This window comes from Dictyobacter arantiisoli, assembly GCF_008326305.1.
GTDB classification, from domain to species: Bacteria; Chloroflexota; Ktedonobacteria; order Ktedonobacterales; family Ktedonobacteraceae; genus Dictyobacter; species Dictyobacter arantiisoli.
In genome coordinates, this window is the sequence record NZ_BIXY01000006.1 from 1 (window position 1) to 57,671 (window position 57,671).

Annotated in this window: 35 protein-coding genes and 3 pseudogenes (1 of these 38 running past the window's edge); 19 read left to right on the forward strand and 19 right to left on the reverse strand. The window is 47.7% G+C overall.

Annotation, left to right across the window (positions count from 1 at the left end; all coding sequences use genetic code 11):
* The first annotated feature begins 507 nt into the window (after positions 1–507).
* Complete coding sequence (locus tag F1593_RS03320; RefSeq protein WP_149400149.1) at positions 508–3,225, forward strand: helix-turn-helix domain-containing protein; 2,718 nt, start codon at positions 508–510, stop codon at positions 3,223–3,225.
* A gap of 388 nt (positions 3,226–3,613) precedes the next feature.
* Here F1593_RS03320 and F1593_RS03325 read toward each other — a convergent pair whose 3' ends face one another.
* Both F1593_RS03325 and fmdA read right to left on the reverse strand, forming a co-directional pair.
* Positions 3,614–4,705: an urea transporter gene (locus tag F1593_RS03325; protein ID WP_149400150.1), complete on the reverse strand. Its 1,092-nt coding sequence runs from the start codon at positions 4,703–4,705 to the stop codon at positions 3,614–3,616.
* Positions 4,706–4,799: 94 nt separating this feature from the next.
* Positions 4,800–6,044 (reverse strand): formamidase, encoded by a 1,245-nt coding sequence (gene fmdA, locus F1593_RS03330; protein WP_216368760.1) that lies wholly within the window; start codon positions 6,042–6,044, stop codon positions 4,800–4,802.
* A gap of 565 nt (positions 6,045–6,609) precedes the next feature.
* Here fmdA and F1593_RS03335 point away from each other — a divergent pair.
* Entirely contained in the window at positions 6,610–6,903 is a 294-nt protein-coding gene (locus tag F1593_RS03335; protein ID WP_149400151.1) for an FmdB family zinc ribbon protein, read from the forward strand.
* A gap of 402 nt (positions 6,904–7,305) precedes the next feature.
* Here F1593_RS03335 and F1593_RS03345 read toward each other — a convergent pair whose 3' ends face one another.
* The gene (locus F1593_RS03345; RefSeq protein ID WP_308482565.1) at positions 7,306–7,614 is read right to left on the reverse strand and encodes an alpha/beta fold hydrolase; all 309 of its coding nucleotides are present in this window, start codon (positions 7,612–7,614) and stop codon (positions 7,306–7,308) included.
* A gap of 1,144 nt (positions 7,615–8,758) precedes the next feature.
* Positions 8,759–9,547, reverse strand: a pseudogene (locus F1593_RS03350) (ABC transporter ATP-binding protein); the annotation flags it as partial.
* A 621-nt stretch (positions 9,548–10,168) separates the two neighbouring features.
* Here F1593_RS03350 and F1593_RS03355 point away from each other — a divergent pair.
* A complete protein-coding gene (locus F1593_RS03355; RefSeq protein ID WP_149400153.1) occupies positions 10,169–10,756 on the forward strand; it encodes an LOG family protein in 588 nt (195 codons plus the stop codon).
* A 268-nt stretch (positions 10,757–11,024) separates the two neighbouring features.
* On the opposite strand, the gene F1593_RS03360 is transcribed toward F1593_RS03355, so the two are convergent.
* Positions 11,025–11,945: an NADP-dependent oxidoreductase gene (locus F1593_RS03360; protein WP_149400154.1), complete on the reverse strand. Its 921-nt coding sequence runs from the start codon at positions 11,943–11,945 to the stop codon at positions 11,025–11,027.
* A 316-nt stretch (positions 11,946–12,261) separates the two neighbouring features.
* On the opposite strand from F1593_RS03360, the pseudogene F1593_RS03365 reads away from it, so the two are divergent.
* A pseudogene (locus tag F1593_RS03365) lies at positions 12,262–12,542 on the forward strand (winged helix-turn-helix transcriptional regulator).
* Here the strand turns inward: F1593_RS03365 and F1593_RS03370 are convergent.
* Together F1593_RS03370 and F1593_RS03375 are read right to left on the reverse strand one after the other, a co-directional pair.
* Positions 12,513–13,526: an ABC transporter permease gene (locus tag F1593_RS03370; protein ID WP_149400155.1), complete on the reverse strand. Its 1,014-nt coding sequence runs from the start codon at positions 13,524–13,526 to the stop codon at positions 12,513–12,515. The pseudogene F1593_RS03365 and the gene F1593_RS03370 sit on opposite strands and share 30 nt — an antisense overlap.
* A 60-nt stretch (positions 13,527–13,586) precedes the next feature.
* Positions 13,587–14,486: an ABC transporter permease gene (locus F1593_RS03375; protein ID WP_216368761.1), complete on the reverse strand. Its 900-nt coding sequence runs from the start codon at positions 14,484–14,486 to the stop codon at positions 13,587–13,589.
* Positions 14,487–15,365: 879 nt separating this feature from the next.
* On the opposite strand from F1593_RS03375, the gene F1593_RS03380 reads away from it, so the two are divergent.
* Positions 15,366–16,325: an ArsR/SmtB family transcription factor gene (locus F1593_RS03380; RefSeq protein ID WP_216368762.1), complete on the forward strand. Its 960-nt coding sequence runs from the start codon at positions 15,366–15,368 to the stop codon at positions 16,323–16,325.
* Positions 16,326–16,860: 535 nt separating this feature from the next.
* Here F1593_RS03380 and F1593_RS03385 read toward each other — a convergent pair.
* The gene (locus tag F1593_RS03385) at positions 16,861–19,719 is read right to left on the reverse strand and encodes a glutaminase domain-containing protein (RefSeq protein WP_149400156.1); all 2,859 of its coding nucleotides are present in this window, start codon (positions 19,717–19,719) and stop codon (positions 16,861–16,863) included.
* 780 nt (positions 19,720–20,499) lie between these two features.
* Here F1593_RS03385 and F1593_RS03390 point away from each other — a divergent pair.
* Positions 20,500–23,091 (forward strand): RICIN domain-containing protein, encoded by a 2,592-nt coding sequence (locus tag F1593_RS03390; RefSeq protein ID WP_149400157.1) that lies wholly within the window; start codon positions 20,500–20,502, stop codon positions 23,089–23,091.
* Positions 23,092–23,191: 100 nt separating this feature from the next.
* On the opposite strand, the gene F1593_RS03395 is transcribed toward F1593_RS03390, so the two are convergent.
* Positions 23,192–23,767 (reverse strand): recombinase family protein, encoded by a 576-nt coding sequence (locus tag F1593_RS03395; protein ID WP_149400158.1) that lies wholly within the window; start codon positions 23,765–23,767, stop codon positions 23,192–23,194.
* A 351-nt stretch (positions 23,768–24,118) separates the two neighbouring features.
* On the opposite strand from F1593_RS03395, the gene F1593_RS03400 reads away from it, so the two are divergent.
* From F1593_RS03400 to F1593_RS03415, 4 genes are all read left to right on the forward strand, one after another.
* Positions 24,119–24,469 (forward strand): ArsR/SmtB family transcription factor, encoded by a 351-nt coding sequence (locus F1593_RS03400; RefSeq protein ID WP_149400159.1) that lies wholly within the window; start codon positions 24,119–24,121, stop codon positions 24,467–24,469.
* Complete coding sequence (locus F1593_RS03405; protein ID WP_149400160.1) at positions 24,466–24,957, forward strand: SRPBCC family protein; 492 nt, start codon at positions 24,466–24,468, stop codon at positions 24,955–24,957. Before F1593_RS03400 ends, F1593_RS03405 begins: the two co-directional genes overlap by 4 nt.
* A gap of 145 nt (positions 24,958–25,102) precedes the next feature.
* Complete coding sequence (locus F1593_RS03410; RefSeq protein ID WP_149400161.1) at positions 25,103–25,561, forward strand: hypothetical protein; 459 nt, start codon at positions 25,103–25,105, stop codon at positions 25,559–25,561.
* Positions 25,562–25,573: 12 nt separating this feature from the next.
* The gene (locus tag F1593_RS03415) at positions 25,574–26,266 is read left to right on the forward strand and encodes a DUF998 domain-containing protein (protein WP_149400162.1); all 693 of its coding nucleotides are present in this window, start codon (positions 25,574–25,576) and stop codon (positions 26,264–26,266) included.
* A 152-nt stretch (positions 26,267–26,418) separates the two neighbouring features.
* Here the strand turns inward: F1593_RS03415 and F1593_RS03420 are convergent, their stop codons facing one another.
* Genes F1593_RS03420 through F1593_RS03430 form a run of 3 tightly spaced genes read right to left on the reverse strand, consistent with a single transcriptional unit; the run spans position 26,419 to position 28,457 of the window.
* The gene (locus F1593_RS03420) at positions 26,419–27,300 is read right to left on the reverse strand and encodes an AAA family ATPase (protein WP_149400163.1); all 882 of its coding nucleotides are present in this window, start codon (positions 27,298–27,300) and stop codon (positions 26,419–26,421) included.
* Entirely contained in the window at positions 27,293–28,255 is a 963-nt protein-coding gene (locus F1593_RS03425) for a Mu transposase C-terminal domain-containing protein (protein WP_149400164.1), read from the reverse strand. The genes F1593_RS03420 and F1593_RS03425 overlap by 8 nt, the downstream gene beginning before the upstream one ends.
* Positions 28,188–28,457, reverse strand: a complete 270-nt coding sequence (locus tag F1593_RS03430; protein WP_149400165.1) for a helix-turn-helix domain-containing protein — start codon at positions 28,455–28,457, stop codon at positions 28,188–28,190. Before F1593_RS03430 ends, F1593_RS03425 begins: the two co-directional genes overlap by 68 nt.
* A 216-nt stretch (positions 28,458–28,673) precedes the next feature.
* On the opposite strand from F1593_RS03430, the gene F1593_RS03435 reads away from it, so the two are divergent.
* Positions 28,674–29,324, forward strand: coding sequence for an SDR family oxidoreductase (locus F1593_RS03435; protein ID WP_149400166.1), 651 nt, complete (start codon positions 28,674–28,676; stop codon positions 29,322–29,324).
* A gap of 414 nt (positions 29,325–29,738) precedes the next feature.
* Here the strand turns inward: F1593_RS03435 and F1593_RS03440 are convergent, their stop codons facing one another.
* Entirely contained in the window at positions 29,739–30,062 is a 324-nt protein-coding gene (locus tag F1593_RS03440; RefSeq protein WP_149400167.1) for a hypothetical protein, read from the reverse strand.
* 110 nt (positions 30,063–30,172) lie between these two features.
* Here F1593_RS03440 and F1593_RS03445 point away from each other — a divergent pair, with 110 nt between their 5' ends.
* Positions 30,173–30,532, forward strand: coding sequence for a cupin domain-containing protein (locus tag F1593_RS03445; protein ID WP_172631833.1), 360 nt, complete (start codon positions 30,173–30,175; stop codon positions 30,530–30,532).
* Between the two features lie 127 nt (positions 30,533–30,659).
* Here F1593_RS03445 and F1593_RS03450 read toward each other — a convergent pair whose 3' ends face one another.
* Positions 30,660–31,928: a glycosyltransferase gene (locus tag F1593_RS03450; RefSeq protein ID WP_149400168.1), complete on the reverse strand. Its 1,269-nt coding sequence runs from the start codon at positions 31,926–31,928 to the stop codon at positions 30,660–30,662.
* A gap of 300 nt (positions 31,929–32,228) precedes the next feature.
* Here F1593_RS03450 and F1593_RS03455 point away from each other — a divergent pair, with 300 nt between their 5' ends.
* Positions 32,229–33,302, forward strand: coding sequence for a leucine-rich repeat domain-containing protein (locus F1593_RS03455; RefSeq protein ID WP_149400169.1), 1,074 nt, complete (start codon positions 32,229–32,231; stop codon positions 33,300–33,302).
* A 179-nt stretch (positions 33,303–33,481) separates the two neighbouring features.
* Here the strand turns inward: F1593_RS03455 and F1593_RS03460 are convergent, their stop codons facing one another.
* From F1593_RS03460 to F1593_RS03480, 5 genes are all read right to left on the reverse strand, one after another.
* Entirely contained in the window at positions 33,482–35,842 is a 2,361-nt protein-coding gene (locus F1593_RS03460; protein ID WP_149400170.1) for an ArnT family glycosyltransferase, read from the reverse strand.
* 215 nt (positions 35,843–36,057) lie between these two features.
* Positions 36,058–37,428 (reverse strand): cytochrome P450, encoded by a 1,371-nt coding sequence (locus F1593_RS03465; RefSeq protein WP_149400171.1) that lies wholly within the window; start codon positions 37,426–37,428, stop codon positions 36,058–36,060.
* Positions 37,429–37,647: 219 nt separating this feature from the next.
* Positions 37,648–38,871: a cytochrome P450 gene (locus F1593_RS03470; protein ID WP_172631834.1), complete on the reverse strand. Its 1,224-nt coding sequence runs from the start codon at positions 38,869–38,871 to the stop codon at positions 37,648–37,650.
* Between the two features lie 190 nt (positions 38,872–39,061).
* Complete coding sequence (locus F1593_RS03475; protein ID WP_149400173.1) at positions 39,062–40,492, reverse strand: MATE family efflux transporter; 1,431 nt, start codon at positions 40,490–40,492, stop codon at positions 39,062–39,064.
* Between the two features lie 536 nt (positions 40,493–41,028).
* On the reverse strand, positions 41,029–41,277 hold the full coding sequence (locus F1593_RS03480; RefSeq protein WP_149400174.1) for an acyl carrier protein: 249 nt from the start codon (positions 41,275–41,277) through the stop codon (positions 41,029–41,031).
* Between the two features lie 576 nt (positions 41,278–41,853).
* Here F1593_RS03480 and F1593_RS03485 point away from each other — a divergent pair.
* From F1593_RS03485 to F1593_RS28845, 6 genes and pseudogenes are all read left to right on the forward strand, one after another.
* Positions 41,854–42,528 (forward strand): MBL fold metallo-hydrolase, encoded by a 675-nt coding sequence (locus tag F1593_RS03485; RefSeq protein ID WP_371873787.1) that lies wholly within the window; start codon positions 41,854–41,856, stop codon positions 42,526–42,528.
* 327 nt (positions 42,529–42,855) lie between these two features.
* Entirely contained in the window at positions 42,856–43,869 is a 1,014-nt protein-coding gene (locus F1593_RS03490; RefSeq protein WP_149400176.1) for an acyltransferase domain-containing protein, read from the forward strand.
* Positions 43,870–43,877: 8 nt separating this feature from the next.
* The gene (fabD, locus tag F1593_RS03495; protein WP_149400177.1) at positions 43,878–46,178 is read left to right on the forward strand and encodes an ACP S-malonyltransferase; all 2,301 of its coding nucleotides are present in this window, start codon (positions 43,878–43,880) and stop codon (positions 46,176–46,178) included.
* Positions 46,175–46,981 (forward strand): alpha/beta hydrolase, encoded by an 807-nt coding sequence (locus F1593_RS03500; protein WP_172631835.1) that lies wholly within the window; start codon positions 46,175–46,177, stop codon positions 46,979–46,981. Before fabD ends, F1593_RS03500 begins: the two co-directional genes overlap by 4 nt.
* Positions 46,982–46,999: 18 nt before the next feature.
* Positions 47,000–47,821 carry a class I SAM-dependent methyltransferase gene (locus F1593_RS03505; protein WP_149400179.1) on the forward strand — a complete coding sequence of 274 codons (822 nt, stop codon included), beginning with the start codon at positions 47,000–47,002 and terminating at the stop codon, positions 47,819–47,821.
* 70 nt (positions 47,822–47,891) lie between these two features.
* A pseudogene (locus F1593_RS28845) lies at positions 47,892–57,671 on the forward strand (PfaD family polyunsaturated fatty acid/polyketide biosynthesis protein); its annotated part runs 12,969 nt beyond the window's last position; the annotation flags it as partial.

A 57,671-nucleotide genomic window follows, 5' to 3' on the forward strand; every position in this document is an offset into this window, starting at 1 on the left:
ATGGCGTGAGGGGACATCGACATGGAGGCTCTCCTTTCTTTAGACTGGACTCATTCTCTTGTGATCTCTATCGTAGCAAATTTCCGCCTGATTTGCACCCTTGGTAATTTAGCAACAGTATCAACAACGGAGCGGAAAACAACGAGAAGCTGTAAAGCCTCTTCGCAGGCTGACCGATAAGACAAGTTTCTGAGGAAAAGAGATCAATGGTCTCTTGTATGGCCACTCCTTTTACGCTTTTCCTCAGAAAAAATCGCTCTTGCGAGAGTCTTGAGTGATGCAGAATACCCCTTTGGAAAAACGTCTTTCCTGGGGCTCCTTAAACCACCTGAAGATTACCTGATATATTTGCATAAATCTCTTCCTTATATTATAATCGCTATATAATCTTGCTACAATAAAAAATCTCCAAAACTAATTAGCACCATATTTACAACATGTGCATGTCGATAACAGGGAACTCCAACCTGTTGTGCTATAAAAACAAAGGAACGTCAGAGGATAACCATGAAAGAAAAAACCGTTTCAAACCAATGGTTACGGCGGGAACGCGAGCGTCGCGGATGGTCACGTTCCTCACTTGCAGAGATGTTAGGCGTTGCTGATCCTAAAACTATCGGGCGTTGGGAACGTGGGGTCACTTTTCCAAGTGCTCATTTCCAACGGAAGCTTCAAGCGCTTTTTGAACTCAATGCTGAGCAGATCGGCCTACTCCCACGTGGGGATGATGAAAAAATTGACGATGTGGCTCTTACAGTGAGGCAGGAACCAACTTTACCCTTGTCAACCTCCCCACCACACGCTACGTTCTGGAATATTCCTTTCAGGCGTAATCCTTTTTTTACTGGTCGGGAAGAGGTCCTGGAACAGTTACATACCTTCTTGAGAATCGATCAAGCAGTCGGGTTGACCCAGATCTATGCCATACATGGACTGGGAGGAATTGGCAAAACACAGATTGCATTAGAATATGCCTATCGGTACGCGTCTGAATACAGCGCGGCCTTTTGGATTGAAGCGGAAACTATGGAGAGTGTCGTGTCTGCTCTGCTCCGCATTGCTGAACTGTTATATTTACCAGAGAGCAAAAAAAAGGAGCAACAACACATCGTGGTTGCGGTGCAACGTTGGTTGGTGACGCATAGCAATTGGCTACTTATCTGGGATAACCTGGAAGATCTGGAACTGCTTCAACTCTTTCTGCCGCCTACTCGACAGGGGGCGATCCTGCTCACCACACGTCGCCAGGCACTCGGCACATTGGCACAAGGAATAAATCTGATGCCGATGAGGCAAGCAGAAGGAATATTGTTTGTATTGCGCCGTGCTAAGGTGATTGGGCCCAAAATGGAGAGTGAACAGATACAGCCTCTTGTGATGAGGATGCCTGCTGAATATGCTGCTGCCTCGAAATTGGTAACTGAGATGGGAGGATTGCCCCTGGCTATGGATCAGGCAGGGGCTTATATCGAAGAAACCGGATGCGGCTTCGCTGATTATCTACGACGTTATGAACTGCAGCACGTCCTTTTGTTGGACCGACGGGGTAGTACCGTAAGTGATCACCCACAGGCTGTAACCACTACTTTCCAGCTAACAATGGAACAGGTCGAACAAGGACAGCCAGTAGCTGCAGAAATCCTAAGAATCTGTGCTTTGCTGTATGCTGAAGCCATCCCTGAAGAGTTGTTTATAGTGGGGGCCACTCATTTGGGACCGATACTTGCACCTCTGGCTAGTGATCCATCCCAGTTTGATCAGGCCATCGCTGTTTTGAGGAATTACTCACTGGTACGACGCTCAGCACAAACACATACCCTCTCCATCCATCGCCTGGTGCAAACGGTGTTGCGGAATCAGATGGGCGAGCCGGAGCAAATAGCACGTCTAAAACAGATTATCGCAGGCCTCGATGCAGTACATCCTGAAGTTACTTACAATACATGGGAACAATGTGAACGCCTCTTACCTCATGTGTTGGCAGTTGCAACCTCCTTCCCAGATCCAATGGGAGACCAAAAACTGACGCCAGTGTTGCGGAAAACAGCCGACTATCTCTATGAGCGTGCTCAATATAAGGAAGCCGAGCCATTGTATGCACAATCTCTACGCATTTTACAACAAACACGAGAAACAGATTATCTGGAACAGGCTACTCTACTCAATCGGCTGGCAAACCTTTACCGTGAGCAAGGAAAATATGAGCTAGCAGAACTATTGTACCAACAATCCTTCTCTACGTTGGAACAAGTATTAGGGACAGAACATCTCAATCTAACTTCTCCTCTCAATGGATTAGCGCTTCTCTACTTCAGGCAGGGAAAACATAAAGAGGCTGAGTTGTTGTATAAACGAGCTCTGTCTATCTTAAAACAGGAACTGGGACCGGAGCATCCTGATCTAGCTACGTCGCTTAACGGACTGGGGTCACTCTACTTTAGACAGGGAAAATATGAGGAGGTCGAGCCTTTCTATAAGCAATCTCTGACCATTCTAGAACAGGCGCTGGGACCAGAGCATCCTGATCTAGCCGCTCCACTTAATGGGTTAGCTGATCTCTATCAAGAACAACAGAAATACGAAGAAGCCGAACCTTTCTATCAACGAGCATTAATCATCCTAGAACAGATATTAGGGCCAGAGCATCCCCGTATAGCAACTTTGCTAAGTGGGCTAGCTGATCTTTACTCGAATCAAAGGAAAGATGAGCTAGCAGAGGCATTATATAAGCGAGCACTGTCCATCCTTGAACAATCACTGGGACCGGAACACCCTCATGTGGCTTATACTCTCAACAACCTGGCTGATCTCTATAATAAGCAGGGAAAGGAGGATAAGCTGGAGCCCTTGTATAAGCAAGCATTATCTATTCTGGAACAAGCGCTGGGATCAGAGCATCCCCATGTGGCAACTTTCCTGAATGAATTGGCTGATCTTTACGCGAAGCAAAGCAAGGATGAACAAGCAGAATTACTCTATAAGCAGGCTCAACATATTATGGAACAACATCAAGGTCAACGCCATCCTGAAACAGCACGGAGTATGGCAGGGCTGGCAAGACTTTATGAGAAACAGGGCAAAAGAGAACAGGAGGAATATCTATTGCAGCAAGCGTATTGCATATTTGAACAGAGTTTAGGCCTGGAACATTCCGAGACCATAAAAACCAGGAAAGCCTATCAATCTTTGCTTGCGCATAAGGAAAAAGACAAATGTGCTCGGTAGGATTTTCCACACAAAACGTAAATTGGATATCCATCATTATAAATAGCTAAGGCATGGTTTTGAACCATGCCTAAAAGAAAAAGGTGCAAGCGTACCATCTCGGAGCACCCACAGGTATCTGGAGCCTTGACCGTGCTGGTCAATCTCTACCGTGATCTTGGAAGATACGTCGAGGCTGAACAGCTTTATAAGCAGGCTCTGATGCTAAATTTGATATGCTATCACAGGCAAGATGATCTTCATTACGAACAATGATAGCATATTGAATCTAAAAATCGTGAAATACTGCTGAGAGATCTCAAACCAGGCAGCCAGGCAATTTGCCTGGCTGCCTGGTTTATAGTCGAAGGTGTGTGATTGGTTGGCTCTGAACAAAGCTCTTCACATTCTAATGGGCAAGCGCACCTTCTCGATACATACGACGAATACGTTCAGGATTAGTGACATCCCTTAGCGTGACTGGAAGTAAGGCCCTGAAGCCAGCCTTTGGTAGGATGAAAAGCCAGGTGGTCAAGACAAAGGGGGCCGTCAGTGTGGGCATTCCAAATGGTGAGAGCAGGACACTGATCGAGGCAGTAATGATGGTGGCAATCAGGGCACAAAACAAGGCATAGAGCGCGGACTGCCATGTCAGGACATAGAATACCCCACCGATGGCTATCGCACACAGGACGGCATTAAAACTATAAAGACCATGATAAGCCCAATAGCCATTTCCACCCAGCAGGAAGAGCCCGCTGAGTAGTCCCACAAGAGAACCAAGCGCTGCAAAGAGGGCAGAGATCCGTGAATTAATAAGGATGGCTACCAGGAATATTACACCGGTAATCAGATTATCTTGAAAGAAAACCTCGCCAATGCCGCGGAAAAAGGCTTCTACGAGATTGAGAGGAGTGTTGCCAGAACCAATCAATGTCGTTGGGAACGGTCTGAGGTCGGTCTGCACACTCATGCCTGGCTTTAACAGAGCAGGCTGGATCGCCTGAGAAGGTTCGAGCCGACTAAACAGAAAGACAGCAAAAAGGAAAAGCCAGGTGGTGATGACAAAAGGTGCCGTGAGAGCAGGAATATCGCGATCTCCTAGCAGATTTGACAGAGCCATCATGACGATACTGCTAAGGATACTGGCGATACAGATATAGACCAGCAGCATTGCATTCCAATTGAGGAAAAATGCGATACCGATGCCGGTCAGAATGCCATTAAAGCCAAAGAGGCCCGCTCGAATGACACTTCGATCTGCTCTAAGCACCAAAGCCGTCAAAGTACTTACTACCAAACCAATTATCCCGGTTATCCCTAATAAACTGGAATTCACAAAAATTCCAATCAGAATGAGGAGACCTGTCAGAGGATTATTTTGGAACATAACCTGTCCACAGCCGCGCAAGAGCGTATCCACAAAGCTCATCAGAGCGTTTTCGTTCGTGATCCGCTCCCAGGGTGTGGTCAGATGTTCCAGAGTTGTTGGATGCTCCATCTCTATCACCTCCAGGCCAGTCCGGATACCTTCATTGATGCGTATCCGGGCTGGCGAAAGGTATGACCCAAAGGTATGACCACACAGTGCGCGTTTAACTACTCATTGCTACTTGTCCCTTTTGCGAGACCGCATGCCGCATTGGCTCTATATCGCGCTCAAAAATCTCCATGGGCAGGTACAGTGAGCAACAAGCATTAGGGATATCCACAATGCCACTGATCCTCCCCTCGATCGGTGCCGCACCCAGGAGAATATAGGCTTGTTCTCCTGTATAGCCACAGGTTTCGAGGTAGTCGATCGCATTCAAACAGGCGTTTTTGTAGGCAATATGTGCATCCATGTAGTGTTGCTTGCCTGATTCATCCACCGAGATCCCTTCGAAGACCATGAAATTGGTGTAGCGGGGCTCCAGTGGGCTGCTCCTAAAAATGGGACTCTGGATCTTATACGTATTCATACCATCCTTAATCAAATTCACCTGGAGATCAATATAGCCGGCCATCTCAATGGCACCGCAGAAAGTGATCTCGCCATCGCCCTGTGAGAAGTGGAGATCACCCATTGACAGGTTGGCGCCCTTTATATAGACCGGGAAGTAGACACGCGATCCGCGGGTCAGATTTTTAATGTCGCAGTTGCCACCATGTTCACGTGGCGGTACCGTGCGAGCTCCCTCGCGCGCCGCATTCTGCATATTACCCCCTTTCAATGATCCCATCACCGCATTTTTCTCAAGTGGTGGCAAGGCCAGTGGCGGAACCCGATTAGGATTAGTAGCGATCAGATCTGCTTCGCGTTTATTCCAGGTATTGAGGAGTTCATGAGAGGGTGCACAACCAATCAAACCAGGATGAGAGATACCAACAAAACGTACATCAGGAATGTGCCGGGACGTTGCTACTACTCCTCTCAGATCCCAGACGGCTTTGTGCGCATCGGGGAAATGATCCGTAAGGAAACAGCCGCCATTTTCTTGAGCAAAAATGCCGGTATAGCCCCATTCGGTCACCTTTCCTGGAAATGGTGCAACATCGAGAATATCAACGACGAGCACATCGCCTGGCTCTGCACCTTCAATGGCAATTGGACCGCTAAGTACATGGGGAATAGAGAGATCAACATCGCGTACATCGTTGGCACTATCATTGTTTTGAATCTGTCCATCGGTCCAGTCTTTACATTCCATCCGGAAGACGGCACCGGGCTTCACTGAAGCGATAGCTGGAATATCTGGATGCCAACGGTTGTGCCCAACAATTTGTTGCTGGCTCCAGGATTTGTTCAGATCTACTCCGAATAACGTCTCCAGGCCCATTGTAGTTGTAGTAGTCGTCATGATCGTTTCCCTTCACTCAGGATTTGTTCAGATCTACTCCGAATAACGTCTCCAGGCCCATTGTAGTTGTAGTAGTCGTCATGATCGTTTCCCTTCACTTAGGCAATAAACACGCTAAGACATATCAATCTTTGCGATTGATATGGTCCATATGAGTGAAGTGTACGTGATCCTTTTTATGAAGGAGGCGCGCAATCCGTCCGTGACCAGGATCGTTCACGCTACACAAAAAGTACGCTATAGTGTTGCGTTAAATGCGAGAGATGAACATCAGCCACAACTTTGTCATTATTCCTATTTTGCAGAGGAAAAGGCGTCGCAGAACGCTAAGTACAGGTATCCCCAGGCTCTTGCTAAACACAGCTAGCATCTGTGTTTACGCTTATCTTATTTTTCTCTATGTACAATAGCACATTACTCTAAAATATTCTCTCTGTCAAGGGAAGGAGAACACCGTTTAACTTTTCAATAGAAAAACTCTTTTGTAAGTAGTAAACAAATAGTGTACAATTTCTTTGTATCAAAATTCCCGAGCGCTTAAACGAAAGCAGTGAGGAGAATAAGTATGCCACGATATGAATTTTGTTGTGAGCAGTGCGGCTCGTTTGAGTGTTTTCGCTCACTTGCAGAGGCGACGGCACCCATGCCATGTCCTGAATGTCAACGCATAGCCAGGAGGATCTATACAGCGCCTGGTCTGGTGCGTACGCCGCCAGCACAAGCAAGTGCACGTTATCGTGCCGAAAAAAGTGCCTACGAACCAGAAATCATCCATACCTACCCTGATAAACGACAAAAGAGGCCAGCCCCTCCCATTGTTCACCAGTCCCATGGACGTCCCTGGATGCTTGGGCACTGACAAATTCGCTGAGCATCCCCTGGGATCAACCCTTTCTTTCCTCATTGATGCCACCGCTCCTGCGGCAAGCATTTTACGTTACCCCTGTTGCTCTCGCCACTCTCTGGGAATCCACACCGTCTTCTACCTCATTGCACCTGCTCCAATTTTCATATGCAAACGTGTATATGCACACCTCCACACCGAATTTCGTTGTTCCTGCTTGGCTCCCAACTGCCTTAATGCCGAAGCATTTTTGGTCTGATGTCAAGTCCACAGGCGATTTACCGTCAGTCGTCTGAGCCAATACCGGCGACAGCTTGATCAATGAGCTCGATCATGGGAGAACAGCAAACAGCCACGGTCTGCCAGAGCATTTTACACGAGGACGAAGCGATGGCACGCTGGCTACAACACAATCTCTCAAGTGTAGGCAACAGACGTTATCAACACTACAGGAACTGGATGCCCATCAACCTGAATACCCACGCCATTGACCAGAACGAGACCACTTATCAGTTGCGTGGTATCGCGCAAGGCCATCGTAGACGCGATCCAGCCACCTACTGAGGACCCAATGACCAGGACATCACGCAGGTTGAGCCGTTCCAGCAACTCAAGATAAGCAAAGGCGAGATCATCAATGCTATTGAACCACTCAGGACGTGGCTCACCTGCAAAACCAGGGTGGGTCGGCAGCAGGACGTGCGCTCTGGACAGCCCTGCAGCAATGCTTAATAATGAAGAATAAAAAAAACAACCTTTGTGTCGTTATATCCCTTCTCTGCCAACACCTTCGAAGCTACAGCGATGATGCGTTCTCTCCTCTCAGGTTGTTCCTCTAACGGTTCATCTGTGGTACATTGCTTGCATGAGCAAGCAATGTACCACAGATGAACGAAAATTGCAAGCTTTGCCTCGGGAGATTTTGGAGGCGAGGAATGTAACAAACGTTTTCCAAGTGGGCTTCACCTAAAATGTGCCGGATCCAGGATATTCGACAAATGTCAATGGCACACTCTGTACACCTCTCGTTAACAGAATGATATAATAGTACAAATATATTGGCATCAACACTGAAACATAAGATGCTAATTTACTTGAACCTTCGAACATCATTGTAACCAATGATCTGAAGAGAGAAAACAGGTGATTGCACCAATAGAACAAACGAAGCATTCCTCCCATAATAAACTCTTCTATTCGAAAGTTCAGGAAAATTACTACAAGACTACTCTCGCTGATATGTGTGAAGCATCATTTTTACTGTCGTAGATGATAAATCATCCCGCAATACTCACTGAGGAGTACTTCGGCTATGCCACAATTTGTGCGTCAATCACTTCTGATTCAACTGCTAAGCGTCTACCTGCTCTTTATTATTGTTGTGCTCCTAGGTGGGGTGGGGGTCGATACAGTAGTCGAACGACAGTTACAAAACGATGCCCAGGCATCTGAACTGGCTCTAGCACAGGACATCGCTCTGGATACCAGTCAACAGATACATGATGCTGAAAGCGCTCTTGTGGCTCTCAGCAATCTCGCTTTACAATCTCCCTCTTCTGACACAACAGCTACTATTTTTCACATTTTCCAGAGTATACATAGTGATGTGGATCATGTTTACTGGCTCGACCCGGTCGGCAACCTGCGCGGCATCTGGCCTCAGGACAATCTAGGAGTTGGATCGGAGTTCTCTCCTACGCAGATTGTGGATCTGGCACGTATGGCGACTGGTCCTGTCTTTGAAGTGGGAATTGCGGTTGAAACGACCTTCAATGCAGGTGTGATTATCGCCGAGCCCATGCGCACCTCCGATGGCCGCCTGGTTGGTATTGTTGCGGATAGCCTTTCCCTTGTGGGATTGAGTACTCCACTTACGAAGATCCTCCCAGATCTCCTGATATAGATGGACGAAACGTGGCTCGAAACGGATCTCTGCTAGATTACGCGGACGCGGCAGATCAATAGTATAGATGCCTTTGACAGTGGCTGGCCCAGCGGTTAAGACGCAGACACGATCAGCCAGGGAAATGGCTTCTTCCAGATCATGTGTGACAAAGACAACTGAGGCCGAGATGGACGACCACATATGCAGAAGTTCATCTTCCATCAATGTCCGTGTCTGTACATCAAGAGCGCTAAACGGTTCATCCATTAACAAGATCTCCGGCTCATTGATAAATGTCTGAGCCAGCGCGACACGTTTGCGCATACCACCAGAGAGCTGATGAGGATAACGATCCTCGAAACCGGAGAGTCCTACACGCGCAATCCAATCTCTCGCACGCTCGAACGCTTGTGCCTTCGGCTGACCACGGAAAAGTGGACCTGTGGCAACGTTATGCAATACATTCTTCCAGGGGAAGATCGCATCAGACTGGAAAACATAGCCGATACGCGGATCAATCCCCTGCACAGGCTGCCCCATAACTTTTACCTGTCCCGCACTTGGTCGTTCCAATCCTGTAATGAGACCAAGCGTCGTGGATTTTCCACAACCCGTCGGGCCAACGATCGCACAGAATTCGCCCGGTGCGACACTAAGGCTGAGATCCCGTAAAGCTGTGTAAGGGTGACCAGTCGGAGCCAAAAATCTCTTGGTCACATTCTGTAAATCAATAGCATAGGGCCCTATCCGGGTAACAACTGAAGAGTCTTTCATACGCAATAAGCGGCGTTCACCGAACCCCTTTCTCGAATAGTATCGAATACACTTGCATACCAGTTCAAATCTTCTCTAGAGCAGAGGCTGTACACGCAAATACATGACGAAAGACAGCACATTCACTACCCAATCAACATTGTCAAGCTGCCCAAAACCTCTATCCGCAATATAACAGAGAAAGCATAAATAGCGTATAAATATCCCGCCTCCTCCGTAAACAAAACATAAATGCAGCAGGAAATGATCCTCAATACATAATTTCGAAAAGTCCAAAACCTGACCAGGCGCAGAATGGCTAACGCAGCCAGGGTTTTTGCATGCTTTTCGTTTACCACAACATTCGGTTTTTCAAAAAGTTGACAAAACCATCACAACTTTTAAGCTCCATTTTCGTAGAAAAGAGTGTCAATTCTTTAGAGAGAGATCAAAAATGAGGCAGTCCTTCAAACTCTGCATTGTTCATGCTGGCAACTTCTACCACTACAAGTTGTTTCGTATCAGCCGAAATTGCTATGCTAAACAGGTGAAGCAATGAGAGGAATATAAGGAGATTATCTGCCAGCATATATTAGTTCACAAGCAAATTATCTAGAACTTCCATAAGGATCGGATTACCTCATGCACTATATTTGTGTCTATACTGGATCAAACGTAGGAAGGCGACCAGAGTATCAGCAGGCGGCACGTTCGCTCGGTCAGGAGCTCAATGCACGTGGATTGGGGTTGGTGTATGGTGGAGGACGGGCTGGCTTGATGGGCATCATTGCGGATAGCGTCTTCACGGCTGGTGGTGAAGTCATCGGCGTCATTCCCAGAGATCTCTTCCCACGAGAGATCGCGAACAGTCAAGTCACCAAACTTTATGAAGTTGGGAGCATGCATGAACGCAAGGCTTTGATGGCCAAGTACGCGGATGGCTTTATCGCGCTCCCAGGAGGCTTTGGTACATTTGATGAGTTCTTCGAGATGCTCACCTGGTCACAACTCGGCATCCATCAGAAACCGCTGGGCCTGCTCAATATCGCCCACTATTTTGATCCCCTACTCTCACTCATCGAACATGCAGTGACCGAGGGCTTCGTCAAAGACGAACATGCCCGCATGATCATCACCGCTGAAGACCCGAGTGATCTGCTCGACGCCTTCACTGCCTACACGCCATCCAATGGCAACATTTCAAAATGGAGCACCATACCAGAACCCTAAGATTACAGAAAAAGGAGCGGTTTGAGACCACTCCTTTTTCATCGCCCTGTGCCACCATAACGTTCTCTGTCATAGCGGGCAACAACAGCGTAACATACTACATGGGTCGTGCAAAATCTTCGGTCAACCAGATCTGCCCCTTGCCATCAACAATAACATCAACACCAATCAGCGTATTTTTTGACAGGATATTAAGGCGGTGCCCATCATGCGGTGGTTTCTCCCCAAACATCGATTGATTCAATCTCAGCGACATCGCCAGCGGCGTTCAGGGCACGAGTACAATCTTGCCATGGGTATGACGCTGCTCCAACTCGCGATACGCCTCTCGAACATCAGCGAGGGGATAGACACGGGCAATTGGGATTTCCAGTTCCCCCTGGTCGATACGCTGGGCAAGATCAGCCAGTACAGCCGCACTGGCCGCCTGAGCATTCCCCTCAGCCTTGACGCCATACGCTGTCACCGCCTCAAAGTTGATAATCGTATCGATACGTTCCGGTTGGACGCCAAGCTTGAGTGCAAGTTCGACGTAATCGGCACCGAATGTATCAATAAAGGCGTCGAGGTGATCGTCAGTGACCGCACGAATACGCTCCTCGACGCCCTCACCGTAGGCAACCGGGATAACACCGTGGTCGTGCAGCCACTGATGATGAGCTGGACTGGCCAGGCCAATCACCTTTGCACCCTCTCTTCTTGCCAGTTGAACCACGATAGAGCCGACTCCGCCTGCGGCACCTGAGACAATGACGGTATCTCCCTGTTTCAGCGAAACAGCGCGAATTGCCGCGTAGGCTGTTGTCCCGGCAATAAACAACGAGCCAGCAACCTCCCAGGAGACGTTGCGCGGACGATGGGTAAGATCGCAGCTCTCCACAACAACAAACTCTGCCTGGCTGGCTCGCCCGTTCGTAAAACCAATCACCTCATCGCCGACAGCAAAACCTTGCACTCCTTCACTGACAACGGCAACAACGCCTGCCAGGTCGCTGCCCTGCCCAGAAGGAAATGTGGCAGGCCACCGATCAGCAAACAATCCCTTACGGATGGACACCTCCCCTGGATTAATACCGGCTGCCCTGACTTTGACAAGGACTTGTCCCGGACCCGGAACAGGTCGCTCGACATCGACCACCTGCAACACATTGATTCCGCCATATTGATCAAATCTGACAGCTTTGGGCATTCTCCCCTCCTTTTTCTCATTTCTCATTCGATTAAGGAAACTCTCTTCCTTTAATAAAGTTACGTGAAAGAACAAGTGAAAGATTTTTTATATCCTTTGATTTCAGATGAGTGAATAACCTATCACTGGTAGCTACTCTACATGAAAAACATCTATCTTGTAAGAAGGCACTAAAAAGTGATAGAGTTACCATATGGAAACTACACAACAAACACCCCCTGATATTTTTCAGGCGAACTGCCTGTCACGGCATGTGCTCCAATTGATCGCGGATCAGTGGACACCCCTGGTTATCTATGCCTTGGAAAGGGATACTATGCGCTTTGGCCAATTGCTTAAGCGCATTGATGGCATCTCAAAAAAATGCTGACACAAACATTGCGGGCGCTGGAACGCAATGGCCTGGTCCAGCGCGTCGTCTATCCTGTTGTGCCTCCAGTCAAGGAAAGGTCACGATCTCTGTGCGCCTCATCAAAAGTGATAACTTCCCTCTGCATGCGCTTGCTCATCAATCGTCTGGTACCTCTTCACGGAGTAAAGATGTCTTGGGGAGCGTTGAACAAAGAGTCAAACTCGTTCCAGCTTCTTATTCGCTAATCTGCTTTGCAGGAGAATCACCACAAGCAAAAAGGCACCACGCACAACATCCTGCCAGAATGGATTGAGTGTTACGCCAGCACCACTCAGAAAGTTCAGAATATTGAGGATAAAGCCAAGAAGCAAAACTCCTACAAAGGTTCCAAAGACTGACCCTTCACCACCGGAGATGAGCGTACCACCTACGACAACAGCAGCAATGGCTGAGAGTTCATATCCATTTGCCAGATTACCAGAGCCGCTAAAGGTCTGGATCGCGATAAACACGCCGGCAAGTCCTGCTAAGGCTCCGCTCAGCATATATGCTCCAAGCAACGTGCTATTGACACGAACACCAAGCAATCGGGCAGCCTCTGCATTCCCTCCAATCGCCAGCAGGTGGCGAGCAAAACGTGAATAGTTGAGGACAAGCATACCAATCAGAAAAGCCACAACCAGGACGATAACAGGATTGGGAATGCCAAAAAGATCCCCATTGCCAAAGTTGATCAGGTCGCTACTCATGACTGTGACGTTATGCTCATTTGAGAAATATAAGGCTAAGCCTCGCACTCCCAACAGTGTCGCGAGCGTTGCGACAAAGGGAGGAACGTGCATCTGTGTAATAATAAAGCCATTAAAGAGACCCACCGCCAGACCGGTAAGAACCGCGGCAGCCAGAGCGAACCACATGCCGTGTGAACTGGTAAGCGCAACCACAACTGAGGAGAGCGCAATCGTTGAACCGACAGACAAATCGATCCCCCCAGTGATAATCACAAATGTCATTCCCAGAGCGATGAGTCCAATAGGGACATTCGAAACCAATACGTTGTCCAAAATATTATAGGAAGTCAGGAAGCCATTAAAGCTGATTGAACTTATTACAAAAACCAGCACCAGCGCAATCAATGCCCCTTGCTGCCGGATGATTGTGATAGCGGTTGCCCAGGGATTGCTTGCTGATCGTGCTTGCTGATTTTTTGGTGTCGCAATTTGTGCCATCTTCAAATCCTCTCAAAGGATGTGCTCATGTATCAATTAGGAACAGTCATTGCAGGGATCTTATGCCGCATTTCGCTGGGTCTGTAAATAGACCGCCAGGATGATGAGCAGTGCTTCCACAACCCTGGAAATATCAGCAGAGATGTTATTGGCGGTCAAGGAGAAGGTCAGCAATTGGATAAAAATCACTCCCACGAAGGTTCCTGGGATGTTGGCCTGCCCACCCAGCAGTGACGAACCTCCGACGGCGACGATAGCGTTCAACTCCATGCCCAGGCCAATACCACCTGGATCAGCCGAAGAGTTATTTGAGATATAGAATATCCCGGCGATGCCAGCCAGAACGCCTATGATGATATAGACAGTCAATTTTACGCGTGCCACAGGAATACCAGCCAGACGAGCAGCAGGTTCATTGCCACCGGTTGCCACCACCTGCTGCCCAAACACTGTTCCACGCACCAGCCAGATAAAGAAGAGCGCAATGATCAACATCACGATAACCTGGAAAGGAGCACCCAGGATTGTTCCGCTACCGATGAACTGAAAGGTAGGATTTGAGAAATCGACGACCCCATTCACAAGCACTTCAGCAATGCCGCGTCCAGCAATATATAAGATCAGGGTGGCTACAATGGGCTGGATGCGGAAGACGGTTACCAGGAAGCCATTGAAAAGGCCACACAGCGCGGCTACGAGCACGGCCACGACAATTGCAACGATATAGGAGATGGGACCACTAAGAGAAAAGATTCTGCCGACGAAGATAAGCGCGGCTACGGAGCCGGCAATTGACATGACTGAACCGACCGAAAGATCAATACCACCAGTCGCAATTACCAGCGTCATGCCCATTGCCAGAATCACGGTTTCAGCAACCTGATACAGGTTTGTGCTGAGCGTTTGCGCCGAGAGAAAGTGGGGAGTCACGATCATATTAAAGAGGATCAGCAGAATCAATGCTCCAAACGTTCCATATATCTGCCCATATTCGCGTAAGCGACCAAATGAAAAGGGAGCTCAGCAATATACTGAGTATGAATGCAAAGAAAAATGTAATACGCCTCATAGCAGAATGTCCTCCTTCAGACACAATCGAGAAAATATGCACGTAAACACAATAAATCCTTACAACTATATCTATAGATATATCCACAAAATCCTTATTCTTACGTGGCTGCGCCAATGCAGCAGTTTCACACTCCCTAATTATTCGATACAACTCATGCGCCAGAGCATGACAGCTAAAAGGTGAATTGAATGTGGGCTAGCAACCTCCCTTTTTGCTCTTCCTCCGTAGCCAGCAAAGTACCTCCTGGCAGCTTGCTCGATTGAGCACAAAAATCATTAGGAAGCAAGCAATACATCATATAATTCAAATTCAATTAGGAAAAATACGAATTGAATAATTACAGTGTAAACTCAAAAAGCTTGAATGTCAAGGTCGGTCCTTATTTGAATGCTATGCAAGATCTACCAGCAATATACTATGTTGGAACATAGAATCAGGAATATTTCCGGTAAATTTAACCTAAAAAGAAAAAATCTAGCAGATAAAGTCTCTATTTCCTCCTATTTCGAATACGGATGAGTCAATAAGCGTGTATAATGAAGGAAATACTGTTTGCAGCCTGTGCGATAAGTGTTCAGCTATTGACAGCGCAATGGCTACCCTTTCTATTAGACGGTAACGATTAGCCATGCAACGAATTGAAGGGAGATATCGAATAAGATGTCATGTATCGTAGTGGAAGTTCTCAATGAACAAATAGCGGTGATATGATGCAAGGAAAAGTATTATTTCTCGATCTGACCACTGATAATGAGGTATCACTCAGAATGTTAAAAGCACTGAGTTCTGATACACGCCTGGCAATACTATCTTATTTAGGTGATCGCACCATCAATGTAAATGAGATTGCAGAAGCATTGCAAATCGCACCCTCTTCAGCGACAACGCATATACAAATACTAGAAAAGGCGGATTTGATACGCACAAAAGTGATACCTGCGACCCATGGCTTACAGAAGCTCTGTGCCCGTACCTATGATGATGTACATATCCATATAGAGCACACGGAAAAGAATACCAATGAATCGTTTAGTGTGACAATGCCGGTCGGGCAATTTTATGATTTTGAGGTACAACCCACCTGCGGCTTAGCTAGTTCAACCAGCCTGATCGGATTGCTGGATCATCCAGCCAGCTTCTACGAACCTGATCATGTGCATGCCCAATTGCTCTGGTTTGGCAATGGCTATGTTGCCTACCGTTTTCCCAATCACCTGCCCATCGGGGCCACAGCACTCCAACTCGATCTGAGTGCGGAAATCTGTTCGGAAGCACCATTGCATCATCTCAACTGGCCGTCGGATATCACTTTGTGGATCAATGGCGTAGAGATTGGGAGCTGGACCAGTCCGGCAGACTTTGGCGGAAAACGTGGTTTTTTAACACCTTCATGGTGGAGCACAAAAGATAGTCAGTACGGCATGCTCAAAATCTGGTCAGTAACAGGGGAGAACAGTTACATCGATGGAAAAATGATCAGCTCAGTCTGTGTAGACGATCTCCATATTAGCGAGAAACCCTTCATCGATGTGCGTCTGGGTATTAAATCCGACGCATTGAACGTGGGAGGACTCAATCTCTTTGGCGAACAATTTGGCAATTATCCTCAGCCAATTGTACTCAATGTGAATTATGCCCATTCGAAAAATTCTGGGAATACCAGGACGAATCAGCAAGCAGTAAGGACTGGTGATACGACCGTAGAACAGGAAAGTGCTTTAGGGTAAAGCAGGAAAAAGAACCATATCTCTATAGAAAGCGCTTTCTCACCGCATTCGTCACGCTCATATCTCTACATGCATGAGCTTACAACAGGCCTGAAAGAAAACGTTCTCTAAGAGAGTGTCAGCCTCCCAGTACCACCGGGATCTTGCTGCTCACTGGCTGGCAGGCGCGCAAGCGCCTGCCAGCCTTTTTAGTGTGTAATGCAGGAAAGGTGCTATGCACCTTTCCTGCATTACACACTAAAAAACAGTTTTGAGCACCGCAGGTGCGAAAACTCATGCACAGAGATCATGGAGTGCATGGGAATCAAACACTATCTAAATTATGCGGTATGCTTCTGTTTATCCAACTCGGATGGCTGAAATTTCTGTAACGAGATTGCAAATCAAAGAGGATTAGCATAGATGTAAGCATGCTATCTCCGCGACAGTCCTTTACAGGCGTAGCAGAGAGTGGAAGAATTCCATCCAGAGGTCGCTTCCACTCTCTGCTACGCAAGTCAATCACTCTTCAGCGGCAAGCTCAATTGCAAGCAGGCTAATGACCACTCTTAATACGCGCGAGAAGTGAGAAGAGACCTCCAACCACTGGACGAGCCTGAAAACCATTTTGTGTGTTTGAGATGGTATCATACCAGTCGGTAAAAGGAACCCGCGATGGGGATGTGTTTGCAAAGGAATACAGGGCATCAATTAAAAATTGACGGAGCTGAATATTGTCGGTAGACGCGGCGGTCCAGAGTTCCCAGTCAGACTTTGTATAGGTATGACGTGTGTCAAGTGGAATGCCATACTGATTCTTCTTCTGGAGATACCAGTTAGCCTCCTCCTGCAGGACAGAGGTAGGAATCAAGTTCAGTCCTAGCGTACGATCGGGAAATGCATTGTACTTCAGACTGTAGGTGCCTGCACCAGTGCCCTGATCAGTATCTGCCTCCGTATAGGCAATGTCAAGGTGCGCCTGTGAGGAATCCTGACCAAGTTGTGCCCATTGTGTGATCAAAGTGGCAGCGGTATTGGAGTAGAATTGCTGATCAGAGGACTTTCCGGCTGCATGAGCAATAATACCCATAGCACCAATTCCAAGGATGCCTTTGAGCGCGAGATTAGTACTGTGGGCAATCAGGCCAGTGAAATCATCGGTCTGGTTTTGTAACAACGGATCAAGGGCATTGGGTCGGCTGGGATTCCCTCCATTGGGGGCGTTGAGATAGTCAGCCCACTGCTTAAAAATGGTGTAATGGGCATTACTGTAGGTGGAAGCATCACTGGCACTTGCCTGAAGGATATAAGCAGCTGCCATGATTAACATATTTGCAGTCTCTTCAACTTGCATGTTTTCTCCACCGCCATCGTTGTGTCCACTGGCATTGGGATAGGATGATCCCAGGTCATGCACACAATAAGGCCGCGGCCAGAGTCCACTTTCGACATAATGGAGGATCGGTGCCAGGATCAGGCTTAACAGGTTCGGGCTCAGGTAGTAAAGGATAGGGAACATAGGATAGATGACATCTATCGTTGAGACATTCCCATCACTACTGATCTCTTTGAGGAATAACCAGGGAGCACTCGATGTGTTCACTAGTTCGATCCCTCCGAAGGCCTGACGAGCTGCCAGTGCACAAAGAGCCGCATAATGTGCGCCACCCGCTGCGACAGCGGCGCGCGCAATCGAGGCGTCCAGCGTATTTGCCCGTGCGAGTACTGCCAATGCGGTCGCATCATTGTAGGCTGCCCCCAACATCTGAGACCAGTTGGACCAGTAGGATTGCCACAACGGGGATATTTGTCCGCCCTGATAACTTACAGCTGGCTGGCGGACATGACCAAGAACGAAGACAATTGGTGCATTGGGTGTCCCACTCAGGGTGCCCAGATTAAAATTGAAGCCGAAGACAGGCCAGCGATCATTGATAGCACGCGGCATACCCGTGTCCATAGTATTGCTAAGGTTACCTTGCGACACGGCCTGAGAACGCACTACGCTATCCTGACCACTCTGATAGGTAAAACCGGGTCCGTTGGTCGCCCAGATGGCTGATCCCCACGATGGATAATCATTGGTCTCAGCGAGTATCTGGGGCACATTGGGTGTTACCGAGAAGGCGTTGACATTCTGCGTTCCAGTGTTGATGGTCTGATACGCCCAGTTGATCGGCGTGGTATTGGTTCCATGTGCCCACTCACCTGAGATATCCATATAAACGCTAACAGTATGTGTTTTCCCATCATTACTATGCGCCTGAACGTAAATATATCCAAAGGGGATGGAGAGCAGTTGAACGTTTGTTGCTTCAATAGGCGAAAGGAAGTTGACATACAGATTTACCGCGCCGGCTTGAAAGACGTAGCGCGACTGCGTTGCGGTAATCTCTAGCTGAATTTGTGTTGCGGTCTGGACGGTGCCAATACTGCCAGGCGCACCAAAGAAGACGTAAGAGGTGCCATCCACGCGCACAATACCAGTAATCGCTTTCACGTTCCCATTCCAAAAGGTCGACCAGCTCCCTGGAGCGACATCAGAATTTTGCCAGGTGCTGACATAAGGATTACGTACAATCAGGGGGACGGATGGCGGACGAAGAGGCGTCAATGCAGGTACCGTCTGATACAGAGTGCGGACATCTGCATCACTGAGCGCCTGACGAGAGATCTGCACATCATCAATTAAGCCAGACCAGTAATCCACCGAACCACCAAATTTTGCGCGCCCAATCACTGTCTCACCAGTCGCATTCCAGGCCGAGCTTACCGTCTGTGTACCCACCAGCGCTCCGTTGACATAGAGACGGCTCTGATGATTTGCTGCATCATAGACACCTACAAGGTGGTACCAGGTGTTGACAATGGGTGAGAATGGTGAGGTAGCCCGTACAGAGGTTCCTGTTGTCGCATCCGCATTGACCAAACTAAACGCGAATTTTCCTCCCTCTGAACCAGCCGCTGGACTGGTATATTGAAGAAAGAAACCACTCACGTTCGAGCCATCCTGACTCACAGCGGTAGCCCAGTTGTTTAACGAGGCTAATTGGACCCATGCGGCAACTGAAAAACTGCTACTTGTGTCGACCACATTGTGGTTGATATCAACAGTGGTATTGCTTCCGTTGAAACTGAGCGCAGTACCATTCTTACCCGTTGTCCAGGTAGGATTGCCATTTAATACGCCGTTATGATTGCCACCGGATGTATCAGTTGCGCTTGTACCGCTCCCATTGTCTAAGGGCCAGTAACCAGCAAGACCAGGAGTTGCTGCATGGGCAGCCTGAGAGGAGAAAAACATGCTGTCTAAGGCAGCAGCTGAGATGCCAAGGGCGGCCCCCATTTTCAGAAAATTACGGCGGCTCACATTCCCCATCAACGGGAAATGAAATAATCGTTGCTGCTCATCCATGATAAGATACTCCTTTGCATCATTGCATCAGTACTCTTATTAGAAAACAAACTGCTTGTTTCTGGGTAAAATAAAAGTTCGTATCAAGTTAAAAAAACAGTGTACAACTCAATCCTTGATAGACACCTCCCTCTGCACTTTTCTCTCGCTAAGATCTACTCTGCTGCCCCTGGTTGAAAGACGCCAGAATGCTCCATTCAACCTTGCTGTGAAATGCTCATTTTCCAATTCTTTTTCTTCGCGTAAATACGAATCAAACGACCTGAATTATCTTCTTCAGCCTGCCTGGATACCCATGCGTGAAGCGCAACACGCTAAAAGCAGGTTAAGAAATACCGATTAAGGCTCGTCATTACTTTTGGATCAGATAATCCCTAATCAATTAAGAACAGTATAAATGGGCTCCAAGAAAAAAGTCAAGTGCTTTTTGAGTAAATACACATTTTTAAAGCCTACTTTCATCTATTGACAATCCCGGTCAATTACATTATGCTATTGCTAATTGATTAGTCATAATACGTTCCAATACCACAAGGCTCCTTTTTTTAGATGCCTTTGTAGTGCTCTAACGTGCCTTTATTTGCATTGAAGCAGAACAATTCAAGGGAGCAAAGGCAAGCAAGAAGCAACAGCACCATACATTGTCAGCAATAGCAAATCGTGAAAACAATGTTCATGAGGAACATGTTGTAGGACAGGGAGGTTCCTGACGATGCCACATGCTCAACATCTGGGTGCCTCTCTGTCACTACAAATAGTGACCATGGAGGTACACCGAACATGACGATGGAACGTCGTGAATTTCTAAAGCGCGGACTCCTCACTGCAGGAGGATTAGCACTCATTGGTCATGAGATTACATTCAGCCGTGTTGCGCATGCAGCCACGGGAGGCTTTTACACACCCAATCTATCCCCTCTACAACCTGCTTCCTTTTATCGTCTGCCACCGGGCAGCATCAAAGCACAGGGATGGCTGGCAAATCAGCTGCATCTGCAACTCAATGGTCTGAACGGGCAGATGACACAGGTTTCTAGCTTCCTGCAATACAGCTCGACCGGCTGGATCAATCCTGATCAGATTGGGTGGGAGGAGGTACCTTACTGGCTCCGTGGCTATGGCGATCTGGCTTATGTTACGGGTGACACTACCGCACTTGCCACTACAAAACAGTGGATCAATGGCATCTTAGCCACTCAGCAATCAGACGGCTTCTTCGGCCCTTCATCACTCCGTACCTCCCTCAATGGGGGGCCAGATTTCTGGCCCCATATGCCTATGCTCCAGGCCTTGCGCTCCTTCCAGGAATATACGAACGATACGCGCATTATTCCCTTCCTGACAAAATACTTCCAGCTTCAGAATGCGCAATCAAGCTCGGTTTTTTCTCAAGGCTGGGGCTACTATCGCTGGGCTGACAACATTGATAGCATTTACTGGCTTTATAACAGGACAGGTGCCTCATGGTTGCTTGATCTGGTAAAGAAAATCCATCAAAACTCCGCCAACTATATGAATAACCTACCCACGCTGCATAATGTCAACCTGGCCCAGGGGTTCCGCGAGCCAGCACAGTATGGGGTACTGATTGGTGGCTCTCAGTATACTTCTGCAACCTATCAAAACTACAATACGATCATGGGTACGTATGGACAGTTTCCTGGCGGCGGCTTCGCTGGCGATGAGCATGCTCGACCTGGCTACAGTGATCCCCGTCAGGGATTTGAGACCTGTGGGATTGTCGAGTTCATGCAGAGTCACGAACTGCTTACTCGTATCACAGGTGATCCTATCTGGGCAGACCGCACCGAAAATCTGGCATTTAACTCATTACCTGCCGCATTTGATCCTCAGCAGAAAACGACACACTACATAACCAGTGCAAACAGCATCCAACTGGATAATGTGCAAAAAAACGAGGGCCAGTTCGACAATACTTTTGCGATGCAGGCGTATATCAAAGGCATTGTTCAATATCGCTGCTGCCCCCATAACTATGGTCAGGGCTGGCCCTTCTTTACTGAAGAACTCTGGCTGGCAACGCCGGACAAGGGCATCTGCGCCTCTCTTTATGCACCCAGTACTGTTACAGCCAGAGTCGGCGATGGCACCGGCGTGACATTTGTCGAGCAAACAGATTATCCTTTCTCAGATACGATTATCCTCACGCTCTCCACGCCTACCTCACAAACCTTCCCGCTGTATCTACGTATCCCAGGCTGGTGTCAAAACCCCGTCTTAAAGATCAATGGACAAAATACCGCAGGCAAAGCCGGGCCAAGCTATGTCACGATCAATCGTACCTGGGCCAATGGCGATACCGTCACGCTCCAATTGCCGATGCAGACAGGAATACAAACCTGGGCAAACAATCATCATGCAGTTTCAGTGAATTATGGACCCCTGACATTCTCACTACAAATCGGCGCGAACTTCAGCCGCTTTAACAACAGTACAGATCAATGGCCTGAGTATCAGGTCTATCCCACCACCCCCTGGAACTATGGACTTGTACTCAACACCAGCAATCCGACACAATCATTCACTGTGAATAAAAGCTCTGGAGCACTGGCAGCAAACCCATTTACCCAGCAGACGGTCCCGATCACCATGCAGGTACAGGCTCAACAGATTGTCAACTGGCAAGCGGATAATCAGAACGTCGTCACTCCCTTGCAGGATAGCCCGGTACTCTCCAACGCCCCAACCCAGACCATTACTCTCATTCCTATGGGGGCTGCGCGGCTCCGCATTTCTGCTATTCCAACGATCGGCACCGGATCGGGAGCGCATACCTGGCTGGCTCCAGGAACGGGATCATACTTCCGTATCCAGAACCAGAACAGTGGCAAAGTCCTTGGCGTCTCCAATATGTCAACCGCTGATAGCGCCCAGGTTGTCCAGTTTACCGACAATGGCACCTCCGATCATCTCTGGCTCTTGATCGACAATGGTAATGGCTATTTTCGTATCCAGAATCAGAACAGTGGCAAAGTCCTTGGCGTCTCTAATATGTCGACTGCTGATAGCGCCCAGGTCGTTCAATTCACGGACAATGGGACTCCCGATCATCTCTGGGAGTTCATTCCCGATGCAAATGGCTACTTCCGTATTCAGAATCAGAATAGCAATAAGGTACTCAGTGTTTCCACTATGTCCACAGCTGATAACGCTCAGGTGGTTCAGTTTACCGACAATGGAAGCTCCGATCATCTCTGGCGCTTACGCTATGATAGCAGCCACTTCTTCCGCATCCAGAATCAAAATAGTGGCAAAGTCCTTGGCGTCTCTAACATGTCGATTGCTGATAGCGCTCAGGTCGTCCAGTTTACCGACAACGGCACCTCCGATCATCGCTGGTGCTTCCTATGATGTAAATATGAAAATTATTTGAGGTAATTTTTGGGTAATTATCTGAGGTAATACCTGAAATTGGTAGCTTGCTTGGTTGAGGATGATCTCCTCTTTGAATTCACGAGTCCGAGGCCGGTGGAGTAGCCTCTTTGACGTAGCGATACAAGATCGAGCGAGAGATCTCAAGTGTCGAGCAAATCTCTGGGAGAGACTGGTTTGGATCAGCAAACAACCGCCGGGCAAGAACCACTTTTCCATTGGTCGCCAGTCTCTTTGGCCTCCCTCCAATACGTCCCCTTGCACGAGCAGCAGCGAGCCCAGCATTAGTACGTTCACGAATGAGATCTCGCTCAAACTCAGCCAGTGCTCCCATGAGATGGAAAATCAGTTTCCCACCTGGCGTTGTCGTATCGATGTTCTCGGTGACGCTGATAAAGTCAACACCACGATCTTTGAGGACGTTAAGGGTTTCGATAAGATCTTTGAGCGAGCGTCCCAAGCGATCAAGTTTCCACACGACGACGGTATCCCCTGACCGCACAAATGCCAGTAGCTCCTCTAACCCTTTCCGCTCAAATTTCGAGCCGGTGATCTTATCGCCGAAATACTTCTCACAGCCTACTTCTTTTAACGCATCTCTTTGTAAAGCCTCGTTTTGCTCCTGTTTGGAAACACGTGTATAGCCAATCTTTATAGAACCTCTGCAATTTGTGTCAGGTACTCATCTCGCCTACAAAAATTTGAGACTTTGATTTTGACACATTTTTTGAGACAGGTCAATTCTCTGCATCATGCTTGCGGATGTCGTGATCTGCAACTGTGGAAAAGCTGATCAATTTGTGCCAGAAAACGGACGATTTCGAGACGTATGAAACGGCCGGTTCTGGACCTCATGAAACGGTCGGTTTTGAAATAATCTGGCGATAGGCCAACGCACAGGCGTGTTTCTGTGCGTTGGCCCTTGAGGCAATTGAGCTCTCTCGTTATTTCCATGTTCCCTTTATTAAGCATTGACTTAATTAAGTAATTGTTTTATAATCAGGGTATGGATATGTTTGTTGCGCTGGCCGATCCGACACGAAGGGCTATTCTAGAACTCCTTGCGAGTAGTGGTGAGTTATCTGCCACTGCTATCTACGAGCATTTTCCTGTCAGCCCGCAAGCGATCTCACAGCATCTCAAAGTCTTGCGTGAGGCTCACTTAGTGGAGATGGAAAAACGCGCCCAAAAGCATATGTACCGCCTCAATCCACAGACGCTCTCTCAATTTGAAACATGGCTTCAACACACACGACAAAGGTGGAGTGAGCGTTTTGAGGTGTTAGATAGCACACTCGAAACTGAAAAGAAGAAACAAGCGACTAAGAGAAAAAAGGATGGAGAAGAACTGCTATGACAGCGAATGAAACGATCATTGTCGCGGAGCCGGGAAAACAAGAGATGCTCATCATACGCGAATTCGATGCGCCGCGCGAACTTGTGTTTCGAGCCTTCACCGACCCAACGCTGTACGTCCAGTGGCTGGGACCACGAAGGGGCACCATGACGCTCGATGTCTTTGAACCAAAGACCAATGGGAAGTGGCGGTATCTGTACACCGATCCAAATGGTGGAGTGTCTGCATTTCATGGAGTCTATCACGAAGTGCTCACTTCTGAGCTCATCATTAATACCTTTGAGTTTGAAGGGATACCAGAAAAAGGACATGTGTGTCTGGAAACGGTACGTTTTGAGGAATTCCCTGGAGAAAGAACCAAGCTCACCGCTCACTCCATTTTCCAGTCCGTCGCTGACCGCGATAGCATGCTGCAAAGTGGGATGGAAGAAGGAACCAGTGATTCCTTTGAGCGCCTTGCAGAGCTTTTAAAAACGATGGAGAAGTGACTGCAAGAAAGCACATCATGCCCTCAGAGCAACAGTGGGCTGAATCCACTCAGCTCTGCACAGCAAAGGAAGAGCAAGCACGATCTTGCATACGAGAGAAAGGAAACACCTTATGGCAGGCAACACTCGTGAAGGAGAAAGAAGCATGACAGAGAAGATAAGCACAGGATCTCCCTCCCAGGCAGTTTCACCTCGCTCTGATTTGAAACAGTTGGAGAAGTTAGTCGGGACATGGGAACTCTCCGGCGAGACTTCGGGGCGGATCACCTACGAGTGGCTAGAAGGGAGCTTTTTCCTTCTGCAACACGTGGATATGGAACACGCCGGTAACCATATCAAGGGCCTGGAGGTCATTGGGCATCTGCGGCCCTTTGGGGAAGAGCCAGGCCCAGATATCAAATCACGTTTCTATAGCTCAACCGGCGACACCCTCGACTATGTCTACGAACTGGTTAACAATACGCTCATGATCTGGGGTGGGGAGAAAGGTTCTCCTGCCTACTTCAAGGGAAGATTCAGCGAAGATGGCAACGCCTGCACCGGTGCCTGGGTCTTTCCGGGCGGCGGTGGGTATAGTACCACTATGACCAGAGTGGTACTATAGGAGGATCGAGAAATGGCTCAACCACTTCCCATCACGAAATCAGTATTCACTGGACAAACCCTGGCAGCGCGGATTTCCATCGCCACAGGAGTGCTCTTCGTGCTCCTGCTCTTGAGTCTCCACGTGCTTGAGCCAGAGTTTGACCCGACCTGGCGCTTCGTCAGCGAGTATGCTCTTGGCCCCTTTGGCTGGCTGATGCACCTGGCATTCTTCCTGCTTGCAACCAGCCTGGCAAGTGCAGGGGTCGTCCTCTTTTCCTCCGTCCGCAGCATGGTGAGCAAAATCAGTCGCCTGGTGGGCTACATCGGTCTCGCCATCCTGGGCCTGGCTGCTATCGGCATACTCATCGCGGCCATCTTTACCACCGACCCCATGACCACTCCTCCAGCGGCGATGACCTTGAGCGGGAATATGCATGTCTTTGGCGCTTCACTGGATTATACGCCGGTGGCTGCTCTTGTGCTGAGTTTCGTTCTGGCGCGTCAGCCAGCCTGGCGGCCTATTCGTCGATGGCTGTTTCTCACCGCCGGAGTAATGCTACTCGCCATGGTAGCATTTATGCTCATGCTGCCACATGACGGTAAATTCGGTCCTGGCGTGCTTGCCGGCCTGTTCGGACGCTTCCTGCTGGTGTCCTATCTCGGCTGGCTCTTGACCATTGGGTTCCACACCCTCAAGCTGTACCGCCGAGCTGACAACGCCTGACCGATGCTGATCTACCGTGCACAGTCATACAAGTCGTCCCCCTCTCGCAGCAGAGGGAGACGACTTGCTTTTTCATACATCTCTTTGTCGCAAAAAACCAACGGTTTTGAGATGATCCCTTCTTGCTTTCTCAATGGAGAGACGATCATCAATCAATCTGGCCCAATGATGAGATTCTTGCGGGCCGTCTCCACCACTTCTTTCGTGACGACGGTGAGTTGGTTGGCGACCAGAACATGTTCGACTTGCATCATCAGGCGCTCAATGACGCGAATATTGCCCCTGGTGATGCGAAGAATGGTCGCGACGGCCTCCTGATCGGTAAAATCGTCGGAATGTGCCGATACCCGATGACTCCAGCGCTGATCGAGGAAAAAGCGTGTCTCCTCCTCAGATAACAGCTCCATCTCATGATTAAATCCAATACGTGAGTACAACTGCGGAGCACGTGCGACACGCTTCTCCAAGCCGGGCATGCCCAACAACACCAAGCCAATCTTCCCACGATCGGCGATATCGCGAACCTGCTCCAGCCCCATGTCCTTGAGCCGGTTGGCCTCATCAACCACCAACAGCTCAATCAGCCGTGAAAAGCGGCGTGTTACCAAAAACTCTTCTTTGTCCTCGTGACGCCGATTGGCGGCTTCCACCAGATACGAAAATGCTGCAAACAACGTCAGCACCTCTTTTTCGATGCGCCCAGGAGCCCCCGTCACTGGAGGAGTATAGAAGACCGTTCGGCAGTGCTGAATGGAAGCGTCCAATGGGGCAGAAGTGAAGGCCAGAGGTCGGTAGGGATAGAGGCCATCCACTGCGCTGCGTCCCGTGAAGGTAATCAAGGGTTCTGGTAAGTATGGCTCGATCTGGTTCCATTGAGCATAGTAGGTTGCAGACTCCGTTTTTCCCGTGCCAGGAGGTCCATATCCCAGACCGACCACACGGGCACGCCGACAGGCATCACACATTTCGGCAAAGCGCCGATATCCTTTGGTCACTACAAACCCCTGTGACGGTTTCTTGTCGTGGTTAGTCATTGATATACCTCTTGAGCGATGGTCGTGAAGTGCTGGGCGCTGGTGGAGCGACAGGCATCATGAGTTCCGGGGTTGGTTCGTGATGGATTTCAAGAAAGCGATCAACCATTGCTGCTCGCGTCGAGAGTTCCGCTCGGACCTGTTTGCGGCGAAGAGACCTCGCCTTCTCAATCTCTTTCAAGCTCACCATCTGCCCAGAGAGTTCCTGACAAATGGCACGGCAGACAAAGCGCTCCTGGTGAAAGACCCGGATGATGGCCAGATCGGCAGGATCGTATCGAATCACGACCTCTTCTTTGACATACCCCGCGAGCGTTGGATCTATATAGCGGTACCCTTGAAAGCGGATGCCATCCTGCTGCACTCGACGCGTTTTCGCCACGGTTAAAAGCAACAAGTCCAATTGTTCGAGCGACTTCGGCGTTCGTGGGAGAAATCCTCCCGCTTCCCAGCGCTCCTGGGGTTTGCATTTGGTTTCGATGTGGACACGGGTGTGGTAGTCTTCAAGCAACCAGGTCCGAAAGCGTTGCTCAAAGGCTGGTAACGTCAGCGTTGCCTTTGCTCCGGTCGATCCCTTTGGGGCATATCCTGGCAAATCTTGCAGCAGTAACTGCTCGACGCTACGGAAAAAGCGTTCTACCTTGCCACGACCGCGAGGAATACTCACTTGCGAGAAGATCAACTCCATTGGGAGGTCAGCGGCGACCTGTTCCATGTGTTTGCTGGTGAAATCGGAGCCGTGATCAGTGTAGAAGACGCTCGGAATCCCGTACGCATGCCAGCGAGGATCTTCTTTGGAACAGATCGCGTGACGAAGTGCGAGCGCGGTGGTCAGCGCAGTCGATGCTTGAAAGCTGAAGCGATAGCCAACAATCATCCGACTGTAATCATCTTCGAAGGGTAATGGCCTCTGCGGATAAGCGACGAGATGTGTCTCTGTCAGAACGTCTGGCATTTGCCAGCCCTGCGAGTCCTTTTTCTCGATACTGTTTGATCCAGCGTTGGATCGTCGAGAGAGGAATCTGTTGATCGCGTGCAAGCTGCGTCTGGGAGATCTGGCCTTCTAAGGCAGGACGTAAGAGCGCAAAGCGTTCGAGAGCCTGCGTGCGCTGTGCCTCTGAGAGGCTCGTCAGTGATGGTGATGCTTTTGTTGTCATTGAGCGTCACGTTTCGCAGAAAAAGAACCAACTGCACCGTACCTCTCAAGTATACCCACTCCCTCAGATAATTGTCAAAAAATTACCTCAAATAATTTTCATATTTACAGGCTCGCGCATACCAATGCGATTGAGAGGAGCAACATACATGGACCTTACAGGTCAACGCATCGTCATCATGGGGGAAGCTCAGGAATCGGTCTCGCTACTGCACAGATGCTTGTAGAGGCCGGGGCGGAAGTCACTATTACAGGACGAAACCCGGAGAAAATCAATACTGCGGTCGCGCTACTGGGAGAGCGCGCTCACGGCTCAGTCGTAGATGCTGCATCTATTCCGCAACTACAAACCTTTTTTCGCGAACACGGGGCCTTTGAACATCTGGTCATTGCTGTGAGTGGCGCTGCAGGCGGTGGAGCATTTCATTCCCTTGATTTGCAGGATTTGCGTCACGGTTTCGAGGCGAAGTTCTGGCCACAGATCGCCGTTGCTCAGACCAGCCTGCAAATATTACAACGTGATGGATCGATTACATTCATCACTGCTGGTTCATCGCGTCAGGCTCTTCCTGGGACAGTTGGCCTGGCGGCGATTAACGGTGCGCTGGATGCCATGATTCCAACGCTCGCCGTAGAACTGCGTCCCCTGCGCGTCAACGCCGTTTCGCCCGGTATTATCGTCACGCCGTGGTGGGACCGCGTATCGGAAGACTTCCGCAATGACTTCTTCGCGCAATCAGCGGCTGGCACACCAGTTGGGCGCGTCGGTCAGCCGGAAGATGTCGCGCAGACCATCATTTTCCTCATCCAAAACACCTTCGTGACTGGCAGCATCATCGACTGTGATGGTGGAGCTCGCCTCTGCTAAGCAGCCATTGTAAGGGATGACCACGATGATACGCCAGATGGTAAGGCAATCGTGGTCATCTCATGATATTTGCCTTTTTCTTCTGCTAGACACAACGAGTTGGGACCCTGTCACTGTGTAAAAAAGCCGTAGCCGCCCTCGTTCTACGGGGGAGTGAAACGCACCTCTTCCCCCATGGTGAGCGTCACCCTCTAACCCCTGTTCCTGCCTCGCTTGGAGCGCCTTCGGGGGATGTTTTGCGTACGACTCCACCGTAGAATGGTGGCGGCTACGTTAGTTCTCCCCATCCACCCGCACCATGATTTCCCTTTTTCATTTTTGTGCCATTTTCATTTGTAAAAAAGCATAAGATGATCGAAGAAGCCGCCCTTAGAGCTTAGCGTTGCACACTCATACGAATGCTCAGCAAGAACGTCAGCAATGCCAACGCCACAAATGCTGCGCTGATCCACCCGAGCGCATTGATTGGAGCAAATTGCAGCGCAAAGCCACCGAGAGCTGCCCCTCCGGCAATACCCAGATAGAGTGTTGAGTTATTGGGGCCAGGATCACATTGGCGTGCTCAGGAGCCAGGCCACGGAGACGGCGCTGCTGCGTAATAAAAGCGAGCGATCCTAAGGCTCCCCAGATAAAGAGCACGATAAGCGCACTGACTGGATTTGTGTCCGAAAAAGAGAGTGCTTCTTTTTTCACTCTGATGACACGTGGTCCGCCAACAATGGATTCAGTCCAGCACATCTCTCATGATCCAAAACGCGATCCATTTCGGCTATAATGAAAGCGTCAATCGAGAACCAACCGTAGCTTTCGACTTACTTCAATTCACGACTAAAGAAAGAAGGATGGGTATGTCAACGATGCAGATCAAGAGTTTGAACACACCAGAGGAAATTAGAACCCTGCCCAAGACCATGGTCGAAGTAATCACCTTTGGTGAGTTATCGCTCATGAAATTAACCTTCCAACCGGGCTGGCGATGGTCGGAGCACGTAAAACCCACCGCTGGTACACAAAGTTGTGAGGTACCTCATTTTAACTACGGTCTTTCTGGACGCTTACACGTGCGCATGGATGATGGCACGGAGAGTGAAATAGGTCCAGGCGACGTCCAGTTGCTCCCACCAGGGCACGATGCCTGGGTTGTCGGGGATGAACCCTACGTTGGGTTGGACTTCCAGGGTGGTCATCTCTATGGTAAGCCTTCTTGACTCTGGCAGTTTAAAAGAGCACCATGGGAAAAACTTTATGCTCTTCCCATGGTGCTCTTTTAAACTGCTTTCCCGCTTTACTATAAGATAATATGATATCTCTTCACAGAGACACTTCCAGAAATGCCTATAGTATCGATCGAAGAACAGAGACTGCATTACCAACACCATCTTCAGCCCTGATTTGCTGTCCCAAAATGGCAGCTTTCTTCCGCATCATCTGATCTTCAAGCATCCTATGAATAGCACTGGAAAGCGCATTCACGCTGAGCTTTTTGACAGGGATAGGATCTGGACCAACTCCCAATGCAGCTACACGCTTTCCCCAAAACAATTGTTCTGAATAGACAGGAGCAAATGGCACGACAAGAGTTGGAATACCAGCGCGTAAACTGGCTCCAGTCGTACCCGGGCCACCATGATGAATCGCTGCTGCCACACGAGGAAGTAACCAGTCATGAGGAACGCTTTCAAGCAGTAATACATTTTCAGGGGCCTCTGAAACCATAAGTCCTCCCCAACCAGTAGCCAGTATTGCACGCACGCCAGTTTGTTTGACCGCATCCAAAACGCACTGGCTTACACGCTCTGTATCCTGACTTCTCATGCTGCCAAAACCAATATAGACAGGAGGTGGCCCTCCTTTTAAAAAGGCAAGCAGTTCGGCTGTAGGTTGCCACGTCTTTGGCGCAGGCAGAAACCAGAAACCGGTCAGATGGACATGCTCACCCCAATCTGCTGGTTTGGGAAAAGCTATAGGACTGAATGCATAGAGAAGTGGTCTATCAGTAGCAAGGATAGGAGCGAACATGCTTTTCGTATACAAATCCAGGTGCAGCGTCTGCTGCCTCCATTTGTTTAAAGCTGGGCGCATTGCCAGACTGCTCAAGCGCTCAAACAGTGTATAAGTGAGCTGATTGTACCAGCAGCCCAGGGGGAGAAGAGGCATTCCAATACACGGAAAGGCACGCGTGGGAAGAATATAAGAATGAAGATGTGCCGGAATGGACTGGATACCAAGCTTTTCGGCAATATGGGGAACTGAAAAAGTGCCTATAAATGAATAAATAAGCACATCCGCACCTTCCACCAGAGAGGGAAGCGTTTCTCGTAACAAACGCAGGAACGTCTGTCTCGCATTACGGTCCGCGCGGGAAGCGCTCATACCTTCGGCTATTTCCTGGTCCATCCGATCCATGATTGTCACCAAGTCCCATTCTACGGTGAGACATGGTAAACCCTGCTCTTCGACAAAAGATTTAAAATTGGCATTGGTCCCTACTGAAATATCAAAACCCGCTTGCTGCAATCCAAGTCCCAAAGCAATATAGGGCTGGATATCGCCTCGTGTTCCCAGAGCCAGGATACGTACATGCTTATTCTTCGTAGCTAACATACCAACTCCTTACTTGATCTAGACACTTAAAAACAGGCTGAATCACTTAGAAGCGCTTGATAATGCTACATAGATTTCATGCTAATCAAGTATTGCATAGCAAATACGCAATACCCATAGCTGAAAAACAGAGCCTCATTCTCCATGTAAAAAAGGGCGACCTTGACTCTAATTTAAATAGCTGGATCGTGTATAAGCTTGTCTAATTTCATTGACTTTAAAATACATTTAGTATATATTTCATAATGGAATATATAAGAATACAGGTGCTGAGTATACGCCTATTGAGGTAACTATTTGATGAACAAGCAAGAGCACGGTAGCGACAAACTCCTTGTTGGGAGACTCCTGAGCGCTTTAAGGGCAAAACCGAAAGATATTCAATACAATGAAAAAGAAGAACTGATTGCGCTGGATCTCTCTGACCTAGCTCTGAGTGAAATACCTTTTGAAGTAACACAATTCCATAATTTACAACAACTCTCGCTCTCAGGGAATCGGATCTCTCTGATCCCAACTGAAATTGGACACTTGCATAATCTCCAGGAACTCTTGCTCGATGCCAACCAATTGCTATCAGTGCCCGCTGAAATTGGACGCTTGCGCAATCTACGGCAACTCTCAATTTCATGGAATCAACTGCTATCAATACCTGCTGAAATTGGACACTTGCATAATCTCCAGGAACTCTTGCTAACGGGGAATCGCCTACCATCAATACCGGCAACGATAGGGCAGGCGCACAATCTTCAAAAAATCTCGCTGGAGGCCAATAGACTGACGGAGCTCCCTATCGAGATCGGACAACTGGGCAATCTTCAGGAACTCTCTCTCTCATGGAACCAGCTCTCCTCCTTGCCTGTTGAAATCGGACGTCTGGGCAGCTTGCAAAAACTTTTTTTAGCAAAAAACCGACTGACAGAGCTCCTTATTGAGATCGGGCATCTGAACAATCTTCAGGAACTCTCTCTCTCATGGAATCAACTCTCATCTTTGCCCATTGAAATCGGGCATCTGAGCAACCTGCGTCAGCTCACATTAATTGGTAATCGATTATCAGCACTCCCCACCGAGATTGGACAACTGAGCAATCTTCAAGAACTCACCCTCACAGGGAACCAGCTGCTAGCAGTACCAACTGAAATCGGGCTCCTGAGCAACTTGCAAGAGCTTTCGCTCTACGGAAATAAGTTAACATCAATACCAATAGAGATTGGAGATTGCTTAAATCTCCGAGAACTCGCTCTGGACAAAAACCAGCTGCTATCGATACCAGCCGAGATTGGACGCTTGAAGCATTTAGAACGGCTTTCGCTCACCGGGAACCGGCTTCTAGCGATACCAACCGGCCTAAGCCATATAGCAAAGTTATAAGCAGAGCAGAAGATACTTGAGCATCCGAGTAACTTGCAACAATGCGCCCGTTCCCCGGCTATGGAAATTCTGGAAACCGGAGAAACGGGCGCAAATTGTTTCATACATGAAAGGTAGGCAATGAGCCAGCTCACTATCCATCCATCCTCATTGTCCTCCCCTGTCCATGCAGCCAGAAATTAGTGGATGGTGGCACAATCATATAACACTGGTTTTCCACTGGCGGGATCTCCAGTATCAGATTTTGAACGCCCCCACTGGTCCGCTGTAACAACTGTGCAGTTACGACTCACCCAGTTAAGCAATTGGTAATTTGCGTTGTTCGCCTGTACTTGCTCTAATTCCTTCATAACAGTTCTCAGGCGCGGTGTCAATTGATCAATCTGGGTAGAAGAGAGAAAAAACGATGATAGCCAGAAGTAACGTACCCGTCCACTGGCAATCTGCTGCTTGAGTTTATTCACAGTGAATATCTCATCATTACCATTGAAACCTCCCAGTGGCATAACATTCCTTCCACTCTGTAATACAAAAGGGGCCGCTGCCAGTGAGGTTGAAGTGGCTACCATGTCGTGCTGACTTTCCTGATGCGTCTCCAGATAGTTTACCAGTTGCGGATCAACCTGCGCATAATCTACGACACCTTGCAATAACAAGATAAAAGGATCGCTCGCAGCGGAACGCGCAGGACCAGCAACCGGAACGAGACCATTGGCAGGATGTTGTATCGTTGACACAGACCACAGTGTAGGGGCAAGCAATATTGTAATGATTCCTGATGCAAAAACAATTCCGGAGAAGGCTATATGGGCTCCTGGAAGTTGCCAGCCTGGTTTCAGAGGAGCCGCTCCTGCTACAACTTCAGGCTCTTGCTGAAACACCTGTGCCGGTCGAGCCAAACGGAACCAGACAAGAAGAATAACGACGATCAACAAGACCGCTACAATAATTGGAGTTAACCAATAGTTATAGCTAGCAAAAGGTGCAATGAGAAACGCATGAAGCAATGCCGTGAGCGCAAACCCGAACGGCAACAACCACCCTCGCCATCCCGGCTTCCGATATGCATGCCAGAGCTCGATAATCCCAATGCTTGCGAGGGCCGCTATCGATGGCGCAAGGACCACAAGATAATATGATTGCACAAGCACGTCCAGGGTGAAAAAAATCGCCTGAATGATAAACCAGGCCCCCCAGAAAATAAATGCTTGCTGCTGCCTCGATAGACGCTTGACATGCACGCCTTTCTCTGTTGACACCTCACGCTTTTGCCAGATGAAAGCAAACAAACCGATTACGGCCAATGGCAACAGCCAGCTCACCTGATCCCCCAGGGTTGTGAGCAGGCGTAATGGTCCACCAGCCAGGACATATAACTTTCCAATAATATTTGCACTACTCGATGAGCTGCTCACACCAGAAATCAAAAGACCGAGAATTGCGCCCAGAGGACGCTCAACTCCGTTGTTACCAAGACCAAGCCCAACCTCTGTATCATTTCCACTTGAGCCAACATAGGGTCTCTGACTGGCAGGAAAGCTATCAACAATGAATGACCACGAAAACGAGACGACTGCGATTACCAGAATAGCTAGCACAATATGTGCTAACCGCACTCGTCGCCGCTTCGGAGCAGCCCGCAAGTAGAGGAGAATAAATGCAGGCAGTACCAGATACGCCTCCATCATCTTAATATTGAAGCCTAATCCTAAAATAACTGCGCTCGTCAGCAACCAACCCAGGCTGCCTTTTTCCGCCGCCTTAATCAATGCCCATGACGCAAGCAAGATATCCAGTGTGAGTAAACCATCCATGGTTGTCGCACGACTGGCGACTACACTCACTGGCATAAGCGCCAGGAACAATGCTGCAATTAATCCGGCAGGTACTCCAAATGCACGTTTGACTAGATGATAGAGCACTGCCACGGATGCAATTCCTGCCAGCGCGAGCGGCAACATCAAACTCACACCACTAAATCTAAATATCTTTACACTCACTACCTGCAACCACAATGAGATCGGGGGTTTATCCATAGCAATAAAGCCACCCGGCTCAAATGAGACAAAAAAGAAATTATGCCAGCTCATTGACATACTTTTCACGGTCGCTGCGTAGTAGATGTTACCAAGATTATTTTGTGAGATCTGACAGAAATAGAAAAATGCGGAGAGAAAAAGAATACCCAATAATGCTAGATTCGACCAATGTGTCAAAACGCTATTTGCCTGCTTCTGATCTTCTAGCCCTGAAGAAACTTCTGCATTCTGGCGTTGCTTCTTCCAGCGCAGAATAGGCCTGGATACAAACTGTTCATTGATCAGAAACACAAGCGTCAACTCCACCGCAACGAGAAAACTGCCCAATACCTGTGGTGAGTCCCAGGAGTATACTGTACTCACCGCAATCAGTCCACACAACAGGCCAATTACAGCTCCTGCCGCTGTCAAAATACCAATGATATCAATACGTGGCGACTCGCTATTCTCTGGGATTTGTTGGCCTGGAGCAGGCACGCTGGGGGATTCCGATTCACTCACATAACACCTCTTTCTTCATTCAAAAAGGGCGGATTTACTATTTTCATGCAACCATCCGGCTCTTTTGTTGTTTATAAAGTAATTGCCCACCTGAAGCAGCAGCATTACTCAGGAGATGCATATGCACCCAACCTGATATAAGCGCACACCATTCTAATCTTGATAGGTGAAGAGATTAGAATGGTGTGCGCTGTTTCTACATCATAGAGATAAACTTATGCGTTCTTCTGAACAACCGCAGCCAGTTTTCCATTCGGGCACAGTGTAATGTTTTGCGATGGGTCTGGTGCCACATGTTGTCCCGGGATTAATGAAAAGGTCACATGTTGCGCAAGGGTTGCAACCAGTAATTGACCCATCATTAAAACAAAATGATTGCCGATACAAATCTGTGGCCCAGCCCCAAAGGGGAGGTATGCATTACGTGGTTGCAGTCTCTCATTCTCGGCAGAGAAACGGTCGGGATTAAACTGATAGGGATCAGGGAAATATTCTGCTTTACGGTGCATCGTATAGGGCGAGACCAACAAACTCGCACCTTTCGGTATGCGGTAACCGTCAATCGTGACATCCTCTAGTGTCTCGCGTAGAATAAAGGGAACTGGTGGATAAATGCGCATGGCTTCTTTAAAAACCTGCAAACAGAGAGGCAGCCTGGCAAGATCCTTTACAGTCGCCTTCTGTCCTTGCAAAGCATCCTGCACTTCTTGTTGTACTTGCTTATAGATCTCAGGATTTTCACAGAGGAAGTACCAGGTCCAGGAGAGCGCAGCCATGGTGGTTTCGTAACCAGCACCAATCAAGGCAACAAATTCGTCAATGATACGCAGGCTACTGACACGATTACCATCTTCATCAAGTGTGTCACTGAGTACGGAAAGCATATCCAGGCGATTGGAAATTTGTGGATCTTCAGGCTGATTGCCACGTCGTTCCAGAATCATTGCATCAATGCTGTGATCAAGAAAGCTTTTTGCCTCATGCACATGTCGGTTATAGGCGGTAGGCCAACTTTCTGGTAGTGTAAAAGATCTGGTCCGCCGCGCAGTATGCTTATATCCAACCACGAAGGCATCTAACAATTCAGAGACCCGCCGTGGATTATCAACATCGAAAAGAACTTTGACAATAATACTCATGGTGAGATCGGCCATCTGCTCCTTGATGTCAATATTCTCTTTATCATTCCAGGATCGCGCACGTTCCTCTGCATACTGTACAATTGTATCTGCGTAATGAGTAATATGCCGTGGCTGGAACATCGGGGCCATTACCTTACGCCGCTGACGGTGTGTATTCCCCAGACTGAAGAAGAGTGCTTCTCTCTGCGTAAAACGACGCGATATACGACTCTTCGAGAAATAGTCATATGCATACTCAACCATAACGCTCTGCACGTACTCAGCTTTGTTAAGAAGAATCATGGTAATCGGCCCCATATGAAAACCACAGATGTCCCCCTCCGCCGCCAGACGCTCAAAAAAACGTAATTGATCGTGCGTAAAGTTACGCAAACTTCCAATTATGGGAACTTCACGAATAAAAGGAACAGTTTTCGCTTCGGATGTGTGAGCTGGAATAATCATTTTTTCCTCCTTGGGGAAAATGGATACATTGCCAATAGCAAGTAGGCTTTTTCGTGGCGGAGAACTTTTACACGATGTATCACACTCTTCTCATAACAGAAAAAGATGGGTTCGCTCCTTTCCTGTAAAAAGGTATGGAGTGTGCATGTGACTTATGGTTACAAACAGGATCAGGCAAAACCAGGCAAGGACCACACCAGGAACAGTAGCTGTGAATATTTAAGAAGGGGTAAATGTGACTGGTAAATGCTTGAGCCCATAGACAATACGACGTCCATCGAGGAGCTCTAATGGCTCATGATCCGCCCTCCTGAGATTGGGTAGTTGTTCAAGCACCATACGTAAGGCAATTGATGTCTCTAAACGACTTAATGGAGCCCCGATACAATGATGAATACCATAACCAAAGGAGAGGTGACGATTGGGTTTACGCGACACCTCAAACTTTTCAGGTGTGGTAAATTGTTCTGGATCACGATTGGCGGAGGCAATCCAGGCCATTACGACTGCTCCTTCGGGAATTGTGACACCGCTGAGTGTCACCTCACTGGTCGTGACACGCATCATACGCCAGGCAGGAAAGGAGAAGCGTAAGACCTCTTCCATCGCCAATGGAACCTTATCTGGTTGCTCTTTCAGGTATTGCATTGCCTCCGGATTCGCATCCAGGCAGGCAACCATGTGCCCTAAAATGCTCGTTGTCGTCAAATAGCCAGCCAGATAAAGCTGAAAACAAAAACTAATCAATTCATCATTATTTAAATGCCTGCCTTCAATCTCTGCTGTCGCCAATTCACTGATGACGTCCTGGCGCGGATGCAAACGGCGATCTTCGATCATCTCCTCAAAATAATCAGCCATCTCTTCGGCACTCTGACGTCCACGGCGGAATGCTTCAGGCTCTTCACCTGAAAACATCTGTGCATCACTGACCTGCATAGCCAGCAGCTCGTCGGTCCAATGTTTACACTTATACCATTCATTGGTAGGCATACCCAACATCTCTGAAATGACACGTACAGGCAAGGCATAGGCAAAGTCGTCAATCACATCCATCTTCCCGGAGGAACGCACATTATCCAAAAGCTCCTGCACAATCTCTTTGATGCGTCCCGAAAGCTGGGCAATCGACTGTGGCGAAAAAGCAGAGGTAACCAAATTGCGCAAAAGCTCGTGCTGCGGTGGATCAATCGATAGCAACAGGCCTATCGTAAAATCAGAGGATCGTTTGCTGGAAATGGAACGTATAGGTGTACGTGATCGGATATCAGCGGAAAATCGGCTGTAATCATTGAGTACAACACGCACATCATCATAGCGAAAAATATGCCAGCATTTACTCCTCTCATCCAGCCAGATAGGCTGGTCTACACGCATCTGGTCAAACCATTGATATAACTTTTGCACGTCGTCGGTAGTATAAAGGGCATCCAGCGAAATCATGCCGTCTTTTCTCCTTTTCTGCATCCTTAGCCATAAAACGTTTTTCTATAAATATCAGTACTACCGTATTTGAACAATAGAGATAATCATCTCTATTGTTCAAATACGGTAGCACTTCAATACGCTAATTCAATCGCTACAGCTAACAATGTTGCATCCCGATCAAGGGATAAGCACTTTCAGTTACTCTCTATTGAGCAGAATCTGCTTCATCAATGATCTGATCACTGTTTGCTGTTGCTCCTACAACGGAGACCTCGGATTGCGCACGCTTCTCCTGATATCTTTTGTTCAATCGGCGCACTTCAATAATGAGCCAGGTACCCGTGGTGAGAAAGGTAATGGCATCAGTCACCGGACTGGAAGCCAACACTCCTTGCAATCCAAAAAAATTTGGAAGGATCAAAAGTAACGGAATGAAAAAGATAAGTGGTCTGGCATAGGTAATGATTAATGCATCTCTAGCTTTACCAATGGCTTGAAAGAAACCACTTCCAATAGACTGCACGACAATAATTGGCAAGCCAAGTAAGTAGATGCGCATGGCATAGCTACCAAACCGAATCATCGCTTGATCACGACTATCAAAAAATGCCACAATCTGGCCAGGAATCAACTGGGTAATGATAAAGAAAAACAGGCTTACGATGAAACCCATCAGCAAACCATATTTCAATGCATCTTTGACTCGGTTCAGTTGTCCAGCCCCATAGTTAAAACCAATAATGGGCTGAATACCCTGGCTGATACCTAAAAGCGGAATAGTACAGAGAATCTGGATACTGACAATAACTCCCATGGCTGAGATTGCAACATCACCACCATAGCGCCCCAGACTATTGTTAATAATAAAATTCAAAAGGCTCGATGTCAGTGGAACACCACAGGGAGCTGCACCTAGCGCCAGAATTGGACCAACCTGCGAGGCCCGCAATCTCAGATTCTTTGTATAAAATTTGACATGGCTTCTTCCCAGGAGGAAATGCGATAATACCCAGGCAGCTGATGCCAGCTGCGCGAGAACGGTTGCCCAGGCAGCACCTTTAATCCCCCAGCCAAAACCGAAAATGAAGATAGGAGCAAGAATCACATTCAGCAATGGCCCAATTAACAAAGTGACCATGGCCTTTTGCGGGTTTCCTTCACCTCGAATAAAATTATTCATTCCAGTACTGAGCAGGTTGACAATGGTGCCCAGCAGAATAATCTGCAAGTAATCTGTCGCGTAGGGCAAGATCTCTTTGCTTGCCCCGTATGCCTGCAAAATCGGGGTGACAAACACAAGCCCCAGAATGGTGAAAATGATCGAGACAAGTATCAGGAGTGTGAGCCCGTTTCCTAAGATCTGCTCCGCTTCATCTCTTTTTCCTTCACCTATCTTGATGGAAAGTAAAGCTGCTCCGCCCGTACCCACCAGCGTTGAAAGGGCCGCCATGATCATCATGACTGGAAATGCAATTGTCACACCCGCAATACCAAGAGAACCAACACTGTTACCAATAAAGACTCTATCGATGATGTTATAAATTGCGCTGACAAGCAATACAATGATTGCGGGTAGAGAAAATTGCAAAACTAATTTTCCAACCTTCTCATCTCTGAGCTTCGTACTCTGATCCATATTGGGTTCTACCTCGTACCTCTCTCAATAGCAATTCTATGTCTTAACTCGATATCCGTTGAATCCACTGACCTCACTCACGTGATGCAAGCAAGCTGTACACCCGATGATCTCCGTATCTCCTCCTGGTGTACAGTAGTAATCTGCTCTTTTCACTCAGCAAATAGATCCTTTACCAGATTTCAGGTTTCTTTCATCTATCACCATTTTTGGTCTCAAAAACACTTGACAACGAAAGATTTTTGTGTTATGCTATAAAGTGAGAGCATTAACCATAAATTGATTATAACCCAATCATGAATGCTAAGTCAACATACCCCTTTCTTCTTATCAGTTCTTTCCATAAGGATATTCTTCAGCCTTTCTCACTCCAACGCTACTCTTTTTTCTTCCAACCTTACCTTTTTACTCATGGCAGAACCGGAATTTCGAGCATATAGATAGAAAAAAACATGCGGAAAATCCATTTCTGTGAGTTTAGAAGGAGAATTTTTCGCATGGAGTAAGAGAGCTGGCTTACTTGATAATTACCTGCCTCAAGCAGATTGAAGCTTGCGATAAAGCGTGTCGACCAGACCATCAATAGTGTTAATACCTGCTAATGCCACTCGTGGCATGTGCAAGGATAGGCTCTCTAAAGTTAACGTGACAATTTCAGCACGGTCAATCGAGTTAGCTCCCAGATCAGTCAGGCTCTCGCCAGGCTTGAACTCATGGCCTTCTAACTCGGGCAGAACTTCATAGCAATGACGTATCACAATATCAAAAACATCCTGTTTGCTCAGATTGGTGCCTCCTTCATGCTACAAGCCTTGTATTGGCAGGGATACAACAAGATTTTTCTCAACACACGCGATAGAGATTAGTTGAGAGGCAATGATATTACAATCAAAGATTGATATATCTAGATACAAGAAACAGGTTCCACCATCCCATCCAGGATTAGATGGGATAATAGAATATATGAAACCATTCTATCAGAGCAAACGCTACAACGAATAGAATAATTTAGGAGTAAATGGAAGCGCATTTTAATGCAAACCCTGTTCTCAATCAAAAAACACCTTGCTACAACTACAGGTTTGCATGTATACAATATAAGTATTCCATAGTATAACTAATCTGTCAAGGTAGAACGGATCTAGCAGCAGGCTCTCCATTTCTGAGCCATAGAGGGAGACAGAGAATAATCAATCAAATGTTTGACTCAAAACATATTCGTGTTCTTCCTGTTTGTTCAACAAAGACCACAAAACTTGAATAAATCTCAGAAGTGGGAATGCTTAATTACAACAGTCATTGCCCTATCATCAGAGAAAAAATGCTCCATTTATTGAAAGGGTTTCTAGATGAGAGATACTATATACACAACTTATGATATACATCAATTGGAAGTAGGATTTTTTAATATGTTCAATTTCAATTATATTATTGTTGATAAATCGTCCCGCCAGACTGCGATTATCGATCCAGCCTGGAATGAAGGGCACATTATCCGTACGTTTGATGAACTTGGCGTAAAACCAGATCTCATTCTGCTAACGCACTCTCATATTGATCATGTAAATCTCGTACCTCAGCTCGTCGAACGCTTTCATTCTCGTGTCTATATGTCTGCACAGGAAATTGACTTTTACCACTTCCACAGCCATAATCTCTTTCCCCTCTATGATCTAGAGGAAATTCAGCTCGGGGAAACACGTATGACCTGCCTGCTCACACCAGGTCATACGGTGGGCAGCCTCTGCTTTCTGCTATCAGATAGCCTCTTTACAGGGGATACTATTTTTACTGAAGGATGCGGTATCTGTACCCAAACTGGTGGATCGCCTGAACAGATGTTTGAGAGTATTCAAAGGATAAAAAAACTTGTTCCACCTCATGTACACGTCTACCCTGGACATACCTACGGTAAAGCACCTGGACAGTCTATAGACTATCTCTTACTCAATAATATTTATTTTCAGTTTAACAAAAAAGAACAATTTGTTCAATTTAGAATGAGAAAAAATCAACCAAAACTGTTTTTTACTTAAGAGTAGGATGCTGAAATTCCCAAAGTTTCTAACTCTATAACTCCCAGGACAGCAATAAATTTTCTATTAATAAAACATCCTTCTGCATTTCTTTTACCCAATGCATAGAAAATTACTTGAAGGTAATAGGATTCGCGCTTTCCTATCATCCAGCTATATTGAACTTGACAACCCTATTAGTTTACCTTAAAATAATAATGTGCAAAAAAATCATAAGCTAAATGTCATGATTAATTTCTCTCTTAGGACTTAATAGCTTGTGTTTATTTTATAGCCAAAAAAAACCATAAGCCCTTTCATACATGAGGTAGATAAGAAAAATGGGCAATGAAGCTGCTAGAGAAATGCACGAAAGGACAACAATTGAGCAAAACAGTGGTTTTCCTCTTCTCCGGGCAAGGATCTCAATATTTCCAGATGGGAAAAGAACTTTTTGCACATAATCAGATCTTTCGCCGCTGGATGCTTCATTTAGACTCACTTGTAAAAACCAATGCCTCTATTTCTGTCATTCAACAGTTATATGCAGAAGATAAAAATCCGAGTGAACCATTCAAGCGCACACTCTATACTCATCCAGCAATCTTTATGGTCGAGTTTGCGCTCGCACAAACGCTTATAGAACAACAGGTAATCCCTGATGTGCTGGTAGGGTATAGTCTGGGCGAGTTCGTCGCAGCAACGGTCGCTGGCATGCTCAAGGTGGAAGAAGCCCTTGACCTGGTTATCAAACAGGCTCGTCTCTTTGAGACGTACTGTCAGCCGGGCACAATGCTGGCTATTCTTCATCATATCGATCTCTATTATCAGACTCCTGAACTCTCTACCCTGTGCGAACTTGCTGCCGTCAATCATGATACCCACTTTGTCGTTTCTGGGAAAGAAGCACATATTCATAAATTGAAAAGTTTTTTAACGGGTAAAGGGATCCTTTGCGAAATACTGCCCGTTTCTTACGCGTTTCACTCAGCGTACATCAATACCATAGAACCACACTACAAAAGGTTACTGGCGACGACAAGCTATTCTCCACCTCAGATCCCTATTTTCTCTTCTCTTTCTGGCAAACAAATCTTCAATTTGTCTCCTGAGTATTTCTGGGAAGTAGTACGCAAGCCGATGAACTTTTCTCAGACAATCCAAACGTTAGAAGAAGATGGACCTCATCAGTATGTAGATGTTGGTCCAGGAGGGACACTGACAAATCTGACAAAAAGAAATCAACATCTCAATGCTCTCACTCAATGCTATACGATTCTTTCACCTTTTCACCAGGATGTAAAAAATACAGCACGAGTCACTCAGATGCTATCCAGGAGAGGTGCAATCAATGAAAGGTAAGATTGAACATGAAGGCATTTCTCTTTCCAGGCCAGGGCTCGCAACAGAAAGGGATGGGGGGGACACTTTTTGATGAATTTCCTGAGATTACTCGCGCAGCTGATGACATTCTGGGTTATTCAATTAAGAACCTCTGCCTGCACGACCCTCAACAAAATCTAGGCAAAACTCAATTTACCCAGCCTGCATTATATACTGCCAATGCTCTGATATACTTGAAAAATCTCCAGGAGAACGGGCACCCTCCTGCTTACGCCGCTGGCCATAGCCTGGGGGAATATAATGCACTCCTGGCCGCTGGAGCCTTCGACTTTGCGACTGGCTTAAAGCTGGTCAAAAAACGCGGTGAACTGATGAGTCAGGCAACTGGTGGTGGTATGGCAGCAGTTCTTGGCTTAAATGTTACACAAGTACTCAAGGTACTGCGCGAAAATGCGCTCTCTGAAATCGATATTGCCAACCATAATTCGTCTACCCAGATTGTTATTGCTGGCCCAAAAAGTGTAATTGAGAGAGCTAAAGAAATCTTTGAGCAGAATGGTGCTCACTTGTATATCCCTTTAAATGTGAGTGGCGCTTTTCATTCACGTGCACTGGCACCCGCGCAACAACAATTCGCTCGCTTTTTGCAAGATTTTACTTTTTCAGCAGTATCTTTTCCTGTTATCTCCAACGTACATGCCCTCCCCTATCCAGAGAGAGAGATTCGTGAGAATCTCATCCAACAAATAACGCATCAGGTGCGCTGGCTCGATACAATTCAGTATTTGTTAAATCAGAGTGATATAGAGATGCTGGAAATTGGGCCTGGAAATGTGCTAACGAAACTGAATGCGCAAATACGTAGAGACAACAAGAACCTTGAGAAGATAAAGGGCGATCCTGCAAGTGAACTAGCCAATCGCAAGAGCGAGGAACAGCGCCACCAACCAGTACCAAATGGATATATTACGGCACAGCAGCTAGGAGATGCCCAATTCAAGAAGGACTATGGTTTAACATATGCCTATATTACAGGGGCTATGTTTCGCGGTATTGCCTCTGAGAAACTGGTGGTGAAGGTTGCTCGCGCCGGCATGCTGGGATTCTATGGGGCAGGTGGTCTGCGCCTGACAAAAATCGAAGAGGCTATTTGCTTTATACAAAAAGAGCTCCGCAACCAGGAAGCGTATGGCATGAATCTGCTACACAATCCAACCAATCCAACATTAGAAGAGCAGACGGTCAATCTCTATCTCAAATATAAGGTGTCTATTGTGGAGGCCTCGGCCTTTATGAGTATAACGCCAGCGCTTATCATTTATCGCGCCCGAGGTCTCAAACGTGCCTTCAATGGCGAGATTACAATCGGCAATCGAATCGTTGCCAAGGTCTCCAGGCCTGAAGTAGCAGAAGCTTTTTTAAGTCCAGCACCAGAACGACTGGTAGGAAAACTGCTCCAGGAACGAAAAATCACACAGGAAGAGGCCACACTCCTGAGCCGAATACCAATGGCCGATGATCTCAGCGTCGAAGCAGACTCCGGTGGACATACAGACCTTGGAGTCGCCTACGCTTTGATGCCCGCCATAGTGCAATTACGTGATGAGATGATGAAAAAATATCAGTATGCAAAACGGGTTCGTGTCGGCGCTGCTGGCGGTATTGGCACTCCCGCAGCAGCCTCTGCAGCATTTATTCTCGGTGCGGACTTTATCGTAACAGGTTCCATCAATCAGTGTACGGTGGAGGCGGGCACCAGTGATATTGCTAAAGATTTGTTACAGCAAGCCAACGTCCAGGATACCGACTATGCCCCAGCTGGAGATATGTTTGAACTTGGCGCCAGAATTCAGGTACTGAAAAAAAGCTTGTTCTTTCCGGCACGCGCGAATAAATTATACGAGTTGTATCGACACCATAATTCTTTAGATGAGATCGACGAGAAAACAAAAAACATGCTGCAAACAAAATTTTTCTATCGCAGCTTTGATGACATCTACGAAGAGCTCAAATCTACCTATCCACCTACTGAAATTGAAAAGGCTGAACGCAATCCTAAGTATAAGATGGTACTGATCTTCAAGTGGTATTTCCATTATTCTAGCCGTCTGGCTCTCAGTGGAAATACCGAGCATAAAGTTGATTATCAGATTCATTGCGGGCCCGCTCTTGGCTCCTTCAATCAGTGGGTAAAAGAAACGGGGCTGGAAAATTGGAGAAATCGTCATGTCGATGAAATTGGTATCAAACTGATACAAGAGACAGCTACATTGCTTAATCAACGCATTCTATCTCTGCAAGGTGTTCGCCAGGAGGTCCAACTGTGACTGTAGCTACGCAACTGGAATTTGTCGCTTATGAGCCAGAAACATCTACGGAAACGCCGCCTCTCTTGTTTGTTCACGGTGGTTCTCACGCCGCCTGGTGCTGGAGAGAGCATTTCCTTCCCTATTTCGCTGCCGCTGGCTTTCCTTCTTATGCTCTAAGCTTTCGTGGACATGGTGAAAGCTCCGGCTATGAACAGGTCGCATCCTATGTCCTGGATGACTATGTGGAAGATGTTCTTCAAATCCTCACAAAGATCCAGCAAGCTCCAGTGCTGATTGGACATTCTCTTGGGGGTGCGGTGGTACAAAAGGTCTGGCAGCAGCATCCCGATAAGCTCAAAGCAGTGGTACTCATGGCCTCTAGTCCACCTGATGGAATGACACTGGAGTGGCTTAAGGTTCTCTTTAAACGTTTTAAAGCTATTTACCAAATGAATCTATTCAATCTCGGCAAAATTGAACATTTTCCAGCTCGGGCTCGCGATCTGTTTTTCTCTTCAGATTTGCCAGTTGAGCAAAAAGAGCAGTATACCAATCTTCTGCAGCGTGAGTCAATTAAAGCGGGGCAGGCGATGATTCAAAAAACTATCGATCCGCGTTCCATGGATACAACCATTCCGCTGCTAGTCCTTGGCTCACGAAAGGATCAGTTTTTATCTGAAAGAGTGGCGCAAAAAGTTGCCAGAACATACAAAGTTACGCCGGTAATCTTTGATACTCTGTGTCACGATATGATGTTAGACACGCAATGGCCCATAGTTGCCGAGGCCATCCTGAAATTTTTGCAGACATCTGTAGCTTAAAACGGAGAAGCAAAGACGATGACGCGAGAAGGCTCCTATCACGTTCAAAGTATTGGTAGTAATGTCGAAATCGAAATTAAACGTTTGCAAGCGCAGGTCGAGCTGTTTTGGCCGAACGAGTTGAAGCATTATAGAGAGTTTGGCTTGAGCGATGGGATGTCTGTGGTAGAGCTGGGAGCTGGACCAGGATTTATGATTGATAAAATTGCCGAACGTTTCCCGCGGTGCCAGCTCACTGCCCTGGAGGTTGATCCCTTACTGGTCGAATACGCAAAAAATTACCTGACCCAAAAAAACAGGCAGGATTGCAGGGTTATTCAAGGATCTATTATGGCAACTGGGCTGGCCGAGAATTCATTCGATTTTGCGCTAATCAGGATGGTGCTTGAACATTTGCCTGATATAGAGGGAGCAATTCGAGAAGTGTTACGGATCTTAAAACCTGGTGGGAAAGCAGTTTTCGTTGATAATGATTTTGAGATGCATATTATGACTTATCCACATATACCCGAACTACGCGAACTCTATGATGCCTATTGCCAGGCGCGCTCCAACGAAGGGGGCAGCCCTAAAATTGGCCGGGAATTACCAGTGCTCTTAAAAAAGGGGGGATTTTCTCGAGTGGATTTTGATGTTGTCAGCGCCCATAGCGATATTGTAGGCGATGAGATGTTTTTTCGCTCTGAGGGAATCGGTATTCCATCAAAATTGGTCACTGAGGGCTATCTGTCGAGTAAAACGCTGGGAAAGATTTCTGTGGGATGGCGTAATATGGTCAAGAACAAAGACCATGCGATTATTCGGCAAATCTATCTAGCTGCTGGCGAGAAAAAGCGCTAGGAAGGAAATGTGTTGCGTGAAAAAGGCGAATTCTCGTGTTCATTTCGAGCAGGTTTTACAAACGCTGCAAACAGCTACAGCAAGCGTGCTACAGGTGCCCGAAGCCTCTCTCTCCACACAGATCAGCATTATCGATCAAGGGATGAGCTCTCTGCTGGCAGTGGAATTTATCGAAATACTCAATCAACGCCTGGGGACACAACTGGGAGTAGAGGTGATCTTTGATTATCCAGATCTCGAACACTTAGCCGCTCACGTTGCCAGCCAGCTTCCCGAAATATCACGCACAAAGGCGGTGAGTCACGAAAACAAGCGCAAAGGGAAACGCAGCCGTCAGGATAAAGGCTCACAAGTCACAATTGAAGTCAGGGTAAAAGAAATCATTGCGGAACTTCTACAAGTTTCTGCTGACACACTAGATGTGGAGAAAAACTTTGTCGACCTGGGAATGAGCTCTCTCCTGGCGGTCGATATGGTTGAGGCAATCAATCAGCATCTGGGTCTGCATCTAGAGGTTGAGGTGATCTTTGAATATCAGAGTATCGCCACTATCGTTGATCATATACGTCCACTCATTGAATCAGATGTTCCAGGCACTCCTCAAGATATCATCTCTACACCTGACATAGATAGCGCCTCACCCGATCCTGCTTCAGAGCAACGGAGTGGGGATATCGCGATCATTGGCATTTCAGGGCAATTTGCAGGCTCCACCACACTGGAAGAATTCTGGGAACACCTGCAGGCTGGTGACAACTGTATTCGCGAGATTAATCGTGAAGACTGGCAAGAGCAACGCTATTATGATCCCCATCCAGACAAAAAAAATGCCTCTATCAGTAAATGGGGAGGCTTGCTTGATGCAATCGACAAATTTGATGCCGCCTTCTTTCATATCTCTCCAGCAGAAGCAGAGAGAATGGATCCACAACAGCGCTTATTTTTACAAGAAGCATTTAAGGCTATTGAAGATGGCGGATATTCACAGGAACAGCTCTCTGGTCAGAAAATAGGCGTCTTTGTGGGTGGACGGAACTCAGAGTATAAAAGTAAACGTCTCGACGACGATCCTACCGCACAGACGTTTCTGGGCAACGAGATGTCCATTTTAGCTTCTCGCCTCTCATATTTCTTTAACTGGCATGGACCCAGTTATACAATCGATACTGCCTGTTCCTCTTCTCTGGTGGCAATTCATCTGGCATGTGAGAGCATTCGTCGACACGAGTCAAGTATGGCACTGGCAGGTGGGGTTTTTCTCATGCCTACGCCAGAATTTTTGGTGCTATCATCAAAGGCTGGTATGCTATCACCGGATGGCACATGTAATACATTCGATAATAGCGCAAATGGGATGGTCCTTGGAGAAGGAGTGGGCACCCTGCTATTAAAACGCCTTGAAGAAGCTATTCACGATGGTGATGTCATTCATGGTGTGATTAAGGGCTCGGCAATAAATCAATCGGGCAAAACCAACGGCATTACGGCTCCAAGTGTCAGTTCTCAAAAAGAACTACTCATTGAAGCTTATACTAATGCAGCCATTTCACCAGCAAGCATCTCCTATGTTGAAGCCCATGGAACAGGAACCAAACTTGGCGACTCAATCGAGGTCAAAGCGCTCAATGAGACCTTCCACCTCTATACAGATCAGAGTGCCTTCTGTATTCTGGGTTCGCATAAACCAAATTTCGGACATGCAACGCTGGTAGCCGGGTGCGCCGGTGTTTTTAAAGTGTTACTGGCAATGCGGCATAAACAGATCCCTCCTACCATTAGCATAAAAAAGGTCAATGAATATATCAATATGGATGGGAGCCCATTCATATTCAATCGTGAAACACTCGCCTGGCAGCGCCATGATGGGCAACCATTACGCGCAGGTGTCAGTTCTTTTGGCTCTAATGGCACTAACTGCCATCTGATTATTGAAGAGGCTCCTCAACAAGATGATCGCTACTCTTCATCTCCCCTCCCTGCTTATCTCTTTCCATTCTCAGCCCAAACGCCCGCAGCACTGCGACAAAAAATCAGTATGATGGCCCACTGGCTCGAAAAAACAACCACACCGCCATCCCCACAAAATGTGGCTTATACTTTATTGGTAGGGCGCAGCCATTTTCCTCACCGTTCTGCTTTTATCGCCAGTAACCTGGCTGAACTCCAACAGGCTATCGCGACATTTCTACAAACGGGATCAACTCAGGCATATTTTGACAGCGCGGACCAGGCGATGATGCCCACAATCAATGCGGATTTACCACTTTCTGGCGAGCAATTGATCAACGAGTTAGCCAATGGGATACAGTTACCAGCTCACACCTATCAAGAAAAACTCACTGCCCTGGCAAGTTACTACCTCAAAGGATACAATCTCCCCTGGAAAAACCTCTATCAATACGTGAATTGCACCCGCATCTCACTCCCTTCTTATCCATTTTCTGGAGAACGCTACTGGATCAAGGAAAATACAAAGGCTCACACAGAACAAGAGTACATAGAACCGATCAAGACTTCATTGCTTCCTTCTGTAATCCTTGAGCTCCAATCGCAAAAGGGGCAACCTCCCACACAGGATCTTACGCCAGAAGGAGGCCTACAAGTACGAGGAATGAATAAGATTTTAGCGAAATTCCTCTGGGCCTCTCTGTACACTGGTACCATCTTTACGGAGAGCGCACAAACTGAAGCTGAATTGCAGGCCAGAGCCAGCTTATCATTCCCCTATAATCACTGGTTCGCGGAAAGCCTGCGATTTTTATGCCGTGAGCAGTACCTTACCTACGATGGACAAAAATATGCGATCAATACTCACGCACGCTTCAATGAAACACTCCTCTGGCAGGAGTGGAACGATCAGAAAAAATACTGGCAGGCCAATCCAGCAACAGCGGCGCAGACTAATCTGGTCGAGGCGATGTTACGTGCACTCCCTGCTATTCTCGCTGGCAAGCAACGAGCTACCGATAGTATGTTCCCTTCTTCTTCAATGCAATTAGTAGAGGGCATTTATAAAAATAATCCGGTAGCAGATTATTTCAATACAACACTTGCTGAGACACTGCTGACCTATGTACAGCTACGCTTACGACAGGATCCAAACGCCCACATTCGCATCCTTGAAATTGGAGCTGGAACGGGAGGGAATAGCGAGGTTATATTCCAGCGACTCAAACCATATCACACCGCTATCCAGGAATATTGCTATACCGATATCTCCCAAAGCTTCTTGCTCTACGCAAAAAAAATGTATGGGCCAGCTAATCCTTATTTGAACTATCGGCTCTTTGATGTTGAGACACCGATTACCAGACAGGGCTTTACACCACAAACATACGATATTGTTGTTGCCGTCAATGTGCTGCACGCAACCAGGCAGATTGACCAGACACTGCGCAACGTCAAAGCGCTTTTAAAACCCAATGGATTACTCCTGCTCAATGAAATCAACCAGAATTCTCTTTTCCTCCATCTTACCTTTGGCCTGTTAGAGGGTTGGTGGCGTTTCACTGATGGAGAAGTGCGCATACAAGGATGCCCGGCACTGACACCACAAAACTGGCAAACAGCCTTACAGGCAGAAGGATTTCGCGCAACATTTTTCCCGGCTCAGGCTGCGCATGAATCAGGTCAACAGATCATCGTTGCCGAAAGCGATGGTGTCCTGCTCGCTCAGGAATTAGCCAACATCGATCATAAAACATCACAGCAGCATGAGAAAAAAAGCCAACTGGTAAACACAGCCCAATCGTCGTTTACGCAGAGCCAGATCCTTGCATCTACACTCACAGATCAGAAAATAGAGGAGTATGTTCGCGGCATCATTGTCGATCATCTTGCCAGCACATTAGAGATAGCCATTACAACTATTGATACCGATATCCCATTGCGCGAGATGCAAGTCGACTCAATCCTTGGAGTCACACTGGTACAAAACATTAATCAATCTCTTGCACTCACGCTGGAAACAACGATTCTCTTTGACTATCGCTCTGTCAATGAGTTAACTGCCTATATTATGTCGCATCATAAGGACCGTGTAATCTCAACCTTTACAGCCAGCCAATCGCAACCCCCACTTACTACCAGTGCTACACCAGCGACGCCCCTTGATACACATAGCACGCCAATAAGATTTGTACCAGAGCCGGCCTTCACTCCAACTGACGATACAACCTCCACATCAGCCTTGAATCGGGAGCCAATCGCTATCATTGGAATGAGTGGTCGCTTTGGTGGTTGTGACACGGTCGATGATTTATGGGATAAGCTGGCACAAGGTGCAAATCTCGTTGAAAAGGTTACACGCTGGGATCTTTCACGCTATTATTCAGATCAGACGGACTATTGCAATTCTGGCAGCTTTATCAATGGTATCGACCAATTTGATCCACTTTTCTTCAATATCTCTGGGCTTGAAGCAACCTACATGGACCCACAGCAACGTCTCTTTCTAGAGGAGGCCTGGAAAGCATTGGAGGACGCTGGCTATGCGGCGAGTGCACAGGGGCGTCTTTGTGGGGTTTATGTTGGATGTGAAAAAGGTGACTACCAGCACTTGCTACCCCAGGATGCACCTGCGCAAGCATTCTGGGGTAATCTTGGCTCATTAATTCCTGCCCGCATCGCTTATTATCTGGATCTTCAAGGTCCGGCTATTGCCGTAGATAGTGCCTGTTCCAGCTCTCTAGTTGCCATCCACCTGGCCTGTCAGAGCCTATGGACCCGAGAAACAGAGATGGCTCTGGCCGGTGGTGTCTTTATTCACTCCACATCTGCTTTCTATCTGGCTGCCAATCGAGCTGATATGCTCTCATCAACCGGGCATTGCTATACGTTTGATGAACGGGCCGATGGGATGGTGCCCGGTGAGGCCGTGGGCGTGGTCATACTCAAACGGCTTAGCGCTGCACTTGCCGATGGTGACCATATCTATGCAACTATTCGCGGTTCCGGTATCAATCAAGATGGAGCCAGCAATGGCATCACCGCTCCTAGTCTCAAGTCACAGGAACGGCTGGAGCGGTATGTCTATGATACATTCCAGATAGATCCTGCGGAGATTCAGATGGTGGAGGCCCATGGCACGGGTACCAGACTGGGCGATCCTATCGAGTATCAGGCGATTAGTCGTGCCTTCCGGGCCTATACAAGCAAACAAGCCTATTGTGCAATCGGCTCAATCAAGACCAATCTTGGCCATACGCAGATTGCGGCTGGCATAACCGGTCTGATCAAACTCTTACTCTCACTGAAACATCGGCAGATGCCACCATCTCTGCATTTTCAGTCTGGGAATCGCGCCATCCAGTTCGAGGATAGCCCATTCTATGTCAATACCCACTTGAGAGACTGGGAAACCCGATCTGGCACTCCACGACGTGCAGCTCTGAGCTCCTTCGGGGCCAGTGGTACCAATGCACATATGGTCATCGAAGAAGCACCTGCATCTGAGCGCTATCATCGGGAAAAACCCGGCTATTTGATTGTCTTATCAGCTCGCTCATCGGAACAATTACAGCAACAGGCGGCACAACTTATCGCCTTTTGTCGACGCGAACCGGAGAGCGACTGCGGTAATATAAGCTATACACTGCTGCTGGGCAGAAAACATTTTAAGCATCGACTGGCCTGCGTGGTAAGCACGGTTTCTGAATTGATTACACTGCTTACGGATTGGCTGGAGAAAGGGAAAACCTCACAGCAGTTGCTGGTCTCTGAGGTGCGTGAGGGTGAACGACGAGAACAACTTTCCTTAAAACGCTATGGCAATGAGTGTATCCAACGGTGTCGTGAGGATATATTAGCTAATAGCTATCTGGAACAACTCGCTGTGGTAGCTGATCTATATGTACAGGCCTACACGCTCGACTTTGATCAGCTATTCACCAGCGATCAATATCCTGATCACTATACGCGCATGGCACTGCCAACCTATCCCTTCGCTCGTGAAAGCTACTGGGTACCGGAGAAAACGGATATCTCTTCTACAGCATATATATCTCCTCCACCTGTATACGCGGAACATCCAGAATATCCAGCCAACAAGATGGAAGATCGAAACATCATCGGCGAACACACTATTGGTATGCCATCGTTTCCTCCTTTGCAGGGAACACTCACCCTCGCACCGGTCTGGACACCTGCATCGTTCCAGCCAGGACCACGCTGGCCCACGCCTACTGAGCATGTTGTCTTATTAGGCGATCATGAACAGCTTCATACTACGCTCGAACGCTACTACACGCATGTGCAACATCTGAAGCTTGCTTCGGATGCCAGTCAGGCTAGCATTGCTCACGCATTAACCTCCTTTGGCGCTATCGATCACATTTTCTGGCTGGCTCCAACCAGCCAGCCACAACCCTTGACCGAAGAGGCAATCATTACCGACCAGAAGCAAGGAGTACTGCAAATCTTCCGCTTGATTAAGGCGCTCCTGGAGGCAGGCTATAGCAGCAAAACTCTCTCATGGACAATTATCACACGCCAGAGTCAGGCAATCAGCAACCATGAAGCGCTAAACCCAATCCATGCCAGCATCCACGGATTAATTGGAGCATTGGCAAAAGAATATGCTCACTGGCAAATTCGGCTACTTGATCTTCCTGCCGAGGGAGAATGGCCTGTGAATGAGATCTTCAGCCTCCCGGCAGACCCACAGGGGAATACCTGGGTCTGGCGCAATCAGGAATGGTATCGCCAACTATTACTTCCCGAGCAGCATGTTCAGCCAACGCAAAGTCCTTACCGTACCGGGGGGGTCTATGTTGTGATTGGTGGTGCTGGTGGTATCGGAGAGGTCTGGAGCGAGCATATGCTTCGCACATATCAGGCTCAGATTATCTGGATCGGTCGTCGCCCTTTAAACCAGCATATTCAAAATAAAATTGATCGCCTGGCTGCCTCAGGTCCAACGCCGCTCTATATCTCAGCTGACGCAAGCAATCTGCAATCTCTGCAACAAGCCTATAGCCGGATCAAACAACGCTATCCACATATCCATGGAATTATTCACTCAGCTATCGTGCTACTGGACCAGAGTCTGGCCAGAATGAGCGAAGAACGCTTCCTGGCAACACTTTCAGCCAAGGTAGATATAAGTGTGAGAATGGCTCAGGTCTTTCAGCAAGAAAGACTGGATTTTGTCCTCTTCTTCTCTTCCATCAATTCCTTTATGCGTCAGGCCGGTCAAAGTAACTATGCAGCAGGCTCTACCTTTGAAGATGCCTTTGCGCATCAACTGGCGAAAGACTGGTCATGCAATGTACGTGTTATCAACTGGGGATATTGGGGAGAAGTCGGAGTCGTAGCCTCTCAAGCGTATCAAGAACGTATGGCAGCAACAGGTTTGGACTCAATAGACACGCCCGAAGCAATCGCATCACTGGATAACTTGCTTACCGGACCGCTGCGACAACTGGCGCTGGTGAAAACGACCCGCCCTGCTGCTTTGGAGAATGTGAGCCAGACAGAATTTCTGATTCACTATGGAGTGAACCCGGTCTCACTCCTTGATTACTTACAACATACAGTACGTGAAGACTACACGGTACCGCTGGCTTTCATGACGACGCATCAGCCAGAGATCGATGATCTAACAAGCTATGTAAGTATTCTCTTGCAAGAAATAGCTTCGCAAGTCCTACAGGTGCCGGTAGAAGAGGTTGATGCAGATCTTGATCTGCATGAGTACGGTTGGGACCAGTTTAAGCTCAATACCTGGCTTGATCTTCTCAATCAGAAGTATGAACTGTCACTAACCCCAGACCTGCTACTTGAGTACGCAACACTACGCAAGATAGCAGCATATCTGATACAAACAGATGCAGCACGCTGGAACAAAGAGGTTCCGACAACCTCAACGAATCCACTCAAGCACACTATGAGCACTGCATCCAGCATGGACATACTACTCTACAAGCTCCTCTGGGCACAGTTACTGGCCCTGGGATGGTTTACACAACAGCCCACGGTACTCACGGATCTCCAGGCACATGTAATTCTATCCTATCTACGCGACCGCTGGCTACCGGAAAGCCTCAGGCTGCTGGCAACTCAACACTACCTCGACTTTGATGGTTCCTTGTGTCGACCTATCAATACACATCCCGGTGAGATCCGTCAACTCTGGCAGGAATGGGAACGGCAAAAAAGCTTCTGGTTGCAGGATGCGACGCTGCATGCTCGCGCAGTTCTGGCCGAGATGATGCTTACTACCTTACCTGCCCTACTAACGGGAAAACAAACGGCCACAGAAATCATGTTCCCTCACGGATCGTTGGAACTGGTCGAAGCCATCTACCAGGGCAACCCGCTGGCTGATTATTACAATGAGACCCTGGCAAAGATTGTAGAAGCATATATAAAGGAACGGCTCAAACACGATCCTACGGCACGGCTACGCATCCTGGAAATCGGAGCAGGCACAGGAGCAACAACTACCAGGGTTCTGAAAAAACTTCAACCCTATCAGTTTGCACTCCAGGAATACTGCTATAGTGATCTTTCCAAAGCCTTTTTACTGCATGCAGAGCAAGCTTATGGCGCGCACTATCCCTATATGAACTATCAGATTTTCAATGTGGAGCAACCTGTTGCAGCTCAGGGAATTGCTGCTGGTACCTATGATCTGGTGATCGCCACCAATGTACTTCATGCGACCCGTGATATACGACAAACATTGCGCAATGCGAAAGCAGCCTTACGCAGCGGCGGACTTCTCCTCATCAACGAGATCACCGAGCATACGATCTGGTCTCATCTCACCTTTGGTCTGCTTGAAGGATGGTGGCGCTTTGATGATCCAAGATTACGTATCCAGGGTAGCGCATGTCTCTCTTTACAGACCTGGCAGATGCTCCTGGAAAGTGAAGGATTCCGCTCAATCGACGTGCCAACCGCAGAAATACAGATACAGGAACAGCATATTATCATCGCTGAGAGTAATGGAGTTGCCCGCCAGCAACATCCAACACCTGTTGCTTCCATCGCCTTACATCAGGAGACATTGAAACAGCCAGAAACCCGACAATCGCCAACGCCACACTTGAAGCCCGGCGCTACGACGCAAGAAATGTTACGCGAGAAAAGCACTGCTTATATAAAACAGCTGATCGCCAATACGCTGAAATTCCCAACAGCAAAGATCCATCCCGATGCGCCTTTAGAAGAGTATGGGATTGATTCACTCCTGATAATCCAGCTTACTACCAGATTAAGCCAACTCTTTCCGCAAATCAGTAGCACTGTCTTCTTTGAATATCGCACCATCTCGGCCCTGGTGGAACATCTTCTTCAGGCACATACAGCCACATTGATGACGCTGGTCGGGTTGTCAGAATTGTCAGAATTGTCAGAGCCTCCCATAGCTGAAGAGAAACCGACAACACAAACAAGCACTCAAACCATTCCGGCTAGCGTAGCACCCACAGACAAGTATCCAGAGCGCTCTTTAGCGCGTGAGGCAACGCCTGTAGCGGAAAGTCAGCATGCTCCGCATGTACAGGATATTGCCATCATCGGGCTTTCCGGGCGCTATCCAGGCGCAAGAAATATGCAGGAGTTCTGGCAATTGCTCCGAAATGGCTCCAGCAGCATTACTGAAATTCCTGCTGATCGCTGGGATTGGCAGCAGTATTTTGCGGAAGCACGAGGAAAAAAAGGCACAAGCTATACAAAATGGGGAGGATTTCTGAAGGATGTAGATGCCTTCGATCCCTTATTCTTTCATATCTCACCTAAAGAGGCTGAACAAATGGACCCACAGGAGCGTCTCTTCCTGGAAGAAGCCTATGCCAGCATCGAAGACGCGGGCTATACCCCGGCAAACTTGTCTGCAAAAGGGAGA

Coding starts and splice junctions, on each gene's coding strand:
- F1593_RS03320 (WP_149400149.1), top strand. CDS start 508: ATGAAAGAAAAAACCGTTTCAAACCAATGGTTACGGCGGGAACGCGAG.
- F1593_RS03325 (WP_149400150.1), bottom strand. CDS start 4,705: ATGGAGCATCCAACAACTCTGGAACATCTGACCACACCCTGGGAGCGG.
- fmdA (WP_216368760.1), bottom strand. CDS start 6,044: ATGACGACTACTACAACTACAATGGGCCTGGAGACGTTATTCGGAGTA.
- F1593_RS03335 (WP_149400151.1), top strand. CDS start 6,610: ATGCCACGATATGAATTTTGTTGTGAGCAGTGCGGCTCGTTTGAGTGT.
- F1593_RS03355 (WP_149400153.1), top strand. CDS start 10,169: ATGCACTATATTTGTGTCTATACTGGATCAAACGTAGGAAGGCGACCA.
- F1593_RS03360 (WP_149400154.1), bottom strand. CDS start 11,945: ATGCCCAAAGCTGTCAGATTTGATCAATATGGCGGAATCAATGTGTTG.
- F1593_RS03370 (WP_149400155.1), bottom strand. CDS start 13,526: ATGGCACAAATTGCGACACCAAAAAATCAGCAAGCACGATCAGCAAGC.
- F1593_RS03380 (WP_216368762.1), top strand. CDS start 15,366: ATGTTAAAAGCACTGAGTTCTGATACACGCCTGGCAATACTATCTTAT.
- F1593_RS03385 (WP_149400156.1), bottom strand. CDS start 19,719: ATGGATGAGCAGCAACGATTATTTCATTTCCCGTTGATGGGGAATGTG.
- F1593_RS03390 (WP_149400157.1), top strand. CDS start 20,500: ATGACGATGGAACGTCGTGAATTTCTAAAGCGCGGACTCCTCACTGCA.
- F1593_RS03400 (WP_149400159.1), top strand. CDS start 24,119: ATGGATATGTTTGTTGCGCTGGCCGATCCGACACGAAGGGCTATTCTA.
- F1593_RS03405 (WP_149400160.1), top strand. CDS start 24,466: ATGACAGCGAATGAAACGATCATTGTCGCGGAGCCGGGAAAACAAGAG.
- F1593_RS03410 (WP_149400161.1), top strand. CDS start 25,103: ATGACAGAGAAGATAAGCACAGGATCTCCCTCCCAGGCAGTTTCACCT.
- F1593_RS03415 (WP_149400162.1), top strand. CDS start 25,574: ATGGCTCAACCACTTCCCATCACGAAATCAGTATTCACTGGACAAACC.
- F1593_RS03420 (WP_149400163.1), bottom strand. CDS start 27,300: ATGACTAACCACGACAAGAAACCGTCACAGGGGTTTGTAGTGACCAAA.
- F1593_RS03425 (WP_149400164.1), bottom strand. CDS start 28,255: ATGCCAGACGTTCTGACAGAGACACATCTCGTCGCTTATCCGCAGAGG.
- F1593_RS03430 (WP_149400165.1), bottom strand. CDS start 28,457: ATGACAACAAAAGCATCACCATCACTGACGAGCCTCTCAGAGGCACAG.
- F1593_RS03435 (WP_149400166.1), top strand. CDS start 28,674: ATGCTTGTAGAGGCCGGGGCGGAAGTCACTATTACAGGACGAAACCCG.
- F1593_RS03440 (WP_149400167.1), bottom strand. CDS start 30,062: ATGTGCTGGACTGAATCCATTGTTGGCGGACCACGTGTCATCAGAGTG.
- F1593_RS03445 (WP_172631833.1), top strand. CDS start 30,173: ATGTCAACGATGCAGATCAAGAGTTTGAACACACCAGAGGAAATTAGA.
- F1593_RS03450 (WP_149400168.1), bottom strand. CDS start 31,928: ATGTTAGCTACGAAGAATAAGCATGTACGTATCCTGGCTCTGGGAACA.
- F1593_RS03455 (WP_149400169.1), top strand. CDS start 32,229: ATGAACAAGCAAGAGCACGGTAGCGACAAACTCCTTGTTGGGAGACTC.
- F1593_RS03465 (WP_149400171.1), bottom strand. CDS start 37,428: ATGATTATTCCAGCTCACACATCCGAAGCGAAAACTGTTCCTTTTATT.
- F1593_RS03470 (WP_172631834.1), bottom strand. CDS start 38,871: ATGATTTCGCTGGATGCCCTTTATACTACCGACGACGTGCAAAAGTTA.
- F1593_RS03475 (WP_149400173.1), bottom strand. CDS start 40,492: ATGGATCAGAGTACGAAGCTCAGAGATGAGAAGGTTGGAAAATTAGTT.
- F1593_RS03490 (WP_149400176.1), top strand. CDS start 42,856: ATGAAGCTGCTAGAGAAATGCACGAAAGGACAACAATTGAGCAAAACA.
- fabD (WP_149400177.1), top strand. CDS start 43,878: ATGAAGGCATTTCTCTTTCCAGGCCAGGGCTCGCAACAGAAAGGGATG.
- F1593_RS03505 (WP_149400179.1), top strand. CDS start 47,000: ATGACGCGAGAAGGCTCCTATCACGTTCAAAGTATTGGTAGTAATGTC.